The following is a 57,671-nucleotide window of genomic DNA, read 5'->3' on the forward strand; positions in this document are numbered from 1 at the left end:
GATAGAGATGTAAACGCTGCAATTAATGTAAAACAAGAAGCGGTTAGATTAACCGTGTTAGCCTGTGGACTAGATAGTGCCGACACTTCTAGGATGAAGCAGGAAGAAAAAGCAGACTTTTGTTAGCATTAGTTAGCTTTTTTGGGTCGGTTTACTAAAGTATATTACTGAGAAGTAATTAAAAATATTATCATTTCTAGATCCTCATATCCCTGACTTCTTTGGGAAGTTTGGGAATTTATTCCCAGGATCGCTATTTTATTTGTTTGCTGATGTATCCTTTATTCTCTCAACAGTCCTTTGCAGTGATTATCAGCGATTAGTACAACTGAATACTGACCAGCAACCAAGAATAATGATAAAGAAAATAGGAGACGATAATTTATGGCTACACCAGACAAGCTATCGGCTTAACTTGACGATATTAAAAGTTTCCAGAGTTAAACCAGAAAATTGTCAGAAGTTCGCTATGGTATTGCAAAGAAACAGCCTATGCAATGATAATGCCATGAATAAAACTGTTGAATTTCACTCCAGCGTATCCGAGCTAGTCCAACGGGCGCTAGAATTGATCCTGTCAAAAGTGGAAACTGCTATTAGGGAACGGGGAAAATTTACAATTGCTTTATCAGGTGGCAGCACACCGAAACCCTTGTATGAAATCATAGCCAAGGAAAAGTTGCCCTGGGATAAAATTCATATATTCTGGGGAGATGAGCGTTATGTGCCGGCAGATCACCCTGATAGCAACGAACTAATGGCCCGACGTGCATGGTTAGATCAGGTTGCCATTCCAGCGGCTAATATTCATGCTATCCCCACTTTGTCCGCTAATCCAGAAGTGGACGCAGCTAAGTATAACCAGCATCTGCAAACATTTTTTAATTCCGTATCTGGAGAGTTCCCTCCATTAGATGTAGTTTTATTGGGAATGGGTGATGATGCCCATACTGCATCTTTGTTTCCCCACACGGAAGCTCTCAAGGTTTGCGATCGCTTAATTACTGTCGGTAATAAAGATGATAATCTTCGCATTACCTTTACTTACCCATTTATTAACGCGGCTCGAAATGTGATTTTTATGGTTGCTGGAGCTAACAAAAGACCAGCACTGGGGCAAATTTTTGCACCGATAGCAGATGATTTCGCTTATCCATCTCGCTTGATTAAACCCCAGGGAGAACTTTACTGGTTGCTAGATGCAGCTGCTGGTTTAGAACTCAAACACTAGCTATGATTCTTGAGATTTGGATGATTGAGATAATTAAGAATAATCACCAATGATCAACTTCTTCTCACCCTAGGTAATTTTTAGCATCAAAAGCTAAAATTACTCCTGTGCTTGCCAGTAATATTTTTACAACGACCTTCACTAAGGCTTAAATCCATGATAGTCTGTCCTAATTGCAATCACCCTAATCCAGATGTTGCCGTTCAATGTGAAGCTTGCTACACACCGTTGCCAGCTACAGCTAAGTGTCCTAATTGTGGAGCAATAGTACAGTCAGATGCCGCTTTCTGTGGTCAGTGTGGCTATAACCTACATTTTCACGCCGCCGCCACAGCAGCAACCACAGTCGCCCCAACTGGGAGTCCTAATATCCCCCCTGTAGTCGCTCCTGACCTAATGATGGAACTGTTACAACCCGATGCTTTGGGAATTGCTCAGGCTAGCAACCCGCCAGCGACAGTAGTAGTTCCCGTAGCTGAACCTGCATCTGTAGTTCAGGAACAAGCTGTTTATGTTCCTCCTGTAGCACCAGAATCAGAAGTTTATATTCCCCCTGTACTCACACCCCCACCCGTAGCTGTAGTTCAGGAACAAGCCGTTTATATTCCTTCTGTACCTGCACCTGTAGCACCAGAACCAGAAGTTTATATTCCGCCAGTGCTTACACCTCCACCTGCACCTGTAGCGCCAGAACCAGAAGTTTATATTCCGCCTGCTTATATACCCCAAATAGATCCCCTACCAGTTGTGGAAGCAGCCCCAGCAGTTTCACCGGTAGCAGCACCAGTAAAGGTGGCGACCACCCAATTACAACAGGTAGTGGCGCGGTTATTTCATGTTCAAGCTAACCAAGAAATAGAATTACCACAAAATGTCTCGGTTGTTCATATTGGTAAGCCTAATGATCGAATTCCTCCAGATATAGATGTTTCAGGATTCGCAAATTCGGAAATTGTTTCCCGGATTCACGCAGATATTCGGATTGAGGGAGATGCTTGTTATATAGAAGATGCAGGTAGTTCCAATGGTACTTACATCAACAATTTACCTCTATTACCAGGAAACAGACATCGCCTCCGTCCCGGCGATCGCATTAGCTTAGGTAAGGGCGATTTAGTGACTTTCTTGTTTCAACTCTCTTAGGAATAGGTAATGGGTAATGGGTAATGGGTAATGGGTAATGAATATCTCTCTGCTCCCTGTCCCACTGCTATCATCACAATAGCTTATTAACTCTAGTTGCTAGTTATCCAATAAACTAGATAATTAGCAACTTGGGTAAAAACATGATTAATGATACAGAGTATATCAGGAAAGCTGAAGCGAATCGCGTCGAAATTCTCAGTGAAGCATTACCTTACATCCAACAATTCACTGGTCGCACCGTTGTAGTTAAATATGGTGGCGCAGCCATGAAGGATAGCAACCTCAAAGATAAAGTGATTCGGGATGTTGTCTTTTTATCTTGCGTCGGCTTGCGGCCAATTTTAGTTCATGGTGGTGGTCCAGAAATTAATAGTTGGTTAGCTAAGTTAGGAATTGAAGCACAATTTAAAAATGGTTTGCGTGTTACCGATGCACCAACAATGGATGTAGTAGAAATGGTGTTAGTTGGGCGTGTAAATAAAGAAATTGTCGCGCTAATTAACCAGGCTGGAGGTATGGCCGTAGGACTTTGTGGTAAAGATGGTAACTTAATTACGGCTCGTCCTCAAGGTGATGAAGGAATTGGTTTTGTTGGGGAAGTTAGCAGTGTCAATATCAAAATTTTAGAAACACTTTCTAGTAATGGCTATATTCCCGTAGTTTCCAGTGTTGCTGCTGATGAAACGGGACAGGCTTATAATATTAATGCTGATACCGTAGCGGGGGAAATAGCCGCAGCTTTGGGAGCAGAAAAATTAATTTTGCTCACCGATACCAGAGGAATTTTAAAAGATTATCATGACCCTTCTACCTTGATTCCGAAAATAGATATTCGGGAAGCGCGACAATTAATTGCTGATGGTATAGTTAGTGGGGGGATGATTCCTAAAGTGAATTGTTGTGTGCGATCTCTAGCTCAAGGGGTGAAAGCTTCACATATCATTGATGGTCGTATTCCTCATGCTTTACTGTTAGAAGTATTTACAGATGTGGGGATTGGGACAATGATTCTTGGTTCTCAGTTGAGACAATAATCAGGATTAATAGTTCTGGTGAATAAAATTCACGGCTACACAAACAAATTCCGCCTCCGCAGACTGCATAAAAACCAGATATTTCTCACCCACGCAGGTGGGTTTTGTTTGTGTAGATGCGGTTTCTAACCGCCAATTTAACTAATAACTAATGACTTAATAACTAATGACTACAGAAAGTTTAGAACTCGCTAGATCTCGTTACCAAATGGGGACAATTGCTTTTGAAAATGGTCAATATCGGGAAGCTGTAGAAAATTTAGAAAAAGCCAGCGCCTTATTAGGAAAAAATACCCGTTTTGCTGGTGAAGTAGAAATTTGGTTGGTGAATGCTTATGAAGCTGCGGGACGTTCAGAAGCAGCAATAAATCTTTGTCAACAACTTGTAGGTCATCCCCATTATGAAATTCGTCAACAAGCAAAGCGCCTAGTCTATATTTTAAAAGCACCCAAACTTAATCGTCCTCAAGAATGGATGACAGAAATTCCCGATTTTGGTATAGTTTCTGATCACAAATCGAAAATAGTTGTCAATTCCCAACCTAAAAAATCTCAATCTCAACCTAAATCTGTAGAACCAGAATATATTGATCTTAGCACGGTCAATACTAAAGATAATCGCTTTGTTTGGGTAGCTTTAATTGCTGTTTGTTTAACAATTTTCTATTTAGTTTGGTTAAGTTTTTAGCAAATAAGGAGAAAATACAATGAACGTATTCACTTTCATTAAGATAAAATCCCGATTTTTTTCAATTAGTAAAATTGGCAAAATTACCAAAATAAAACCTATTGTATTGATGGTAATACTTTCTTCATTGCTCCTATCTGGTTGTGTAAAATATGATTTAGGAGTCAATTTTAATAGCACAAATAATGGGGAATTAATACAGCATATTCAGTTAGCGGAAAAAGTCACTATTTTTAGTGGTGATTATCTATCAGAATGGTTAAAAACTTTAGAAAATCAAGCACGAACTTTAGGAGGTTCAACACAGAGAATTTCACCAGCAGAAATTATTGTTAAAATTCCCTTTACTAGTGCGAAGGAATTACAAGGAAAATTTACTATATTTTTCAAAAATCGCAGTTCTCAAGATAGCAATAATTCAGAAATATCAGATATTACCTCAAGTTTGGTAGCAGAAGATAGGAATTTTTTCCTATTTTCTAGAAATCATCTAGTTTATGATTTAGATTTGCGTTCTTTGGCCATGCTTACCACCAACAATAATAATTCAATTGTCAACTTAGATTTTAGTTTACAGACACCTTGGGGAACAAAAAACATTGACAATAATGAAAATGCTATCAAACCAGAAAAGCATGGTAATCAATTGATATGGAAACTTAAACCAGGTGCTATCAATCATATAGAGGTGGTGTTTTGGTTACCTAATTTCCTGGGAATTGGGACTTTGTTAATTATTGGATTTGTGTGGTTGGGGTTCTATTTGAGATATACATTATTACCAAATCCAAGTATTCAGTTAACAGCTAAAGAATCGTAAAATAAAATAATTAGGGCTTGCTAAAAAAGTTATCTGTGAGGGTAGGGAACAGGGAACTCTTAACAGTCAACCTTCAACCGTCCTACTCCCCTTCCCTCCCAGAGCAGAGGTTGAAGTTAGATCACTCAAGTTTCGTTTCAATATTACCGAAAATACTTTTAAAACCCCCTTTTATTGACTCCCGGCTTTGGTATCATTACATCTGTATTTATCAATTTATCCCAAAAACGAAAATAAAGACCATAATTACAATTAAACTTGTGATGATGAAGAGTATGGTGTGTTGGTGTAATCCAATTTTTACCCCAAAAACCACTCATCCAAGAATGGGGATAAACCTCATAACCAGTATGATTGACAACACCAAATATCGTCATTAAGGTTAATAATAAAAGTACCATACTAATATGAATGGGAATAATAAAAACTAGAATAGGAATAATAATTGCTTGAATAACACTCTCAACAGGATCAAAAGAAAAAGATGTCCAGGGTGTAGGATTAATAGATTCGTGATGTATTTGATGAAAACGACGATATATACGTGGAATGTGTAACCAGCGGTGAGTCCAGTAAAAATAAGTATCGTGAAGAAATAAATAAATCAACAAACTCAAAGGTAAATATCCTAAACTATATTCCAGAGGATTAAAATAAACTTTCGTGTATCCTGATATAATCATAGTCATCATTAAAGCACCAGGTACAGCAAAAATCAGACAAGATAAAAGTGACCACTTAATTTCGCTGTTGATTTTACTTTTACGTCCGTCCAAATCATGAAGACGACGACCTTCCCAAGACTTGGGACGACGAACCCAAAGCAACCAATAGAGAAACGATGACACAATTAGGTATCGTGTTGAAAGCACAAAAAACATAAACAAAATCAAGATACCAAATTGTGTCAAGTTAGGGAACATAGGGGCAGGATATAAAATAATGTAATGGCTAAGATATAATATACACCCTATTTTACCTCTTGATAAACACAACTGCATTTATTTCTAAGAATGAGGTATGATACTTAATATTGTTAGTTCAGATTGACCCCTCCATCCCCACAACCCCGAAAATTTCCCCATCTAGGGGCAAACCCCCGTGGTTGCCCCGATATCAAACCTGTAATTTTTAATTATTTTTACGCCGTTCTTAGTGCTACCATGGGATCAAGTTGAGCCGCACGACGGGCCGGAACTACACCGAAGAATAAACCAATAGCGCCAGAAACACCCGCAGTTAAAAGAACTGCTGCTGGGGAAATTGTAGATTGAAAAGGGGTAAATATTCCCACTAAAATGATGCTACCACCCCCTAAAATAATGCCGATTAAACCACCAGTTACTGATAATATCACGGCTTCAATCATAAATTGCAGAAGGATGTCCTGTTGCGTTGCACCGATAGCTTTCCGCAGTCCAATTTCTTGAGTACGTTCAGTCACAGAAACTAGCATAATATTCATAATCCCAATCCCACCCACAAATAAGGAAATACTAGCTATTGCAGCTAACATTATTGTCAATCCTCCGGTAATTGAATTACTGATTTCTAAGAGGTTTTTTTGGGTTTGAATGGTAAAATCATCTTCGCGGGTAATTTTGTGCCGACGACGCAGTAAATTTGCCATTTGAAACTCTGCTGCTGATATACTATTTTCATCCTTCGCTGATACAGAAATCATAGCGATATTAATACCAAAAGGTGATGTTCTCCCAACTAAACGACTAAACATGGTATTAATGGGAATATAAACGGTATCATCATTGTTACTCCCAAAGGAAGAACCTTTAGCAACTGTTAACCCAATGACATCAAAAGTAGTATTTTGAATGCGGATTTTCTGACCCAGGGGATTTTGATTATCAAATAGTTTATTGGCTAAATCTGGACCTAATATTGCTACTCTTTTACTCCGTTTAATATCGAAGTCATTAAAAAACCTACCTTCTTTAATTTCTAAACTACGAACTGTGGGATAATTAGGGGTAGTACCGATCACCGTGCTTGTTGTATTTCGATTACGATAAGTGATTGTAATTCGGTTATTAATCTCTGGAGCAACTTCTTTGACTGCGCGGACTTGTTTAGCTATTGCTTTAGCGTCTTGTAAAACTAAAGTTCTAGGTACTCCTGTCACCCTACTCCGAGTTCCTGGACTACCGGGAACAACAAATAAAGTATTAGGTCCTAAGGATTGAAATTGTTTATTTGTAAATATTTTTGCCCCTTCTCCAATCCCAATCATAGCAATAACTGAGGCATTGCCAATAATAATTCCCAACATGGTCAAACCACTCCGCAACTTATTAGCTAATAAGGTGGTAGTTGCCATTTTCACGCTTTCTAAAATGTCCATAATTTGTGCTGAATTTTTATGTTTAATTTTTATTTTCTTTCTTTGCTCGATTCTGTTTTACCTTTTTCCTTGGTTTTAGGTAGATCAATAAATATCCTATCTCCAGCTTTAAGACCATCTAAAACTTGAACTTCGTTATCAATATTCGCACCAATTTTGACTAGATTAAATTCAGGTTGATTTTTTTCACCTAATAACCACACTCCAGTCTTTCCCTTGCGAGTAACAATTAACTCCTGGGGAATTAATAGGGCATTTTGGATGTTATTACCAAGAAATGTCACTTCACTCACATTCATTCCTGAACGCAGTTTTTCAGACCCTTTATTAACAGTAACCCGCACCTGAAATGAGGTGACATTTTGCTCAACTACCGCTTCAGGAGCAATCAAACGCACTTGTCCCTGAAAAATTTCATCGGGATAAGCATCAACGGTAATTTCTACTTTTTGTCTTTGTTTAATTTGGGATATATCTACTTCAGGAACATTTGCTAAAACTTCTAATCCTTTAGCTAAAGCTACTATAGAAGTTGAGGTAGCAGAAGCACTACTGGAAGCAGAAACAGCAGGACTAACAAAACCCCCCACTGTCGCGTATCTTTGAGTAATAATGCCTGCAAAAGGAGCGCGGATAATTGTATCTTCTAATTGTACTTGTTGTTGTTTTAATTGAGCTTCTGCACTAGCTACTGCTGCTTTTAATCTGGCAATTTCTTCAGGACGATTACCATTTTCTAATTTTCTTAAAGCTTCCTTTTCCTGATTAACTATTGCTTGTTGTTTTTGAATATCTTGGTTACGGTTGCCAATTTTGAGTAAGGATAATCGTTTTTGTGCTTCTTCTAAATTGGCTTTTGCTTTTCTATTTTCACTGATGTATTGTTCTAAACTATCTTGAGAAATCGCTCCATTTTTTGCTAAATCTTGATAACGTTTTAAACGTGATTCAGTTAATTCTACAGCGGCTTTTGCCGAGTCTACTTGAGCCTGTGCTTGTTGAATTTCCTGTAAACGATTCCCCTCACGGATAATTGCTAATTGAGCCTGTGCTTGGGCTACACGGGCTTTTCCTTGGGCAATTTCTTCGGGACGACTTCCCGCTAGGCTTTCCGCTAATTGCGCTTTTGCCTGTTCTAAATTAGCTTTGTATTGGATAATTCGCATTTTAATTTCCGAATTATCCATGCGAGCAATTATTTGTCCTTTCTTGACTGTTTGTCCCTGTTCAACATTTAACTCTGCCAACAGTCCAGAACTTTTAGGACTAATATTGACGCTTTGAATTGGTTGGATTTTGCCGCTAGCAGTAATGCGAACAGTGATATCTTTTGCTGTCACCGGCACAGTCAATTTAGTTATATCTGGTGGTTTATTTCCTTGCTGGATGGTTTTGATAGTGGCTGTTGTTCCTACAATTAAAACACCACTAGCAATTAAACCGATTAACCAACGTAATGGATATTTAACTTTTTTGCCAATTAAGGGAATTTCTATGTAAAAAATCATGATTAAAAAAGTTGAGGAACAAAAATTAGCGAGTCTATTTTATAGACAAAACCTGATGATAATCATTTGATTTATGTAATTCATCATCTGATTGGGTGAATTTTTTATTTTTTGGTTTTTTATCCTCCTGCTGACTATAGTATCATAGTTTTCTTTGTTTAGTAAACATGACTTATTTCCTATTTTAGCAATTTATCTGCTAAATTTCGTGATCATTTCTCTGGGTAACTATTTAAAGGATAGTGAATTTGTTCTATAATCTCAATTCCTTTTGCACCTGTACTTATGGATAAATAGGTAAACAAGACGATATCAGAAGTCAAAACTGGGAATTTTTTACCATTGCTTAAATTCATTCTATTGCTTGATAGTAAATAGTGCTTTTTTATAAAATTTAATCAGGAAATCACGGCGGAAACTAAATTGAATTTTCACTTAAAATAAATATCCCGAATATCAGCAGGTAATTCAGCTTCTAGCAAAAAATCACCGTAAAATACCTGCCACAATCTGGATATTGTCCAAACAGACTCAGTAATTCTTGATCACTGTGATCAAATAGCGACTTTACCAATAGGTGATTAGTTTCGGGAAAGTGGGGAATTTCGACAATATCGCGATTAGATGATTGTTAAAATATACCAATGAATGGTTAAGCGATGGCTTCCTTCGCCGCAGGTATCATTTCGATTATATCTGAAAGTCTGTTAAATAAACTAAGATCAGACTGCTAGACTATTGATAAACTAGAAACAAGGACTTAATGTTAGTCTTAACTGACAATACTAAAAGCCCCCTGCTGATACCAATATTTTGATACTGTTTGTTCATGGTTATAGAAGCTAGTTCAATAATGTTACTGCTAAGTCCACTAACTTTAACTTTAGGCTCGTTTTTGCCTTCTCTGCCCTTGGATAGCCTATTCTCCACCCAAGGGATTATGGTTATGCTGTTGGCAGCTTACGCTGGCGCTATGTGGATGTTCCTGAGTAGCGCACCTAAAGTTTATACTGTCATGGTATCGGATTTAGAAGTTGCCCGACAATTATATGAAGGATTGCTAGATTTGCCAGTGGCGGAAGTACCTTTGCACTATTATTACAATTATGAGCAAACCATTGGTGCAACAGGTATTGACCCGCTGTATATGTCCACTAGTCCCAGTTGGTCTAACAGCACTACGAATAATGGTAATGACGGGCTATGGTATCAACTCAAGAAAAATACTCAATTACATATTATCACTGGTGCAAGTTTAGGCAACAAAGATCAGCATCGTCATGTTTGCTTTGATCATGAGTGTCTGGAATTAATTTTAATGCGGGTAGAAGTCCGGGGTTTAAAGTTCAAAATTCGCAATCAAAAGCCTTTAAATTTTTTAGTTAAGGATTATGACGGACGGGTAATTGAAATGGCTGAAGTTGCTAATTAGTTCTGGGGTGTATTGGGTTTTCCTAATGCACCCTAAATATTTTTTATTTGCTGTGTCAAAAAGATCCCAAATGAATTCTATAAGAGCTTGTTTGAAAAATATTTTTATTAACCACGAAACCCATAAAACCTAATTATTAACCGATAGGATAACATCCTGGATTAACTGCATGAATAAATTCACTTCCCGCTAATGGTCTTCCCCGTTTATAAGCGGCTTCTTGGGGTTGTCCCCAACCTAATTGTAAGATAATTTCTAAAAAGTTCGGGTTTTCCCATTTTAATAAAGTAGCCCATTCTGTTCTTTGGGTAATTCTTTCTACGTCTATTTTGGTAATTTTTTGATGTTGTTTACCATTATTAAAACCTAAATATAAATCCATTTCTGCTGTTGTGATATACCAAAATTCTAAAATTGAATTTTTGGCAAGTTTCAATATTTGTAAATCACTTTCTAAAGCAATTAATTCGGGATCAATTTCTGGATAGTGGAGATTTTTATTCTTAATAGTGATATCTTTCCAGATAATTCCAGAAACTTGATTTTCTCGTTGATATTGATGAATAGAGGTTTTAAAATCTTGGTAAGCTGCGAATCTTTGTAGTCCTTCGGTTCTCACAAATTGGTCTATTAATGGATTACCAGAAACGGTTAATTCTAACTTTAAACGTTCACCTTTTAAGCAAGCTTGGCGCTCGGCTGCTAAAATGTGAATTAATTCTTGAGTATTGTAAATATTTGACATTAGAACCAAACCTAATTAGTCATTTTGTTTCGTTGGTAATTAAAATCAATTAACTATTTAATTATTATCTATGAATGAAAAGAAAGATGCTGTATCAAAACTAACTAAAACTTATCATGGTGTGATATCATTTTCCAACATCAGATTACCTCTTTTCTTCCTTTTTCCTTCGTGTTCTTCGTCCCTTCGTGGTTCATTTATCCCTATTCTCCTATAAACAACCATAAAAAAGGTGGGTTAACAATAAAGTCACCCACCAAATAAATTACCGATATTATAGAAATCCCGAATTAACCAACATTAGTTAATAACAACTCACGGGTTTCGGACTTTCTGACTTTTACCTGACCATCATCATCTACATCAACTATGGCCTTATCTCCCTCAGCTATTTCCCCAGATAAAATTGCTTCTACAAGAGAATCTTCTAGCAAACGCATAATAGCGCGGCGTAATGGTCTAGCACCATAACTAGGATCATAGCCTTCTTGTACAACCTTATCTTGGAAAGCTGCTGTCACTTCTAAGGTGATATTCTTATCTTTTAAGCGACTAGCAACATCATTCAGCATGATTCCAGCAATTTGCTTGACTTCATCTTTGTTAAGTTGAGTGAAGACGATAATATCATCAACACGGTTGAGAAATTCTGGACGGAAATAAGCTTTGAGTTCTTCGTTGACTAAGTTACGAATCCGATGATAACTAGCTTCTGCGTGGTTATCAAACTCAAATCCCAAGCTACTACCACCTTTTTCGATTACCTTAGAACCAATATTAGAAGTCAAGATAATTAATGTATTCTTGAAGTCCACTTTTCGGCCTTTCGCATCCGTAAGATGACCGTCATCTAAGATTTGCAGCAGCATATTAAATACATCGGGATGCGCTTTTTCGATTTCGTCGAATAGCAACACTGTATAGGGTTTGCGCCGCACAGCTTCCGTTAGTTGTCCGCCTTCATTGTATCCTACATAACCTGGAGGTGAACCAATCAACTTAGAAACGTTGTGGCTTTCCATGTATTCGGACATATCTAAACGCACCATTGATTCTTCTGAACCGAAGAAGTAAGCGGCTAATGCTTTAGCTAATTCAGTTTTACCTACACCGGTTGGACCAGAAAAGATAAAGCTGGCAATAGGACGATTAGGACTTTTTAAGCCGACACGAGCGCGACGAATAGCGCGAGAAACGGAGCTAACTGCTTGTTCTTGTCCAATTAGACGTTTGTGTAAAGTGTCTTCGAGATGTAATAATAATTCAGATTCGGATTCAGTCAGTTTGTTAACGGGAACACCTGTCCAAGCAGCGACAATTTGAGCAATATCTTCTTCATTGACAATGGGAGCGTTAACGCTTTCCTGGTTTTCCTCTAAATCAAGTCTGGCTTGAATTGATAATTCTTGTTGACGTAATTTACCAGCTTTAGTAAAATCTTGGACTCTGATAGCTTCAGATTTGGCTTTAGTGGCGGTGGTTAATTCCCGTTTGAGTTCTTTGTTATTGCTAATGCGGGAGTGACGTAACCGCACGCGAGAACCCGCTTCATCAATTAAGTCAATGGCTTTGTCCGGTAAAAAGCGATCGCTGATATAACGGTCTGCTAATTCAGCGGCTGCTACTATCGCTTCATCAGCAATATGGACTTTGTGATGCTGTTCATAAGCACCGCGTAAACCGTAGAGAATATCAATAGTTTCTGTTACGGATGGTTCACCTACCAAAATGGGCTGAAAACGTCTTTCTAATGCTGCATCACGTTCAATATGTTGACGATATTCATCCAAAGTAGTAGCACCAATACACTGAAGTTCACCCCGTGCTAAAGCTGGTTTAAGTATATTAGCAGCATCTAAACCGCCTTCCGTACCACCCGCACCGACCAAGGTATGAATTTCATCAATAACTAAGATGATGTTACCTGCGGTACGAACTTCGTCCATGATTTTTTTCAAGCGTTCCTCAAAGTCACCCCGGAAACGAGTTCCTGCGACTACAGAACCCATATCCAGGCTAATTACCTGCTTATTGAGCAAAATTTCGGGAACATCTTGATTAATAATCCGTTGAGCCAAACCTTCAGCAATTGCTGTTTTTCCTACCCCAGGTTCCCCAATCAAAACCGGGTTATTTTTGGTTCTACGACCGAGAATTTGTACCGTTCTTTCAATTTCTCGTTGACGACCGACTACCGGGTCTAATCTGCCATCCTGAGCCAATTTGGTGAGATTTCTACCGAACTCCTCTATAGATAGATTTTGATTGCGCTGGGAATTGCTTCTCCCACCCGTGACAACCGCTGTATCTTCACCCAGGCGCTTCATTACAGCCGCACGGATAACAGGTAAATCTACTCCTAGATTTTGCAATACTTTGGCCGCGACTCCTTCACCGGCCTCCGTTAAACCTAATAATAAGTGTTCAGTGTTTATGTAATTATGTCCAAGACCGTGAGCTTCTCGGAAAGATTGCTCAAACAGGCTTTTAACTTTGGGGGTAAAAGGAATTTCCGGTGGGACAAACCCAGAACCCCGGCCAATTATTTTTTCTACTTCCCGACGTGCTTCTTTGAGAGTGACACCCAACTCAGCCAGCACTTTCGCAGCAACACCTGTTCCTTCTCCCATTAAACCCAGGAGAATTTGTTCTGTTCCTACAAAGTTGTGTCCCAGTCGTCGTGCTTCTTCCTGAGCTAACATGATTACCCGAATTGCTTCGGAAGTGAAGTGTTCAAACATAGCGGGTTCTTTCCCTCGTGCTGCTTGGATTTTGGGTGAGATTAAGTTCACCCTTATCTAAAGTTTTTTGTATTTTCTTAAAGATAATGTATCTTTATTTAAGTCTCAATGGCAATAGTGAGATCCGTAAGTGACAAGGGGTAGTTGCCGTCATTATTTAGATAATAATAGATAATTAGCAATGATCGAGATTTTTCGCCCTTGAGTTGTTGATGTGTTGTCAACTTTATACTAGTATTGATTATGACACAAAAGCCCGATAGTAATGATCAACAACATCCACTTTACAACCGCGATCGCCCCCTTATTGATATTCTACTTGCTCAAGGCGCAAGCGACTACAATTTATCAGAATTAGCGAGACTAAAAATCCGCTATCAAGGTTTTCCAGGTGCGCGAGACATCCAAAATGATTTAGATCAGGTTTTAAACCGCTGGGGGTTGACGGAGGATGAATTATTCACAAAAACCCGTCAAATCCATCATACAGGCGGAATTTACAAAAGTCGTGGCAAAAAAGAGGAGGAGGACTGGAATTAGTGGGTGGTCAATTGTCAGTTGTTATTTTTCCCTGCTCTCGATTATCTCGCAGTTGCTCAAGTAGTTCTTTTGAAGATGAATTGGCTGTTTGTGGGACTGGTTGGGGAATTGTCTCTACTTTCTTTGGTGTTTCCAGTTCGGGACTTATTACCAATACTTGTTTTTCGGGAACAGGTGCGGTAATTACTACCTTGGGCGGGTTACTAGTGGTTTTAAGAGAGTCTAAAGTTAAAGCTACTTTTGTCTGTTCTTGTACATCTTTACTAGAAGAAACTAATTTACTTAAACCATTCACTAATTGTAGTAAATTTTGGCGGAACTTAGGATCACCTGTTAATTCGTCTAAATCGGATGTAATTTTTTGAGTGTTTTCAAATGTTACTCTAGCTGCATCTAAAGTTTGTTGTAATAAGACAATGTTTTTTGGATCATTTAGAGTTTTAGAAGCATCTTTTAAATTCGCGGAAGCTTCCGCTGCATTTGCTGAGAGTGTTTCTAAGTTTTTCAGTAATTCTCCTTGGGTTAAGCGATTAATCGTTGGTGATAAACTCATCACTGTTTGACGAAGTTGGTTACTGGTTTCTGTCATACTATTCAAAGTTCCAACGAGAGAAGAACGATTCGTAGTGACAAGACTATCTAAGTTATTAAGTAAACGATTTGCCTGTTTAGATGTGACACTAAAATCCTTTGCTGTGGTTCTTAATTGATCCGCAGTTTTTATTGTTGTTGCGGTTAGTTGGTTTGTAGAGCTTTTTATTGTTTTTGCAGTATCAGAAAACACATTCAATTGCCCGCGAAAGCCCTTGCTCAAACTTTGCAAATCCTTAGTCAAGGCTGCGATATTAGCAGCAGCATTGGCGGAATTTTCCAAGGTGCGGTTAACATTATTATAGAATTTCTCGCTACTATACTGAGATGCAAACTCAGAGGATTTACGTATCATTTCGTCAATACTGATACCAATTACACCTTTTAAGCGAGAACCATTACAAATAATCAAACTGGGATTACAGTCTTTATCTAGAGGTTTGGCAGTAATATTTGTTGGTAAATTTCCCTTTGGTGTAATATCAATAATATTTTCGCTAATTAAGCCACTTTGATTGGCTTCAATTAGGGAATTAGTGGGAATCTTTAAATCAGGTGAATTAATTTGAATTTCGACATCAACAGCATTTGGTCCGGCTTTAACACTGGTAATAGTACCTACTTTTACACCACGAAAACGTACGGATGAACCTTTTTGCATTCCGCCGGCGTTAGCAAATTCGACAATTGCTTGATAAGATGTTTGTCCAGGGGTGAGCCTATTCAACCATAGTAAAATTACCCCAAACGCGCCTAACCCTAGTAAGAGTAACAATCCTACAGAACCTTCCCTGATCATGCGTGTAGACGTAAAACCGCTCATTAGACCTCGCATTTATTCCTCCACCAAAAAAAGTAAGCTTGGTAATTTTTATTGACTTGGTACTTAGCCCGTGACTTGAATTGGTCCATGTACGCTTCCACTCATAAATTGTCTAATCAAAGGATTTTCTGTATGATCTAAGGCAGCTACTGTACCTTGCCATTGTACTTTCCCCTGATAAAGAAATACTATTTGGTCAGAGGTACGGCGAATGGTACTATCTTGGTGAGTAACAATGGAGTATGTACTACAAACTCCCTGGGTATGCTGTAAACTGCGGATGAGATCCTCAATGACAGTTGAGGCTATGGGGTCGAGTCCAGCGGTAGGTTCATCGTATAATAAAACCTCTGGATTATCTGTAGGACGTTGAGGATTAGACATAATTGCTCTCGCAAAGCTTACCCTTTTTCGCATTCCTCCAGAAAGTTCTGAGGGGTAAAGATGACTAATATCTGCTAAACCCACCAGTTCTAATTTTTCCTGGACTAGTTCACGAATGAGCGATCGCTTTAACTTAGAATTTTGATAAAGTAAAAAGCCGATATTTTCTTCCACTGTCAAGGAGTCAAATAAGGCGGCTTGTTGAAATACCATCCCAATCCCCACAGGATCAGCAGCATCTTCTATTAAACCATTCCTTTGTACTCCTTGAATATAAATTTCTCCCGCATCGGGTTTTAATAAACCTGCTATTACCCGTAAAATTGTTGACTTACCAGTTCCCGATGGTCCAATAATCCCTAGTGCTTGGCCTCGGTATATTTTCAGATCAACATGATCTAAAACTTTGTTCTTACCAAAGGATTTAGAAATACCCCTTAATTCAATTAGTGGTTCTGTCATTGGTCATAGGTAATTAAATAAATAAGTTCCTCTATTTGTCAAATCCGCAACTCCAACTCTGACACAGAATGAGCTAGGGATGCTAGAAAATTGTACAGGACTTAGGCAACTGGCATCACAGATGAAATTGTAGTTAGGACTTTACTCCTATCTTTGATCAGCTATGGTAACACTTATCAGGGCTAAAGCCCTGACTACAAACAAATAAAATAATATGATTATATAATTTATTGTGACACTTGCGTAAGTCTTATTGGTCTTATTGTAATTTAATTAATTAACTGAACTTGATATAATCTATAATACTTTGTAGATAAAGCCAATTTCTAATTTTATTAAAGTTTATGTCCCCTTATCCTAGTTTAGTGACTGTTTCCGCACTTATACTATACTTCTTCGTCACAATCAATGTTGGTAGAGCTAGATTTAAGTATCAAGTCCCTGTGCCACAAACTACAGGAAATCCCGATTTTGAAAGAGTATTACGGGTACAGCAAAACACCTTAGAACAACTGGCTCTATTTATCCCAGCTTTATGGTTATTTTCTCTTTACGTTAGTCCTATTTGGGGTTCTGGGCTAGGTGCGGCTTGGGTAGTAGGACGTATTGCTTATGCTTGGGGATATTACCAAGCGGCGGAAAAACGTGGTCCAGGTTTTGCAATTAGTTCTTTAAGTAGTATTGCGTTAATTCTCGGTTCATTAGTGGGTATTATTTTATCAATGGTGAAATAGTTTTTGACGCTATTTTATCTATTAACTTTTACCCCTAGTAATATACTTTTACAGGATAATATGGCTCAATCTTGTGGTGCGGGCATCTTGCCCGCTATAATTATACAAATCAAATGGGTACAGCTTACCCTAAATCAGGGAATACCTCTTTGACAGCAGGGTGTACAAGATGGTGATTTTTAACGTTTAATCCTTTTGCTAAAGCTGGATTAAGCTCTAAAGCTTTAGTTCCTAAATTTGCTAACTGGACAGTATAGGGTAAGGTACTGTTGTTTAGAGCTTGTGTTGATGTCCAAGGTACTGCTCCTGGCATATTCGGAACTCCATAATGTACTACTCCCTCATCAATATATACAGGATTTGTATGAGATGTTGGTTGTAGTGTTTCAACACATCCACCTTGATCCACAGCCACGTCAACAATCACTGAACCAGGACGCATTTGTTTAACTAATTCACGGGATACTAAAATCGGTGCTTTTTTACCAGGAATTAACACCGCACCAATCAGTAAATCAGCTTCTTTAACTGCGGCTTCAATATGGGCAGAATTACTGTAAAGTAATTCTACTCTCGAACCAAACAGGGTTTCTAGGTAGGATAACCGTTCCACGTTAACATCTAATATTTGCACCATTGCGCCCATACCCACGGCAATTTTTGCGGCTTCTGTACCCACTACACCACCACCTAAAATCACCACTTTACCAGCCTTGACTCCCGGTATACCCCCTAAAAGTACACCTCTTCCTCCTTGTTGACGTTCTAAGAATCTAGCACCAAATTGGACTGCTAACCGACCAGCAACAATACTCATAGGAGTGAGTAAGGGAAGTCTATTTGCTCCCGGTTGTTCTACGGTTTCATAAGCGATCGCACAAATGCCACAATCAATTAAATATTCTGTTAATTGGCGATTTGCTGCTAAATGCAAATAAGTAAATAACAACTGTTCTTTTTGCAAGAACTTATACTCACTTGTCAAAGGCTCTTTTACCTTAATAACTAACTCTCTATCCCAAGCAGCACTGGCTTTATCAACAATTTCAGCCCCAGCATTGCTGTAATCCTCATCAGTAAATCCCGCACCATTACCAGCTTGACTTTCTACAAATATATGATGGCCATTTTCCCGTAAGACCCTGACACTAGAGGGACTTAACCCTACTCGAAATTCTTGATCTTTAGTTTCTTTAGGAACACCAATTTCCATTAATCACCTCTCATATTTTATTGTTTTACTTTAGCGTGCCAGTACCTATCTAACTATTTTCATATTCAGCAATTCAAAATCCGAAATTTTTAGTCTCTTTCACCTTGACTAATCGGCCAGTTTTATTACAATAGATAAAGAATAATGAAAAAATGTAAAGCACCGATCACCATACTCCGAAATTTGGTTGCCAGATCCCTGTAAATTTTTGTTTGACAATTACAAGAGAGAAACCACTGATTATGACACAACAACCAACTGTTACCCCTAAATTAGAAGAACCCAAGTTTGGCTTTAATGAATATGCTGAACGATTAAATGGCAGAGCGGCTATGATTGGCTTCATTTTAATGGTAGTGATTGAATACACTACCAATCAAGGTGTACTTTCATGGCTAGGTCTTAAGTAAATTTATCATAGGATTTACGCAAAATACCTCTCAAACCCTGATTATACCTATTCCGTGACTCGTGCGTAAGTCCTATTTCATGATTAAATACCCATCTTTAGAGAAGTAAGATGGTATTACTACACCCCGAACTAGTGGTAGCATGGAGAATTACTAAAGGTTATCTATAATAGCAAACCCAGGAAATCCCTGTATGGAAAATCCAATTAGATTTTAAATATTTTCCCACAAAACCGATAAGTTTTTTCAATCAAACTTTTATAAAATAGGTCGCACTATTAAATAACCCCTATATTCTCAATAATCTTGAGAATATTCTCAATAGTTAAACGAAAAAAGTTAATTTGAGGGCTTGATATTCTCAACTATTTTTTGTACAATAATTTTGATTATAATCTACTTGGGTTGTTTTTTTATAAAATCTGAGCAGGGATTCCTAAATTGTAAAAATTTTTGAGTATTCTAGGAGGACTTACGCATTTGCGTAAATCCTGTGGATTAAAAGTAGATTAAAAATTATCTGGAGACATATCAGACATACCAGCTTCAGTATCACGTTTAGAACCGAGTAACTCTAGTTGTTCTACATGAATAATTGGACTAGAACGATTGACTCCGGTTTGGCGATCGCTCCAGGAATCAAATTTCAAAGAACCTTTAACCCCAATCAAGCTACCTTTACGGACATAATTACCGGCAACTTCCGCAGTTTTTCCCCAGAGTTCTAGATTAAACCAATCTGGCTTATCGTTGTTACGGGATCTTCTATTTACTGCTAAAGTCAATCTACATTTAACTGTACCCGACTCAAAATACTTCATATCTGGGTCACCACCTACACGACCAACAAGGGTAACAACATTAATGCTCATAGCTTTTACTTTTGGTACATTTGTATTTTATGATTCATCATACAGCAGTTTCCGATATTATGAGATGATCGGGTACAGACATTAATCATAAAAATCTTGTGGTGCGGGCATCTTACCCGCTAAAAGTGTACCCCATCATTTGATGAAATCCGCTGTATATTAACTATAATAACTCTAAAATAACTAAACCTCGTCCGAGTTGAAAACTGGAGTTTTTCCAGCCTGGAACAGGGAACTAATAAGGATTATAAAAAATCCCTGTCTAATTAGGTACAAAATCATCTGTATTGATCTGGGTTTAATTCTTACTTCTTGTACCTCACTCGAATGGAAATTGCTATCACAAAAAACTGTGGGTTTCAAACTAGATGGGGTTTAATTGTAAAATTATTGAAAATCTGTTACAATTATGATAATTAAGTCTATCAAAACATTCAAAAAATAATTGGCATTAAAAAAGTTATCCGGTTGTACCGAGTGATATTCAAAAAATAGAACACAACAGTCCTGAAACTAAAATCAAGATTGACAAAAACTAGATAAAAAAATAGTCTAGTTTACTAGAATCAGGCAAACAAACATCATGTAATCCATCATTATTAACTCTTATCTTGATAGTCACAATTAGCATAAATAGGGGGAACACAGACGCGTGGGTCTTTTCAGGAATTTTCGTCCATCATGGGATATGGGTATCGACCTCGGTACAGCCAATACCCTAGTTTATGTATCAGGTAAAGGAATTGTCCTGCAAGAACCTTCCGTAGTTGCCATTGATCAAAATTTAAAAGTGGCGCTGGCAGTGGGAGAGGAAGCAAAAAAAATGCTCGGTCGGACACCAGGTAATGTAGTGGCTTTGCGTCCCCTGCGTGACGGTGTGATTGCTGATTTTGATACGGCAGAATTGATGCTAAAAAGCTTTATTCAGCGGGTAAATGAAGGTAGATCCCTAATGTTACCCCGCATTGTGATTGGTATTCCTAGTGGTGTCACAGGAGTAGAAAGACGAGCCGTAATGGATGCAGCTACTCAAGCTGGTGCCAGAGAAGTATATTTAATTGATGAACCAGTCGCAGCAGCCATTGGTGCTGGACTACCAGTTGCCGAACCCACTGGTAATATGATTATTGATATTGGGGGTGGAACAACAGAAGTAGCGGTATTAAGTCTGCAAGGGACAGTAATTAGCGAGTCAGTACGCATTGCAGGAGATGAACTAACGGAAGCAATTATTCATTATATGAAGAAAATTCATAATCTGGTAATTGGTGAACGTACTGCTGAGGACATTAAAATTAAGATTGGTTCTGCCTATCCAACCGAAGATGATAATGATAAAATAATGGAAGTCCGTGGACTGCATTTGCTTTCTGGCTTACCCAGGACTGTCACCATCAAAGGTGCTGAAATTCGGGAAAGCATGGTAGAGCCACTGGCAGTAATTATAGAAGCAGTGAGACGCACACTAGAACGCACACCGCCAGAACTGGCGGCAGACATTATTGATCGTGGTATCATGTTAGCGGGCGGTGGCGCATTACTCAAAGGACTAGATACTTTAATTAGTCATGAGACAGGTATTGTTACCCACATAGCGGCAGATCCTCTATGCTGTGTAGTTTTGGGAACAGGTCGTGTATTAGAAAACTTCAAGCAGTTGGAGAGAGTATTCAGCGGACGTTCTCGCAATATGTAGCAAAAATCAGTTAGTTAGAAATACTGGGTTCTGTATTTATTAACAACTATTTAACTATAGAATCCTTTTTTTGACAAAAATTATACACTATTGGCAGAATTACTAACAGAATTTTGGCATAGGGAACACCGAGAGTCGAGTGAGCCATATTCCTGCGAATTTTGAGTAATTTACTTTTAAATAATTTATAGAAATATATACGGATATGTTATGTTAACTGTAAGACGCTGGTGGGAATACAAGGGATTACAAGTAGGGTTATTGATTCTAGTTATAAGTGGTGCTTGGACTCTGAGAGAAACAAAAGGTGCATTGTTACGCGAAATTTATCAAGGAATAACCAGTCCTTTACAGAGGTTACAGTCAGGAGTTATTCCTGAGCAAAGTATTCAGAATGCGAGATTTTTAGAGTTACAAACCCGCATAGTTGATCTGGAAAGCCAAAATCAAAAATTAAAAAATTTATTGGGTTATACAGAGAGAGAATCCATGCTGCAAAAGCCGATTATAGCACGGGTGGTGGGACGTAGTGCTGATAACTGGTGGCAACAAGTGATTTTAAATCGGGGGACAACATCGGGTATTCAAGAAGGTTCTATTGTTAAAGCTGATGGTGGATTAGTAGGTTTGGTAGAAAGTGTGACTAATAATACTAGTCGTGTATTATTAGTTAGTGATTTAAAAAGTCAAGTGGGAGTGACTATCAGCCGGACTTCAGCTAAAGGGATTTTACAGGGTGATTCTTCTGCAGAAGGGATCTTAGAATTTTACGAAAAAGTTCCTAATGCCAGAGTAGGTGATTTAGTGTCCACATCTACCTATAGTCAGAAATTCCCGGCTGGTTTAGCCATAGGTAGAATTAAATCTCTAGATTTAAAGAAACTCCCGGCTTCAATAGCGAGGGTAGAGTTATTTCCGCCAATTCGGTATTTAGACTGGGTAACTGTTTATCCTAAACCAGAGAAACAGGATTTGGAAACTCCAACCGTGACTAAATAATAAAGAAATTTACTTTAGTGGGGTGGGTAATGGTATTACCCATTACCCATTACCCATTAGCTATTTCCCTAACTTAATAGTGTTACCAATGAGAGTGAGACTTTCCTCAAACAAAGCTTCCCGTCCCCAGCGTTGTACCTGTTGACTTAACAAAGCTTCGGCCTTTTGTTCGGAAAGAGAACTTACCTGTTGAAACAACCCAGCCGACTGAGCGCCTCCATGGGTTTCCATTCGCATACAACCACCAGTTTCTGAACAAATTACGGTGCCACAATTGGCTTGAGGATTAGTAGAACTCAAGCGTAAACCAATTAAATCACCGACAATTTCCCCAATATCAGCAATGGGAACCCCTGCTAACTCGGCCTCTATGTGTCTTTGGTCTGGAGAGAGGAAATTAATGTATGTGATGTCATAATCACCCTTTTCCTGTCTATAGGAAACTGGTCGCCATTCCAAGCGACTAGCTAACCAACCTAAGTATAATAATGCTTGAGCAGCATTACCTTTTTCATAGTCAATATTGACACGATCAATTTCCTTGAGGGCCGCACGACGGTTAGGCGCGTCATAAGCTTCTGCTGCTAATTCTTGCCATGCTGATAAACGTCGCCAATTCAAATCAGCTAGAGGTATACCAGATTCTACCAATTGTTGCAAGCTGAGTAAATCATCTTCTGGTGTATTAAAGTTACAAGAGTCAACAATGACATTATTACATACTGATGCTAACCGCTTAAATAAAGGATTGGCGGCATCAGGTGTAGTTTTCCACCAGAGGAACTTAGGTAAACCACCAATTAACAAAGCCGGAATCATGCCTCCAATGCGTTCTAAAGCTGTAGCAGTACCAGTGAGGGTAATGTACTCACAACAGACAAGAGTGCTGGAAGATTGCTTTTGAATGGGACAATAGGTAGAAACTTGTGCTTTTACTCCTTCATCATCACCGGCAATGGGACATAAAGCAATAATCCGGCAAGGGTTACGGGTAGCAATTTCGTCAGCAATAGTGGGACTGGTAGGACTGAAAGTATACCCCATGGCCGTACCATGATTATCTCCATTTGGTCCAGTGTGCTGCTTTTGGAAATATTCAGCCCGTAAAGCAGTCAGAGTTTCTGGAGTAGCAGTACCGGTTTCTGGAAGATGGTGCTTTTTCTGGACTTCCTGCAAAGCCGTTTTAGTTTGAGGTCCGAGAATACCATCCACTGGACCATTATAAAAGCCGGTGGCGGTTAACAAATACTGAGTTTCTTCTGGTTCGTAAACTACTAAAGTAAATGTTGTGGCGCGGGTAGCAGCGGGTAAACCACCGTCTTCCCCTTGAATACCGTAACTTTGCCAAACTTGATTCAGTTCTACCTCAATTTCTGTGAGGGAAACATCCTTGGGCGCTTGCAAAGAAAAAATCGTAGGTGCTTGAGAAACCATAGTTAATAGTCTTAGTTGTTAGTTGTTGCTTATCAGTGGTCAGTGGTCAGTTGTCCGTTGTTGGTTGTCAGTGGTCAGTTGTTTTGCTAATGACCAATAACCAATGACTAATGACCAATGACCAATGACCAATTAAAGTCTGCGCCAGCGGCGGCCGTCTTGGTTAATTAATAATTCGGCTTCTGCTGGTTCCCAAGTACCGGCTTCATATTGGGGAATATTCGCAGGATTACCTGGTAAATCCCATACAGACAAGGCAGGTGTAACTACTTGCCAAGCCGCTTCTACTTCGTCCGCCCGTGTAAACAAAGTTTGGTCGCCCATCATACAATCAAGGAAGAGACGATCATAGGCATCGGAAGTAGCGGAAATACCTAGAGAACCGTAGCTAAAATCCATATCTACGGCACGGGTACGGAAATCACCACCGGGCATTTTCACATCAAACCGGAGGGAAATACCTTCATTGGGTTGTATTCGCATAGCCAAAACGTTGGCGTTCACTTGTTGGGCAGCGGAGGAGAACATTCTCGAAGGAACTTCGCGGAAGTGAATTGCAATTTCACTCACCTTTTTCGGCATCCGCTTACCAGTTCGCAAGTAAAAAGGAACACCTTGCCAGCGCCAATTGTCCAGCATAAACTTCATGGCCACATAGGTGGGAGTAGTAGATTCAGGATTAACACCTGGTTCAGTTCGATACCCTGCCACCTGTTGACCTTTCATCCAACCCGCGCTGTATTGTCCGCGAATTGCTGATTTTGACAAATTATTAACATCAGCCAAACGAGTCGCTTGTAACACTTTAACTTTTTCCGTGCGGATACTATCAGCATCCATGGAGTTAGGCGCTTCCATAGCGGTTAAACAGTAAAGCTGCATGAGGTGATTTTGCAGCATATCCCGCAATGCGCCGGCAGTTTCATAATAACCTGCCCGGTCTTCTACTCCCACGGTTTCGGCGACGGTAATTTGCACATGATCTACAAATTGCCGATTCCACAAAGGTTCAAAAATGGCATTAGCAAAGCGGAAAACCAGCAAGTTCTGAACTGTTTCTTTCCCTAAATAGTGGTCAAGACGATAAACTTGGTTTTCTTTACAAACCTTTTGTACTACTTGGTTGAGGTTTTGAGCGGAGGCTAAATCACGACCAAAGGGTTTTTCGATGACTAAACGCTGTTTGTCGGGGTCTTCTAGCATTCCCGCTAACCCTAGCTGTTTAATGGCTTCAGGGAAGAAATTAGGGGCAACAGAGAGGTAAAACATCCGGTTTCCCCTTGTTCCCCGTTTCTCGTCTAGTTCAGCTAATAAGGTTTTCAGTTTTTGGTATCCTGCGGGGTCATCTATATTCCCAGGACAGTAAAATAAACCTTGGGAAAAGTCCTGCCAAAGTTCACCTAATTCCACATTAGCGTGAGCTTCTGCCATGCCTTTTTGCATTTGCTCACGGAAGTATTCATGACTCCATTCTCGACGCGCTACACCCACAATGGTGGTTTCTGCCGGAATACGTCTTTCTCTCCGCAATTTGTACAGCGCCGGTACTAACTTACGCCAGGTTAGATCTCCAGAAGCGCCAAAGATAACGATAATTTGTGGTTCGGGCATCCCTTGCTGTTGTAGACCAACGCGCAATGGATTTTCTAGCAAACTGACCATAGGATTTTAGATTTTAGATTTTAGATTTTAGATTTTGCAAGAGGTAAAGGGCAAGTTCCTAAATTCCCCAATCTCCTCTATAGGTGAGAATAGCTTGACTTGACCTTTTAAAGAGTTCATGAGTGACACAGAAAGGACGCAGACACCATAGGATTTTGGATTTTGGATTTTGGATTTTAGATTTTGGATTTTGGATTTTGAAAGATCGCAGGTGTATAAAGTCTAGAATTTGAGTTACAGCCGTTTTTAAGTAAAAGTGCTACAAAAATAATCTATCTGTGTGGGTTTAAACTCTTCATTTACCCGTCTGGGACTTCTATTGGTCAGGGCTGCATGGGTTGAGAAAACCCAACTCGCGGGAATGTTGGGTTTCACTTCTTTCTACCCAACCGATAATTTTCTTAATTTACAGCACTTTTAACTAGAGTGAGATACACTTTATGCGGGCAAGATGCCCGCACCACAAGAGTTTTATCATTAAGCTCTGGACTTGAGAATAGGAATAAATGCTGTAACTTTAATGACTTTTTGGCATAAAAGACATCACTTTTTCTACATCCTCTTTACTACCAATGATTAAAGGTGTCCGTTGATGCAGTTTGCTGGGAACTACATCTAAAATATCCATTTTTCCTGTGGTCGCTTTACCCCCAGCTTGTTCAATTAAAAACGCTAAGGGAGCAGTTTCATACAACAGACGTAATTTACCTTCTGGTTTTTGTAATGTTCCTGGGTACAGAAATACCCCACCCTGTAATAATATTCTGTGAATATCGCTCACCATTGCCCCACTGTAACGGGAACTATATCCTTCTGTACGATGAACATAACGAATATATTCTCTAAAGGGTTCATCCCATTGCCAGAAGTTACCATCATTAACACTATAGGTCGCAGCATGATTGGGCATTTTAATATTCTCGTCACAGAGAATAAATTCACCTAAACTAGGATCAAGAATAAAGGAATGCACTCCCGTACCTATGGTATACACTAGCATAGTGCTAGGTCCATATAGAATATATCCCGCTGCTAATTGTCTACGGCCATTTGTAAGCAAATCCTTAGCTTCACCATCAATATCTGCTCCTTCCTGTTGACGAATGGCAAAGATAGAACCTAAACTGAGATTATTATCTGTGTTCGATGAGCCGTCAATGGGGTCATAAAGTAGCGTATAACGACCAATGGGGCAATTTTCCGGGATATAGTAGGGTTTTTCCATTTCCTCGGAAGCCAGACGACAAACTAAGCCGCTTTGCTTGAAAACAGAGATAAATACTTCATTCGCGTAAACATCCATCTTTTTTACAGATTCTCCCTGGACGTTGACTTCTCCAGTAAATCCTAGCACCCCCTCCATTAAACCAGCCCGACTCAAACGACGAGCCACTAATTTACCCGCTAAAGCGATGCGATTCATCAGCGCACTTAAATCCTGGGCATCGGGTCCAAAACTATGTAATTGTTGGAGAACGTGGCGGGATAATGTTGTACAATCACGATCTAGAGCTTTATCTGTGGACAAATCCAAAGATTCTGATACTTGAGTCATATTAATTGCTGCTATGAGGTCGTGTTTATCTATGGCGATTTTTGGTCGTTGCTTCTATCTTAGAAAGGGAATTTGATAACTTAAAACTGATTTTATATAAACTAAAGAATTGAAATTTTGATTTTCAAGTCCCTGACTTCTTGAGTCGGGGTTTTTCAGTATTTTTTCTAAATAAAAAATCTTCAAAGTAGTTGACACTAAGCACGTAACATGATACTGTGTAGCAGGTTGTGTAAATATCTTTTTAATTGTCATGATCAAGATCAATATCTCTACCCCCCCCATAATCGCTAAAACCCTTGCTGTAAGCGGATTTGCGGCTTCTGTGTTACTAGCTGCTACCCCTGCTCATGCTATTAGTTTCAATTTTTCGTTTCAGGATACAGATGGAGGTACTAACGGGTTCGTTACAGGAACATTAATTGGTTTGGAGGAAGGTGATAACCCCGGATCAGGGATTACAGCAACGGTTACATCTAGTCCCGGTGGTGAAGGAGTCGGTTCTGGTTATTCTTTTAGTAGTACTAATGGTAGTGGTCTGGCTTTTACCGTTATCAACGGTAATATCACCTTTGCTAATGCTGGGTTTATCAATCCTATTAACCCCCCGTTTGCGTACGCGTTACTCTTGGGAACAACTGGGAATAAAGGTTCTAATAACCTCTTAACTGACTTGGCAACTTTCGCTTATGCCGATTCCGCCAACTCTACAATACAATTCACTGCTGCGACACCTACACCTGTTCCCTTTGAGCCTAATCCTGCTGTGGGGGGAGCGATATTAGGTTTTTGTTTTGGCGCTGCGAAACTCCGTAGAAACCATCTTGCTAAAAAACGCATGGTATCAGTTGAAGCTTAGAGGATGTTTTATAAGTTTTTAATGTATAAATAAACCCCTCCGGCAGACCTCTCAAGTATTAAATGTTATCCCTTTTCCCTCTCCTAAGAGGCTACGGTGTACACACAAGCTCCTGTGAGGAGAAAAAGAGGTTAGGTTTCTGGAGATTATCGGGTTAATTTCATACTTTTCAAACAACCTCTTAGTTTGATTTTACAGACAAAACACAATAAGAATTGTTAAGCCGGCTTGAGTCGGCTTTTTAAATAAGTTGGCGATATTTTCTTTTTGTCTAACCTCAGATAGATCAAGATTATACCTAAGTAAAGATGTCAAATATTAATCTATATTTAAAAATAGTAACTAGCACTGATATTGCTGTTATAGAGGTAAAAAATGTTAGGATATTTTTTCATCGCACTCGCTACAGCTTTAAGTTTGTTGATTGTTGATTTAGTTGTTCCTGGAGTAGATATTGCTAACTTTCCCTCAGCTTTAATTGCTGCTATTGTCATTGGTTTAATTAATAGTGGAATTAAACCAACTATTAACATCTTATCCTTACCTTTGACATATCTTACATTAGGTGGTTTTTCTTTAATTGTCAACGGAATTTGCTTTTGGTTAGCATCAGTTTTAGTTCCAGGTTTTCAAGTTCAAGGATTTATTGCTTTTATTATCGGTCCTGTAATACTGTCTTTAGCGAATACATTTCTCAGCAAATACTTCGCAGAAAAAGGTTTTCAATTACAAGATAGTCAATAAACCCAATTTCAAAATTAGGAAATATCCATGAATATATTTCGTATACTTCTCGGTTTATTTTTACCCCCTTTGGGGGTTTTCCTCACAGTTGGATTTGGTCCAACCTTGTTAATTAATATTTTGCTTACCCTCCTGGGTTGGCTTCCTGGTAGCATTCATGCGGTTTGGGTAATTGTCAAGCATGAAGAAAACATTAATAGAGAGGAAGGTACTTATTAACTTTGTAGGGTGCGTTATCAACGCACCTTTATCTTTATATTTTTTTATATTTTTATATTAAATATATGAAATTAATAAGAATCATAATGGTGCGTTACGAATTAAGATATTTTTTTAATTTTAATTAATTATAATATTTTAATGTACTTGTACCACACTTTTGTTTTTATATTCCTTTCTTCCTTTGCGACTTTGCGCCTTGGCGTGAGACTTTACAATGTGGTTTATTTACCTAAAAATCACTGTAATTGCAAGTCTTTAATAGAATAGGTTAATAGGTTATAAATAAAAATAATGAGTAAATTAAAAATTATCAAAATTAATTTACTCATTTATATAGAAATTTTCAAAAAACAATTTTCAAAAAACAAAATTGCGGATATTAAGCCCGAATATCTTTATCTTTAAATAAATCAGCCGTTGCTAATAGTAACTCCCGCAAAGTTTGTTTTAATTGACGTTCTTGTTTAGCTATTGCTGAACCTGCTTCTGCTAACTTCTGTTCTAACAGTGAGTATTTTTCCTTTACTTGTAAAGTAATAGATTCAGCTTGTGGATGGGATTTATCATACCATTGTTTTGCTTCATTCAAATAATCTTGTACTTCTTGATTACTTCCGCTATAACGTGCAAATAAATTGGCTCGGACAATTGCTAATTGTGCTTGTAATTGTGCATAACGTTTTCTTAATAATCCCACTTCTTCACTATCTTTAATAGAATTAATTGCTGAATTAATAGCAATTTTGGTATCAACAGATTTATCTTGACTTGTTTCTACTATCTTTGTAAAAATTCCTTCAATTTCAGTTTGTAGTTTTTCTTCTTCTTTATCTAATTTTGCTTGTAGCTGCTTTATTTCTGCTTGAGTTTGAACAATATTTGAGTGTTTTTTCAGATTTATCGCTTCCATAGCACCTTCAATTGAAGCTACTACCCCTTCCTTAACTTCACTGCTTTTCTCTTGTAAATTATCAATGACAGTAGAAACAGCATCATTAACTAAATTACTCAGTTCATGAGAACCTTCTTGAAATTCAGAACCGACTTGAGAAACAGCAGATTTGACAATTTCTCGAATGCGTTCGGACTTTAATTGTCCTGTTTCTTTAGCTTGACGTAGATCTAATTGAATTTGTTCTTTAATGTTCTTATTCATGGCTATATTTAATGAAGATATCACGCAATACTTATATTCAGTATGGTAAAATATTTTTGTTATTAACACTCCCTAAAGATAGAAAATCATATCTATCTCAAGGTAGTATATTCAACGACTAAAAGTCGCTACTACACAAGCAAAATCCGCCTACACGGACTCAGGAATGACAACTTTTTAACCCACCCAGGTGGGTTTTGTCTGTATAGCCGGGAATTTTATTCACCAGATTTCTTAGTTAAATGTTGCCAATTTATGAAATAATTAATATTGATCAATAAATAAATTTTAAATTATGTGGCAGGTAAATATCACTTGTGATGATCAAGCTTGGAAACTTTCTGGTGTGGAATTTAAGAAAATAGCAGAAAATTACAAAGGTGAATTAATGGGTTCTAAAAAAATGCCCGACGGAAAACGCATTATGTCTTATAAAATTGAAGATATCAGCGAAGCCGAGGCTTTTGCAGAAGAATGTACAAAATTTGTCGGTTTTACAGGAGATTTTGCATCTTTATGAAAAAAATGGTAACAAAAATGGTAACATTGATATTATTCACTTTTTGCTTGTGGATAATTAATTCTACTTCACCAGTTAACGCCTTAAATACTTCTCAAGGTGCAGAAATTTTTGATTTCCATTGTGCTGGTTGTCATATTCATGGAGAAAACATCATTAGACGTGGTAAAAGTTTAAAGAAGAATGCACTCAAAAGATATAAAATGGATTCTTTGGAAGCAATTACAGCCATTGTCACCAATGGTAAAAATAATATGTCAGCTTACAAAGAAAGATTGACAGCAGCGGAAATTCAACAAGTTGCAAATTATGTTTTGGAACAAGCAGAAAAAAACTGGAAATAACAATATAAAAACTATGATTTTACCTCAAGAAAGCTATTTACAATTTACCCCGGATTTGAAAATTTGCCGAATTTTAAATGGAATGTGGCAAGTTTCGGGAGGACATGGACGCATTAACCCCAAAACTGCGATTGATTCCATGTTTCAATATGTTGATGCTGGTTTTACCACTTGGGATTTAGCAGACCATTATGGACCAGCAGAGGACTTTATTGGTGAGTTTCGTCGTCAATTAATCGCAACTCGTGGAGAGGAAGCTGTAAATAATATTCAGGCTTTTACAAAATGGGTTCCTCGTCCTGGGAAAATGACGAAAAAATTGGTTGAGGAAAATATTGATATCTCTTTGAGAAGAATGAATGTTAAATCATTGGATTTAATGCAGTTTCACTGGTGGGAATATCGAGATAATAATTATTTAGATGCTCTCAAATATATGGTAGAATTGCAAACAGAAGGTAAAATCAAACATTTAGCTTTAACTAATTTTGATACGGAACATTTGCAAATTATTACCGCAGCAGGAATCAAAATTGTTTCTAATCAAGTGCAGTTTTCTTTAGTTGACAGAAGACCACAGGTAAATATGGTTAATTTTTGTCAAGAACATGATATTAAATTGTTTACCTATGGTACTGTTTGTGGTGGTTTGTTATCAGAAAAGTATTTGCAAAAACCAGAACCTAAAGGCTTAGAAATAAATACCACTAGCTTGAGAAAATACAAACAAATGATTGATAATTGGGGTGGTTGGGGACTATTTCAAGAGTTACTAAATACCTTAAAAACCATTGCTGATAAACATCAAGTGAGTATTGCTAATGTGGCTGTAAATTACATTTTAAATCAGCCAGCAGTGGGGGGTGTAATTGTCGGCGCTAGATTGGGAATTGCAGAACATTTATCAGATAATGCTAGGGTGTTTGGTTTCAATTTAGATGCAGAAGATATCGGGAAAATAGATGCAGTTTCTCAACATTCGCGGGATTTATATCAATTAATTGGTGATTGTGGAGATGAATATAGAAGGTAGAGTAGTGGTAATCAAAAAACTGCCTCATTAATTACAGTTAAGCTGGGGATACTTTGTTTTTGTGTCAACAACACTAGCAGAGAATTTTGCAATTGGACTAATTGAATACTTTAGTCTGTAGAACTTTTGTATTCAATACCTTAATCTCTTTCTATGCAACCAAGTAAACTAGACCAAAATTTAGGGCTAGAAATACAACGTCGTCGTATAGAAAAAGGTTGGTCTCAAGAGTATCTAGCAGAAATTACGGGTCTGCATAGAACTTATATTAGCCAACTAGAACGAGGATTAAAAAGCCCATCCGTAAGAGTTCTGAGTCATATCACGAACGCCTTAACTGTAACAATGAGTGAATTTTTGCAAGCTGTAGAGGAATCTTTAAGTGTTGACAGAAAACGAGATTGAGAGGCTAAAACAAGCTATTATTGCTACTGTTGCATCCCCAGTTATTGGGTCAATAGAAGATTATGCTTGGGAAGCTATTTTTCATTATGTTAAAGATATTCCTCTGACAGATCCAGCTTTAGGACGTAGTAAACTGCTTTATGATGCGGTTAATTTTTTAACTAAAACGGGTTGGTCATTAAAATCTCTCCAACTAAGTAACTTGAAAATTAGTAGTACATTTTTCTTTGTGATTCAAAGGGCAGATGTTATTAGTAAGGCTGATCAACTTGGTTTTCCTGGTTTAACAGAATTATCTCCTCCAGAACAACTAGGTGCGGCTATTATTCAACATTGGAATGAGAAATTGATAACCAATCAGTCATTACAAGGAGTTGAAAATAGTTATGAAAGCATACTACTAAAAACCATTAAAGGCAATGAATACGTTTATTGTGAATATCCCTTGTATCCACTTGATCCAACTACTTTTAATTGGGCATGGACGGTAAACAAGAAAACAGGTAAAAGTGGTGCGGGTTTACAGGGTAGCGCAGGAGATAAAATTGAGTTAGTTTGGTATAAGAATCAAAAACAACTGTTTAAAGCTAGAATTATTCCTTCAGAAGCAGTGAGGATAAATATTGAAAGAACTCGTCTTAACCCTGAGAATTATGTTAAAACAATTCTTGCAGCTTTACAAGCACAAAACTCCTAATATTAACTTTAGATAATGCACTCAGCAATTGTTTTAGCTAATAACGGAGGTACAGATTCACCAATCTGAGAAGCCATTTCTGTATATGTTCCTAAAAAGTGGAAAGTATCTGGATAAGAATGAAGTCTCGCAGCTTCACGTATTGTAATGGTTCTATCTTCTGTGGGATGAAAAAATCTACCAGAACCAGGATGAAAAACCCATCTTGTAATTGTCTTCGCCGGCTTATCCCAATAAAGCCTTCCATAAGCACCACTATAGTGTTTTTTAGGTGCTAATTCTGGTGGTAAATCTCTGGCATCTTGTCCTTCTTTTAACAGCCTTACTCTTGACATTTGAATTGAGCTTAAAGCACGAGCAATATGGTTTGTAATTCTTGTGCTGTTATGTCGGATTAAAGCTTGATAAGTTGTTTGTGGGTCTGATGGATATCTATCTTCATCATATTTTTGTCCTGCATTTAGTTTTGGTAGATCTCCAATTGCATCTTTAACTGTTACGATTGGAAAAGGATCAGATTTTAGTAGATTCGTTTGATAAGATGATTCCTTATATGATTGCTTATTTTTATAACCAATTTTAATATCACCATTATGTGTAGGTTCTGGTAAGCAAATTAAACTTTCTAAACTAGCAATAAAAAAAGCTCTACTTCTTGTTTGTGGTACTCCATAATTAGCAGCATTTAAAGATGATGATATAACTTTATATCCTAGCAATTCTAGTTGATTTGTAATTTCATACTTGAATAAACCTTTATATGCTGTCAAAATTTCTGGAACATTTTCCATAATGACATAAAGAGGTCTAAACTCTTTGACAAAATCTAAAAACCTTTTGTATAATTGATTTCGAGGATCATCTATATAGCGATATTCAGCAGGTATATTTTTGGAAAAACCTTGACAAGGAGGTCCGCCAATTATTGCTTTTAATTGTTCTCTCTCTAAGCCTAAATTTTGACGAAGTTCTGAGGGATTAACTTCACGAATATCTTCATGGATAACTTTAGTATTAGGGTAGTTATGTTGATAAGTAGCTAAGGCTTTTTTATTTGCATCAATGGCACACAAAGCTTCAAAACCAGCTAAGTGGAAGCCCGTAGTTAAGCCACCGGCACCGGCGAATAAATCAATAGTTTTGTTGTTCATATTAGAATACTATAGTATTCATTGCCCAATGTCAAGTAGGATGATCTTGTGATAATTACAGTATAAAAAAATCCTAAATTCTCAAAAATGAATAAAAATACTATTCCCAATGGCTACCTCCGTAAAGTCCATCATATCGCCTTTAACATCCAAAATATGGCAGCATCTCGCCATTTTTACCATTGGGGTCAATTTTAGCGCCTAGCCTAAATTTTTCTGAATTTTCATGAATTTTATCTGATAATAAAACTAGCCTCCTCAAGCAAAACCTATGGAAACCCTCACTTTAAACATACCTCCCGCAGTAAATTTAACAGATGAGCAGTTTTATCAACTTTGCATTGCTAACGAACCCTGTCAGTTAGAACTTACCCAAACCGGAGAATTAATTATTATGCCTCCCACAGGTGGAGAAAGTGGAATTATAAATGCTAATTTAAGTACAGATTTAGGTTTATGGAATCGTCAAACTAAATTAGGTAAAGTATTTGACTCCTCCACCGAATTTAAACTACCCAGTGGTGCTTATCGCTGTCCTGATGCAGCTTGGGTAAAACTAGCACGTTGGGATGCTTTAAGTCAAGAAGAAAAAAAACGGTTTCCCCCCCTTTGTCCTGATTTTGTGGTGGAATTGCGATCAGAAACGGATAGTTTAGAAAAATTACGTACTAAAATGCGAGAATATGAAAATAATGGGGCGCTTTTAGGTTGGTTAATTGATCCACAAACACCCTTGGTAGAAATTTATCGTTACGGAAAGGATGTAGAAGTTTTAAATTTTGATTTTGACAACCCACCAAAACTTTCTGGTGAAGACATTTTACCAGGCTTTATTCTCGATTTGCAGATAATTTTAAATCCATAGATTCTAAATTTCGGGATGATGATTTCTCAAAAAAATATTCCCAATGGCTACCTCCGCAAAGTCCATCATATCGCTTTTAACGTCCAAAATATGGCAGCATCTCGCCATTTTTATGGTCATATTTTAGGCTTACACGAACTCACAGGAGACGAAATACCAGAAACATTAATAGAACTTGTTAACGCTGGTAAAGTCGCTAATTTCATCACTCCTGACGGCACAATTATAGACTTATTTGCAGAACCAGAATTATTACCACCAGATCCAGATCCCAGTAAGTCTTTTACTAGAGCATATCATCTAGCCTTTGATATTGCTCCAGAATTATTTGATCAAGCTGTTGCTGTGATCAGAGATAATAATTTAGTCATTGCTTATGGTCCGGTTTCCCGTCCCACAGGTAGAGGGCTGTATTTTTATGACCCCGATGGGTTTATGATTGAAATTCGTTGTGATCCTCATTAAATGCGAACATGGAAAAAGTTTTAAAAGTTCTTAACGACGTAATTACTAACCCACCAATTCCCCACGAACCCCATAAACAATCTTTAAAAAATTGGGCTATGTATTGTTTACGGGATAGAGGTTTTATAGTTATTTTTGCCCAAAATGCTGATTTTGCTGTCCAGTTTAAGAACGGAGAAAAGTTCTATTTTAAAGTTACCAATAATGCCGATAATTTGGATAATAGTATTAACTGGATTGTTTGGGATAGCACCACCAAAACAACCAGCTTAATTCCTCAGTCCTAGTTAATAAGTATTACAGCCAGCTATACAAGTATTTGATTTTACTATGATTTCCATATTTCTGAGGAAGAGAGGGTAAAAGGAAAAACTTTTGTGACTGTAATGGGTTTTTCAAAGCCTCTCCCCCCGTGGGGGAGATGTTGACCAGAGGGGTTTTTCTGTAAACTAAGGACTTTCCAAACAACCTCTTAAATTTAGTCTGGGTTGGCTGGTAAACTAGCGAATAGCTGTTTAACTAACTGCTGAGTTTTATTTTCTAAATTTTGCCAGTCTACATCACCATATTCGTCAATTAACTTGGGATCAATATCAACTGCCCCCCGCTCTGGACTATAATTGAGAAAACATATTTGATAACACAAATCCCATAAATCTATATTTACCCGTTCCTGTTGATTTTGCAAAACTAAATGATATCCTGGATAAGGCATTGGCAAACTAGCAAGAGTTTCTTTAATTTCCTCTACTTGTGTTGGTGTTGCGGTTTCCATTTCCCGCACCAACTCAGTTACTAAAGACTTTGTTTCATCACTTGTGTTAGCAGGCCAGGTCAGTACGTCTTGGTAAGTACCTTGCCAATTGGATGTATCAAGCTGCTTACGAATATTATCAATCACACGAATAAAAGCAGGTTGCATCAAGATTTCAGCTTGCTGCCATGAGGTAGAATTAGTGATCTTAGGTGGCATTGCTAGTAAATAGGTATAGTGATAGTAAAATTAACAATTTTGTTTGATGAAAGAACTGTACTTTTAATTTAAATCTTTTCTCAAGATACCTGATTTCAGAGGAGGAAATTGGGAGATATTTACTACTATGGGTAAAATTAGGCTATAAAGCTGGGGAGGGAAATTATGATAGGTAAATTGCTAGATCATCGCTACCAAGTCATTCGCATTTTGGCCACAGGAGGATTTGGTCAAACCTATATTGCCCAGGATACCAGACGGCCAGGCAATCCCATCTGCGTGGTTAAGCACTTGAAACCAGCCAATTCTGACTCTAATATCTTTACTACTGCTAAACGGCTATTTCACAGCGAAGCAGAAACTTTAGAAAAATTGAGTAATCATGACCAAATCCCCAGACTTTTAGCTTATTTTGACGAAAATCAAGAATTTTTTCTAGTCCAAGAATTTATTGACGGCCACACCCTCCAGGAAGAACTTATTCCCGGACAGCCTTGGAGTGAAGCCCAAGTCATACAAATGTTGTTGGAAATTTTGCAGATTTTAGAGTTTGTTCACCAAGAAGGTGTAATTCACCGCGACATTAAGCCAGATAATATCATTCGCCGCGCGGCTGATTATAAATTAGTTTTAGTGGACTTTGGTGCAGTTAAACAATTACGTTCACCCCTGGTGACAGTAGGTGGACAAAAAACTGCTACTGTAGCTATTGGTACTCCTGGATATATGCCTACGGAACAAGGTCAAGGTAAACCCCGTCCTAATAGTGACCTTTATGCTTTGGGAATTATCGCTATTCAAGCATTAACGGGAGTTCCCGCTAGTCAATTGCAAGAAGACCCTGATACTGGGGAAATTAACTGGCAGCATTTAATACCTGTTAATCCTAACTTAGTAGCCATTTTAACAAAGATGGTGCGTTACCACTTCAAAGAACGCTATCAAACAGCAACGGAAGCTTTACAAGCTTGTCAAGAATTGGTGAATATCATCCCAGAATTTTCCCAAACCTCCCTATCTCCTAAAATTATTTATCAATCTCCTCAACCCCTATCTTCCATATCTATACAAAAAACAATGGCGGTTTCTCCCGCGAATCATATTCCTGTACAACCTCTTCCTCAACAATCTATTTCTCAAGAGATTAATAAACCCGATAAACCCGATCCTTTACCTTTATTAATTGGTATATTATTAGCAGGTGGTGTGGCGGCTTTATTTACAAATATATATCCTAATTTTAAGAATTTAACTGTTAATTGGACGGGAGAAAATAGCAAATTAACAAATAAATGTTTAGCTGTAGTTATGGCTAATTCTAATATCCGTTCTGAACCCAGTGCCATCAATTCTGATAATATTTTGAAAACTTTGGGTGTGGCCAGTGAGTTTGAGGTGACGGGTAAGCAGACAAAGCGGGGTTGGGTAGAACTTAAACTTTCTTCTGGCAGGTTGGCCTGGGCCCATTCTGATGTCATTTCTAATCGTGAAAACTGGATTTCTTGCCGTCGTGACCAAGGTTTGGCGATACAAACGGTAGATGATATTCCTTTAATTACATACCGTCCAATTCCTTCAGTTCCGGCAAAATCTGTGGTGGTAAATCCCACAGCAAAGCCTTCTTTAAAGCCTTCTTTACCCGCTACTCAAGATAAGGTAAAAACGGTAGATAAAGCCAGAGAAAAGCTTGAATCAGGAGATTTACAAGGAGCAATTTCTCTGCTCAAGTCAACATCGGGAAATGCTGTTTCTAGTATTAAACAAACCGTTGATACTGTTAATCAATGGCAAAGTGATTGGGCAAAAGCAGAAGCTTTAGCTAATGATATTAATAAGGCAATTGATAATGGTAAATGGGACGAGGTTTTAGCTTATCGAAACCAACCAGAAAAGCTGCCTAATATTAAATATTGGCGGGATAAAATAGAACCAATGTTTAAACAAGCTGCCGAAAATGTCGCTAAACAGACCTTACCCCATAAAAGCAAACCAACTCCTTCTGAAACACCGAGGGATGGGATTTAAAATGCTTTTTCTAAACTCCCCTGTAAAGCGAATTATAGCGGTTCCTTCCCCGTTGTAGATGGTTATGCTTCTGGCTCACATTTCATCTTATATGGGTTGTGCTATCGAAATAGTCATTGAATAGTAAATGATTAGGTAAGTAAGTCGGCACGATAAAATCAATATACATTTTTTTGTAAAAACCCTGAAATAACCTATTTATAAGGTATTTGTTGAATTTACATTTCGTTACATATTATGTTGATTGTTTTATGTTGATTGTTTAACGCCAACTTACTTAACAAAAATTAACTAAATAGCCCCGCTGTTTTTATTAAACAAAATGGTTATAGTTTTGAAAATTAATTTTAAATCGTAAACTAAAGTCCAGTTTTTTTGATATTGTAGATCTAAACGAATTACATCTTCAAAATTACGGACTTGAGAACGTCCATTAACTTGCCATTCACCTGTCATACCGGGTTTAACGTCTAAACGTTGCCATTGTGGCACTTCATAGCGTTCTACCTCATCAGGTGTAGGTGGTCGAGTTCCCACTAAACTCATTTCACCTTTGAGAACGTTCCAAAATTGCGGTAATTCATCGAGACTGGTACGACGTAACAGTTTACCGACTTTGGTAATTCTGGGGTCATGATCATTTTTAAAGAAAGCACCTTCCACTTGATTTTTGATTTGAGATTTTTTAGCTTCCGCATCTACACACATAGACCGAAATTTCCAAATAGCAAAACGTTTACCCATCCAACCACAACGGGTTTGCTTAAAGAAAATTGGACCGGGATCATCAATTTTAATAGCGATCGCTATGGGTATAAACAAAATAGATGTAATTACTAACCCAACCAATGATCCGACAATATCAATAGTCCGTTTCATCCAAGAAGCCACGGAAGGATGAGTTTGCGGAAGTGGGTCTACTTTTCGAGAATTATTTTTTCCCGTATCTATCAGGTTATCGTTTGCTACTGGTGATAAGTTCTGAAGAGACTCAATGGGAAACACTTGATCTAGTCCTGTTAGGTCTAAAACTGCCATGACTTGGGGGGTGACATGACGCAGCGTCATTATAATTCCCTTTGACCGGGAACTTTTGAAGTTACTGACTAGAGAACCTAAACCACTACTATCCATAAAGGTAGTATTTTGGAAATCAAGGACAATTTGCCGAGGTGGTGAATCTGCTTGAATTAGGTTTTGGTAAGTTTGCTTAAAACCGACAGCTTCAACCACGGTCAACCTCGCTGGTACTTGCAAGATTGCTACATTTTCGAGGTAAGTAACTGAAAGTTCTACTGGTATGATTTGGCTACTCATGAAGCTCCGCACTTTAGTTGCCATCTAAAATTTTATCTGCTAAATGTGATTTGGTCTTAAAAAAATAATTAACCTGATTTTTAATCTGTATGATGAATTACAAATCGGTAGATTTTTAAAGATCAGCGAGAAGATCACTAATCAAGCTTCACAATAGAAGAAACTAATAAATTGTAAATAAGTGAATCTTCCCGTTACTTCATATCATCATCATGACCACTAAAAATAAAGTTAACTCGACTGCACGCCTAATCGAAGTCTTTTCTGCAATTCAAGGGGAGGGGCTGAATGTCGGGACGCGTCAGATTTTTATCCGTTTTGCTTTTTGTGATCTGCGTTGTCATTTTTGCGATAGCGCCAACACTTGGAATGCACCCCCTAGCTGCCAAATTGAGTCTTACCCTGGATTACGAGATTTTGAAGTTCATCCAAATCCCGTTGAATCATCTACATTACTGGCATGGATTGCTAGACAAAACCTACCTTTTGTCCACGACAGCATTAGCTTGACTGGAGGAGAGCCTTTGCTTCATGCAGGATTTTTGGCGGAATTTTTGCCCGCAGTGCGATTACTAACTAGTTTACCAATTTATCTGGAAACTGGCGGGCATCGCCCGGAAAATTTGGCAATAATTCTCCCCTATCTCGACTCTGTGGGCATGGATTTGAAACTACCCAGTGTCAGCGGTGAAACCTATTGGTCAGAACATACAAAATTTCTTCAGTTATGCTCTAACTCTAAGTTAGAAGTATTTGTAAAAATAATTGTTTCCCAAAGTACAGTTGTTCAGGAGTTAGAACGGGCAGCTTTGTTAGTTGCCCAAGTCAGTGAGGATATTCCGGTATTTTTACAACCTGTTACCCCTTTACCTGTTGCCTCTTTGGCTGCTCAAAAATTTAGTTCTGTGGTCATGGTAGCACCAACTCCAGACCAGGTTTTAGAATGGCAAGTTTTGATGAAGAGATTTGTTAAACAAGTGCGTGTGATTCCCCAAACTCATAAAATGTTGAATCAAATGTAGAATTTAAAAAGTTTTCATCAAGAAAAAAATAAAGTTTATTGATTCTATAAAACTGTGGCCAAGTAATTAGGTAAACGGAAAAAACCGACACAAGTAACGAAAAGTAAAGTTGCCCAAAACCTCTTTCCTGTTCCCTGTAACCTCTTCCCTGTAACCTCTTCCCTGTAACCTATTTCCTGTTCCCTGTTCCCTGTAACCTCTTCCCTGTAACCTATTTCCTGTTCCCAGTTAAGAGTTCCCTGTTCCCTGCGATGCACTGAGCAGTTCGACAAGCTCACTGTAACACTTGTCGAAGTGTTCCCTGTAACCTATTTCCTGTAACCTGTTCCCTGTAACCTGTTCCCTGTAACCTGTTCCCTGTAACCTGTTCCCAGTTAAGAGTTCCCTGTTCCCTATTCCCTGTTCCCTTGTCATAACGACAATTTTTAACGCCAACCTACTTAATTAAATATCTTTGGGGTTGGGGGTTGCCCACCCCACTAACTGTGAAGATGCTGCTGGTGATTTTAGAGTTCACCAGCGTCGCCATTTCTAGATTTAGATTTAGCTTTGTTAGCGCTGCGTTTAAGAGCAGAAAGTCTAGCTTCATATCGAGAACGCTGACGCTTGCTAGGAGTGTTTTCAACTAAGGTTTTTAAGGCACTACCAAGACTTTTATAAGCGTTAGGTAAACTATAACCAAAACGGGTGGCTAGAGCGATCGCTTTTTCGTCAGCATCTAGCAATTCTTTAATTTGTTTGTCCCCATTATTTTTTTGGTATAGTCGCCAACCGGAAACGCCACATAGAGCTAAAGCTAATACTAGTAATAATCCATCTTGTACCCACAATTCACCCACCGCACCACCTAAACCAATGGCCAGGGCAGCCATTTCCCAACCATCTTTAGGAATGGTGTCATTTTGAACACGAGCCACTTCGTGCCAAAACAGCAAATTACGCTGATCCATTGCCAGAGCATCCCATTTTACCAAGTCAATTTGGATTTCTACTTGGTCTTTGCCGATTTCTTCGCAACGAATCAGAGGTGGATTAACCTCAGTTGTGCCTTCAACCGTTACCCAACTTTGTAATTCTGGCGGTAGTAAACTTTTTAACCGCCGAAGTTCACTCATTTCCGCTTTAGCAGAGGAAGTCGCATAGGATGTCATAAAAATCCAGCCCTACAAAATTTCTTTTTTGTATATGATTAGGTTATCACTTTCCAGTTTAGCGATTTCAGTAGTTATCCTCTGATTCATCGGCAAAACTACCTCGCTTTTTCCGCGCTTCCATGGCTTTTTCTAGGAGTTCTAATAATCCAGGAGCTTGTTCTTGAATACTCAACAATAATCTTTCTCCCAAGTCTATATTTCCCGGATCTTCTCCTGTTTCCATTACTTCCTGCAAACGCGGCACAGCAATGCTATCCACAATTTGGATCAATCCGCTCAGACAACGGTTAAATTGTTTTTCGGTGAGCATGGAGTCCTCCAGGGGAAATTCAATGATAGCCCGGATTTCACCATCGGAGGGATCGTATTCCCATTGCAGCATTTTGGTTTCCCAAGAAATGGCCAGCATGGTTTGCAGGATGGCGTTTTTGTGGGGATGGTCTTTCACTTCCGCTAAAACTTGAGGCGCAAATAACCGGAAAAATCTCCCTTCTTCGTCCAGTTGGACAACTATCAGGAAATCTTCTAGGTTTTGAGCTTCAACACCTGTAATAATCCGGTCTTCTTCTTCATCAAAACGGTATTGCCAACCAAGATTATCTAGATACTTGGCTATCTGTTTGAGATTTGCTGCCATAAAAGCCTCGTAAGGAACAGTCGGGAGGCTGTCACCAAAATTATTGTAACTTGGTAGGGGCATTTACTCAATTGGTACAGTCAGTCCGTTGGTGTGAAAAATTGTGGTGATGACAAGGGAACTCTTAACTGGGAACAGGGAACTCTTAACTGGGAACAGGCTTCGCCGTGAGCGTCAGCCGAACGGTTTTCGGCAACTTTACTTTTCGTTACTTATGTCGGTTTTTTTCCGTTTGCCTACTTACTTGAGTTTTTTGTGTCTTTCTACTTCATTTTTGCCCAACTTGGTCAATATAACTGGATTCAAAAATCCTCCGTTTAGTTTTAGTTGCAAAACTTAACACAGTTATCAGTCAAGTCTTTTTTCCATCTGTATCCGCACTTTGGTAGACTTAAAAACTGAAATAGCTAAAAAACGTACTTGACAATTAATTTAGAGGGCAGACTCCGTGGAAAATACTCTTGGGTTAGAAATTATAGAAGTAGTTGAGCAAGCTGCGATCGCTTCTTCAAAATGGATGGGTAAGGGCGAAAAAAACATTGCTGACCAAGTAGCTGTGGAAGCTATGCGCGAACGGATGAATAAAATCCATATGCGCGGTCGCATTGTCATCGGTGAAGGTGAACGGGACGAAGCTCCTATGCTTTACATTGGTGAAGAAGTGGGTATCTGTACCAGACCGGATGCCGACAATTTCTGTAATGTTAATGAACTAGTAGAAATTGACATCGCTGTTGACCCCTGCGAAGGTACTAACCTGGTTGCTTATGGTCAAAATGGCTCCATGGCGGTTTTGGCAATTTCTGAAAAAGGCGGTTTATTTGCTGCTCCTGACTTCTACATGAAAAAACTCGCAGCACCACCAGCGGCTAGAGGTCATGTTGATATTAACAAATCCGCTACAGAAAACCTAAAAATCCTTTCTGAATGCCTAAACCGGGCTGTGGAAGAATTAGTAGTTGTTGTTATGGATCGTCCCCGTCACAAAGAACTAATTCAAGAAATCCGCACCGCTGGTGCCAGAGTTAGACTGATCAGCGATGGTGACGTTTCTGCTGCTATCTGTTGCGCTTTTTCTGGTACTAATATTCATGCGTTAATGGGTATCGGTGCTGCTCCCGAAGGTGTCATTTCTGCTGCAGCCTTACGTTGCTTGGGTGGACACTTCCAAGGACAATTAATCTATGATCCAGAAGTTGTCCAAACTGGTTTAATTGGTGAAAGCAGAGAAGGTAATCTAGCCCGTTTAAATGAAATGGGTATTACTGATGGTGACAAGGTTTATAACGCTAATGAATTAGCTTCTGGTGAAACGGTGTTATTTGCAGGTTGCGGTATCACTCCTGGGACTCTGATGGATGGTGTGCGTTTCTTCCATGGTGGCGCTAGAACCCAAAGCTTGGTTATTTCCAGTCAATCTAAAACCGCTCGCTTTGTGGATACAGTTCACTTGTGGCAAGAACCCAAGACTATCCAACTCCGATAATCATTGGTGATTTGTGACAGGTAATTGGTGATTGGGAAAAAACTCTTACCTATTACCAATTACCTATTACCAATTACCTATTACCAATTACCTATTACCAATTACCTATTACCAATTACCTATTACCCATTTAAGAAATGAATATTGCAGTGGTGGGGTTAAGCCATAAAACAGCCCCAATAGAAGTTAGAGAAAAATTAAGTATTCCCGAAGCTCAAATCGAAGGAGCGATCGCTCATCTTCTCAGTTATCCTCATATTGATGAGGTTGCTATTCTCAGCACTTGTAACCGCTTAGAAATTTATATTGTCAGTAAGGAAACTACTCAAGGGATTCACGAGGTTACTCAGTTTCTTTCTGAACATAGTAAACTACCTATAGTCTCTCTGCGTCATCATCTGTTTATATTGCTCCATAGTGATGCTGTAACACATATTTTACGGGTTGCGGCTGGTTTGGATAGTCTCGTCTTAGGTGAAGGTCAAATTTTAGCTCAAGTTAAACATACTCATAAACTCGGACAGCAATTTAATGGCATCAAAACCATTTTAAATCGGTTATTTAAACAAGCTCTCACCGCCGGTAAACGAGTTCGCACGGAAACCAGTATTGGTACTGGTGCAGTTTCCATCAGTTCGGCAGCAGTAGAATTAGCACAGATGAAGGTAGAAAATTTATCTAATTATCGCGTGTCTATTCTGGGCGCTGGGAAAATGTCCAGGTTACTTGTACAACACCTGATTTCTAAAGGTGCAACTCAAATTAGTATTGTTAATCGTTCCCGTGGTAGGGCTGAAGAACTAGCAAATTTGTTCCCAGAACAACCTATACAAATCCATTTGCTGCCAGAGATGATGTCAGTTATTGCCGAAAGTAATATAGTATTTACTAGCACCTCATCAACAGAACCCATTCTTAATCGGGATAAGTTAGAAATGGTACTAGAACCAAGTCAACAATTAATGTTATTTGATATTTCCGTACCTAGAAACGTAGATGCAGATGTTAATGATTTAGCCAATGTTAAAGCCTTTAATGTTGATGACTTGAAAGCCGTTGTCGCGCAAAATTATGAAAGTCGCCGCCAAATGGCGCAAGAAGCTGAGAAGATATTAGACGAGGAAGTAGGGGCTTTTGAAGTGTGGTGGCGGAGTTTAGAAACTGTTTCTACAATTAGTTCTTTACGCAATAAAGTAGAGACTATCCGCGAACAAGAATTAGAAAAAGCTTTATCGCGCTTGGGTTCAGAATTTGGCGAAAAACATCAAGAAATCATTGAAGCTTTAACACGGGGAATAGTTAATAAAATTTTGCATGACCCCATGGTGCAATTACGCGCCCAGGAAGATGTAGAAGCGAGAAGACGATGTATGCAAACTCTACAAATGTTGTTTAATTTGGATCCAGAGGAGCAATTTAGCTGAAATTGGCAAAAAATAGGGAGAAATGATGCCATTGCGGCTAAAAATCCCTGTTTTGCTTTGGCGTTGGCTTTAATACTTTTGGTTATGGCAGAAACAGAGATTTATTATAAAAGTAACGGGGAATAGGCTTATATCATGTCCGCCCAATCACTTACGATATAGTTCATCATTGTATTGCCTTTTCCCAATTACCAATTACCCATTACCAGCCTCAACAGATATGATAAGTGTTCAACCGGACATGATATTATTTGTTATACTTAGCCAGCTTTATAAAATTTTTTTGCTCAGATACTGCATATTATGTACTCAGAATCCAAAATTTATTACTCTTTTTATTACTCTTTAAGGTTTAAATCATTATGTCTAGTATAAATACGGGTATTGAGTGGACAGATAAAACTTGGAATCCTACAACTGGTTGTAACAAAGTTAGTCCAGGTTGCTTACATTGTTATGCAGAAGCTTTAACTAAACGCTTTCCTAATAACTTTAAAAACGGATTTGATTTAACTCTACACCCAGAAAGATTGACAGAACCTTTAAAATGGCGTACTCCCAGTAGAATCTTTGTTAATTCCATGAGTGATCTTTTTCATGAAGAAGTACCTTTAGATTTTATTCAAAATGTATTTAAAGTGATTCATGCTACACCTCATCATATATATCAAATATTAACAAAAAGACCGGAAAGATTAGTTGAATTAGCACCACATCTAGACTTTCATAAAAATATATGGTTAGGTGTATCAGTGGAAAATCAAAGTTATGTTTCTCGTATTGATTTACTGCGTCAAGTGCCGGCAAATGTGCGTTTTCTTTCCTGTGAACCATTATTAGGTTCATTAGATCTTGACCTGATAAATATTGATTGGGTGATTGTTGGTGGCGAATCTGGTCAAAAACATCGTCCGATGAAAATTGAATGGGCTGAAGAAATTCGTGATCAATGTCAAAAAGCAGAAGTAGCATTTTTCTTTAAGCAAATTGGTGGTAGAACTTCTAAAGCTGGGGGTAAGTTATTAGATGGTAAAATATGGGATGAAATGCCAGAAGCGTGGAAAGAGCATCAAAATACCTGGGGTAAATCTCCAAGAAAATTATTAGTGAAAACGGAAAGCTTAGGACTTACTGCTTAGGGGGAAATGTAACTTTAACAGAATCTGCAAAAGTATTTTTTTTTCGTTTATTAACAGGTGGTTCGGCTGTAATTTTACCTTGAGATTCAAGATTAATAAGAGCAGTTTTGTAATTTTTACTAATGTAACTTCTACCAACGTTGTGCTGCATATAAATTTCTTGCATAGTTATTGTTTGACCTGCAAATTCATCCATTAACATTTGTTCTAAATCATCTAGAGGACGTGATATTTCAAATAGTAATGGCTGTCTAATGGTAGCTGGATTATATTCAAAAGACGGTACACCTTGATTTTGCTCGGAGCTTTCTTTGGCCATTACATCTCTTTTCATAATTTCATACCCTTTGAAGTGCTTGCTTACAAAAATTAGATGATGGCTAGTACGGTTTCCATTCTCATGTTTAAATCGAAATGGTAAAACATACTTTCTATCCATTTCTTGCAGAGATTTACAAATTGCCTCTATAATCGTTAACTCTCTTTCATCAGAATTAAGTTGTTGCAGTTCTTCACGTAATTCATCTCCTCTAACTTTTCCGAAAAGTGCATTCATGTGTTCTTGAACTTTTGCATTTCCTAAACCCATATTGATTCGATTATAGTTGAAAAAGAATATACAATCACAACCCCAGTTTTTCACAACTGAGTTGATTAATTTTAAGGATAAGCCTTTATACCCCCACGGGTCTACAAAAAACAATGTTGGGACTAATTTTAGCTTTTCAAATGTTCCAACAATCTTTTCACCGACTTCATAATTACTTATATGAGGTTTATATTTTAGATTTTCAATACCAGGAATTTCGTCTATAGCTGCTTCCAGAGAGTTGGTATGCTCAGGATCAGCATCATTAAATAATGTTTTCAGCATATTTCGCATATCTGGATCAGAAATTGCTGTTTCTAAAACCTTGATGGGTGTTGATTTTGAGCCGTCTTTGTATCTACCTGATCCTGCAAAAAGGTCTATGTAAGCTATTCTTTCATCAACTTTTTCACCTTGATTTTTACGCTTTTTAATCTCTCTAATAATTACGTTTGCCCAAACCCTGAAATATTTCTCAACAATTCTGGCTTTTACCAAAGATTGCTCTTTCTGTTCATCAAAGAAGGAATCGTTACTCATAAGTAATGCTTCTATCTATACTCTTATTATAATAGTGTATAAATTACTGAATTTCTATAAATGACACCAAAATATTTTAAGTTTTGTAGTTTTTTTTCTCGTTTTCTCGTTCCCATACTCTGTATGGGAACGAGATAAAATTCTGACCCCTGAATTTTGTTTTCACAAAAAAAATCCCTGCAATCTTGGAAGACTACAGAGATTTGTTTTTTTATTCATTTGGTGGCGGGAAGTGGATTTGAACCACTGACCTTCGGGTTATGAGCCCGACGAGCTACCAGGCTGCTCTATCCCGCGATGCTTTCGTCGTTTTCCTCTCGACTTCTTTAATATAACGCGAAGTCAAAAGTTTGTCAACTACAAAAGCGATAATTCTCCAATTACTTCCAAACGCTTATATTTCCCCAGGTTCATAAATTTTTCGGAGAGGCTTTGGGCAATACTGGGACTAATCCAACCCATTTGTTGGAGGAGGTGAATAGCCGCCGCGTATTTAGCGCGTTTTGAGCCATCCATGACTTTAATAGCTAATCCCATACCTTCACCAAGTAGGCTAATGCACTGCACACCTTCTGCACCAGATTTACTAACTACTTCGCTAGGAGTTAAGCGCATCAATTCGGTGTCAAACTCTCCTTCTCCAGCAACCATTGTGGGATGATGGTTCATAGCGCGAACAATACGTTCCATGTCAACGCTATTACTGGAAGCAAGCACGGCATATAAAGAGGCCATTTGACTGAGTTGCATCAAATATGTGGGTGCGCCACAGTCATCATGGGCGGTGAGAAATTCTTCCGCTGGCATTCGCAGCAATTCTGCTATTTTAGTGATAATTAACTGTTGAACTGGGTGTTTACGATCTAAATAGTTAGTTAATGGCCAATGACGTTGTTGGCACACAGCTAACATTCCTGCGTGTTTACCAGAGCAGTTATATTCTAGAGAACTGCTTTTGCCGAGGGGAATTGGGCATTGTAGAGAATTTACTTCAATATCTGCCCGCCACAAAATGTTAAATACCTGTCTTACCTGTTCCATGCCGCCTTTGTGGGAACTGGTGATAATAGCTAAGTCTCTATCACTCAAACCATAGCGTTCTAGTGTGCCTGTGCTGGCAACAGCCAGTGCTTGAAATGGTTTGAGGGCGGAACGGACAAATGCAGCAGTTTCAGCGTTACCGGCCACAGAAAGAACCCGTCCCCTGTCGTCGCTAACTACAGCTTGGACTATATGCCGAGATTCGATAATACCTTCCCGCAATAACCGGACTTCCAGTGCTGCGGATTGAGTTCGTTTTCCCATTGTCATGGGTTTATATCTACTTTGTGAATTGTCAGTTGTCAGTTGTCAGTTGTCAGTTATCGGTTGTTTTACTAATAACCAATAAATAATGACTATTTACTTACAAAAAATGCCAAATTATAGCACCAATAAGATACATTAGAGCCAAGGCAGCAAAGGTAATTTGCAAGCGTTGGAAAATGGGTTTGATTTCGTAGGTAACAATTAAGCGATCGCGGGTAATGACTGCTTGGGGTTTTGTCCAAGTTTGTCCATCATACCAACCGGATTCTTCATAGAATATAGTGGGGCTGTAAAGGCGATCACCTATATAGAACCAGCCTAAATACAACCTAATCAAGACTAGGACTACAGTGATACTAGCAGCACCAGATCCACAAAGGAGAAAATTGAAAATCTGCTTTTGGGGAGGAAAACTGGCTGCGGCCACAGGTCCTGCTATCAACCAAGACCAAGCCCAAATCCAAAAGATTTTTTTGCTGTAGTTACCCCAGCTTAAGGTCGTATCCCGAAATAACCAGGCGTTTTTTAATTCCTCGTACTCATTCAGTGGTTGTTGTTCTGTAGGAACTGGACAATTCTCAAGAGATGATCGGATCATATTGGTTAACCCCCAACATCATCGGAGTTTGGTATGGAAATACGTTCCGCGTGTCCCCAGAACGCTTCTAAATTATAAAACTCTCGTTCCCTTGGCATCATGATATGGACGATGACATCGCCATAATCTTGTAGTACCCATGTTCCTTCTGCTTTTCCTTCTGTGCGTTGGGGTCGTCGTTGCCACTCAATTTCAACTTGTCCTTCTATTGCGTCTGCAATTGCTCTAACTTGTACTTTAGAGTAACCAGTCATGATCACAAAATAATCAGATAGGTAAGAAATTTCTGCAACATTTAGCAAGACAATTCCTATAGCTTTACGGTCTAAAGCTGCTTGAGCAATAGTTAAGGCTAAATTTTTACTCGTAGTTCCTGTATCAGTTTTAGGTCTGATTACAATGTTCTTTGTCAATGAGAAATTTCTTGGGAAAGATTCAGTCATTCAACCTCAGGTGCTTTTTTAATGGAAGCAACTACTTGTTCAACTTACTTACAAATATCTGAACTGCAATTGTGTGGATAGGTTTTTCTTGAATAGTAACATATTCTACATGGCAACGGGAGTCATAATTCAGAATTGCTGGAGAAATAAGGCCAGAAAAAAATTTTTCCCCACACACCAGACATCTCCGGGAATTAAATAAGCGTAACCTCAAACCCCACTGGGGAGAATGAATTGTCCTTAAAGTATTTTACCGGAGATGTCTACTGGATTCTCGCAGATGTTTTGACTTTCAGTTATTAACCTCATTAAATTTGGGGTTTGCTGACGACACCAGAAGTAATTGCTGTGTCATCTGCTATCACTGATTTGAATAGTGCCTCATATTCATTTAATGTTTGTTCAAGCGCATAATAGTCAACTGCATGCTGGCGACTTTTATCACCTAACTGTTTTACCTTTTCTGGTTTTCGGTACAATTCCAAAATTGCTGTAGCTAACGCTTCGGGGTCTTCAGGGGGAACTAACATCCCACCACCACTTTTTTTAATGGCTTTAAATGCAGTACCATTTTCAGGAACAGATCCCACTAATGCTCTTCCACTGGCCAGTAACACTTGAATTTTTGATGGCATATTGAAAGATATAACATTTTTCTTCTGCACTACCAAGCCAATATCAGCAGCAGCCAACATTTGTGGCAACTTTTGACGGGGTTGAAAAGGTAATAATAAAACGTTATCCGCACCATAATCTAGACATTGCTGCTGTAATCGCTGTAAACCTTTGGCTTCTCCCACGATAACAAAAGTAATATCTTGAATCTCTCGGAGTTTGGCGGCAGTCTGAATAACAGTTTCTAAACCTTGGGTTAGGGCTATATTACCAGAATATAAGACGACAAATTTCCCCTTGAGATTATGTGTGGCTCGGAAAGGGTTCTCTTCTTTAGGTAGGGGACGAATAAAATTGACATCAACCGAATTGGGGATGTGCACAATTTTTTGAGATGGTACACCCTTAGCCAGTAGATTATCAGCAAACCCTTCGCTAATAACACTAATTTTATTAGCAGAGGCGTAAGCAAATTTTTCCAAGGCTGTAAATACTCTGATCAGTAATTTATTTTTCAGTAACCCTAAATGGATTGCTGCTTCTGGTAGTATGTCTTGCAAGTTTAGGACTACAGGACAGGAACTTAAGAACCCTAGAAAGGTTGCAGGAACACAGACTGGCAAGGATGGAGAAGGGAAAAGAATGACTTCTGGTCGCCAACCCATCAAGGCCGGAAAGAAGCTTGTGAGAACAAAACTACTATCTAATAGTAGTCGATCTAAAAGATTTGGTTGGGGACGAATCCAAACATAACTACGTTGGATATGCACACCATTAATATTTTCATCTACATAGAATTTACCCCGGTATTCTTCATAAATTTGTCTTGCAGGGTAGTTAGGCATAGCTGTAACTACGCGCACTTGATGTCCACGCTTGACTAATCCCTCCGCTAAATGAGTCATGATTGGTGCTATACCAATCGGTTCTGGGTGATAGTTGTAGGAGTAAATTAAAATTCGCATAATAGAGCTTGTCAATGTACCCTGGTTGTTATTCAAACGAAACCCAATACTTGTCTCTGATATCACTTTTTAGATCAGTCAGGTAGACATTATACACAATTATGTTGTCTTTTTGGACTTTTCTATTTTCAGCAGACCTGTCGGAAATATATACAAAAAAAATCATAGAATGGCAACCGGAGATATACCGTGGATATACTTGATATGAAAAATATTGTCCATATTGTCCACCCTACTTATGGCTTGCTGAAAAAGTTGTCTGTGAGGGTAGGGAATAGGGAACTCTTAACTGGGAACAGTTTCAGATATCTGGATATTCTCAATTTCCTATTCCTAGATCCGACAAAGAAAAATGTAACTTTTTTCAGACACCATCGGTCAAAACCTGGCACTTTTTTGTTTGAAAAATCCGCGAAACCCCTATTAATAAATGGTTTTAGCTCTCTTCAGCCAGCCCTACTTAGGTTTTTATGCCTTTCCAAGTAAGTTGGCGTGAAAAATTGTCGTTATAGCGAGGGAACAGGGAACTCTTAACTGGGAACAGAAAAGAGGTTTCGGGCAACTTTACTTTTCGTTACATATTTCGGTTTTTTTCCGTTCACCTACTTACTCAAAACATTAGATTAATCTGCAAGGACTTTACTTTTCGCTTTTACTGACATAGGTGTAAAGACTTTGGCATTAATCGGTTTTAGCACTTGCAGCCCATTTAAATTCTGTAAACAGTCTAAAGCTGCCTCCCGAATTATTACTTCTTTTTCCTGACTAAGTAGAAGTTGCAAGCATTTTATAACATCTTTTGGTATTGCTGTATCAAATCGTTGGCGAGCAATAAGCTTATTCAGTTTACCTATAGCAACTAAACGTTTTAAAGGATCTACTTCTGTTAAATTGCTTAACAATTGATCAAGATAATCTTCCTGTTGACTTCCCTGAAAACTGAATATTTGCCAGACCAACAAAATTAAAGTCAATAATGTGCCTATACCTTGAGTAATAGCACCGACAGCCAACCAAGGACTAGGGGAATCAACCCAAATTGCCGAAGCCATGTAAGTTATCACAGTGGCAATACCACCACTAGCAATAGAATAGGCTAAACGACCGTTGGGACTAGTAATTAACTTTTGTATTTCTAGCCAGTTTAATTGCCAATTAAATTTCGGTATTAAGTAAGTAAATACCATAATACCAACACCAACAACAAGTGCTAATAATAGTTGCCAATTCCATAGCAACATAGCCACAATTATTGTTAATAAACCTAGCAAAAAACCAGGTTCAGAGAAATGTTTAAAAATCCGCCCTTCTCTGTTTCCTATCTTGATTTCCGAAATTTGATTAATGAATTGTCTCCAAGAAGACGAAGCCTGTGTCACAGTATTTACCCACTTGATTACAAAATTGTCAAAATTATAAATTTATCGTTTTTATACCCTGCTAAATCCGATTAGAAAAAATTAAAAATTAACGTCTTAAACTTTGGGCAATAATTAATGCCGCCATTGTGCCAGGCCGTTTTTTACTAATTAATTATTATTGAGGATGAAATCAGGGAAATTTCACCCCTAACTATAATCTTATTTATCTTGTAACCGAATATCAATTACAGACGCATTAAAATTATAGTTAAAACCTTCTAATTCAAAAGTCATACCAATTTTTACCTTGGTATTACCATTACCCAGAACTGGCCCATCTTTAGTTACTTTTGCATTATCTTCTAAGGTCAAGATAAAATCTGTACTGAAGTTGTTCTTACGAGGATCTGGTAATTCCTTCACAGAACCATCTGGTTGACCAATAGTCAGCATCCTATCTAACTGTTGAATGGATTTAATCCCCATCTGTCCATAGGGTTGATTGCGGATAATCACATTAGTTTTACCACCATTTGTGAATCCTTGTTTAAATAATTGTTTAGGGTCAAGAACATTAAGGCCACGCACTACTAAATCCACCTCAATTGGTACTGTTTTCGCACCCACTTGAGCCACAGAACCGGAAGTACCGGGGAAAACGAAGATACCTACTATCACTAGTAAAATTACCAGCGCAGCACCTAAATCTAGTAGATTTATTTTACCGAACAAGCGACCTTTGGAATCTAAAATAGCCATAACCAGTTTTGGATAAATTTCAGTTAAATTTTAAGTTAGGTAATTGATTGTACTAACAAGTTTTTGCAAATGATCCACAATCTTGATCACTGCATCAAAATTGACAGAAACCAGGCGTTATGGTTATGGGGTAGTTTATCATAATTACAGTAAGTTATTTCCATGAATTATTTGTATGATATTAAATTGAAAATGCCTGAAAATGCAACTTACTAATCGGAAAATTCGTCCTCTAATTTTAAGCTCTCACAGGAATCTCATTTGACTAGATTATGATTAACTGGCAAGGATTTCGGATAAATTACCATTTATGGACACGACGCTGTTTATATCCGTTAATTTCTGTAAGTGTTGCTTTGTCTTTGTGCTTAAGTACAATCTTACCAAGTAAGGCTATAGATTTATCACCCCTTTTATTTCAAGGGGTACAGATATTTAACTTATCTAATATATCTGATCGTGATGAAATTGATCTTGGTAAACAGATGAATCAGCAATTACACAAAGAAGTCAAAATCTCTCATAACTCACAGCTTCATAAATATATTAGCGAAGTAGGTAGACGTTTAGCCGCTAATAGCGATCGCCCAAATATCCCTTATACTTTTCAAGTAGTCGAAGATGCTGCTATTAATGCTTTTGCGACTACTGGTGGTTTTATTTATGTGAATACAGGTTTATTAAAAGCCGCAGATAATGAAGCAGAATTAGCTAGTGTATTAGCTCATGAAATGGGTCATATTGAAGGTAAACATTTAATTAAGCAAATGCGAGAACAAGCGATTATCAGTGGTGTTGCTACCCTAGCAGGTTTAGATAAAAATAAAGCTGTAGGTATTGGTGTACAACTCGCACTAAATCTTCCCCGAAGTCGTAAGGACGAATTTGATGCTGATAAAAGAGGACTAGCGAACATCACCCGCAGTGGTTATGCTCAATCAGCTATGATTTCTTTTATGAAAAAGTTACAGAGTAGTAGTTCTGTACCTGCATTTTTAAGTACGCATCCAGCCGCGAGTGAGCGAATTATTTCTCTTCAGCGTCAGATTAATAATCAACCAAGTAATCAAAATAACGGTTTGGATAATTTGGCCTATAAATCTAGAATTAGAGCATTTTTGCGGTAATTAGGCTTTTTACCTATGACGACGGCTACCTATTAATTCCTTTGGCTCAATCATTGTAATTGCGTCTTTCCATGGTAGAGTTCGTACTGCGTGACTAAACACATTAGCCTGATACACCAATTTATTTGTAATATCCAGTCCAGTTAACCAACCACTACGGGGATGATAAGCACCAGTATCAATATCTATCCAACCCTGACCCTGAGCTAAATTACCAGGAATAACACCGGGTAAGGTAAAAGTTATAGTATGACCGGCTATAATTATCTTATCGGGGAAATATGGTTGATTCATACTGTGGAACTCTGCTCGTATCCAACACAGTTCATTAGATGTTTGTTCTGCCACAGTTTTGCTAGGATCAACACCTGCATGAGTTAACCAAAAATCTCCCAAATCAAGATATGTGGGTAAACTTTCAAACCAATCTATATCTGCTTGGGGAATTTTCCCAGACCGATAACTAGCAACCGTCGCCTGTCCTCCGTTATATAACCATCCTTGCATACTGGCTGAATGAGTATTTCTACCAGTCATAATGTCTAATAACATCTGCTCATGATTACCTAGTAAACAAGGGTAATCATTTTCTTTAACAAACTTTACTACCTCCGCACTTTGCGGACCACGATCAATTAAATCTCCCAAAAAATATAGTTGATCCGCTGATGCAGGGGCTATTTCCTTCAACAACACCCTCAAACCTTGATAGTGTCCATGTACATCCCCGATAATAACCCTACGCTGACTAATTTCGCTCATCTGTTTCTAGCCTAAATAAATTAACTGGTTATTTTGACTACATTCTTGTTGGTCTAGGTTTCCCGAACAAAAGGGTTTTACTGTCTATCCTTCTTGTTGCAATAACCATAAACCAGTGTAAGTCATTCCCGAATCATCTGGTTGTACTAACAAAAAATGTAAGCCCTGACTTAGCTGTTTACGTTCTTCATATAACTTTCCCGCAGCACTAACTTCCTCATCTGCAAAAGTCGCTAAAATCCATCTATCTGCTAAACTAGCTTCTAAAATCAAACCATCAGGTGTACCATTCATGTAGTTTAATGAGACAGGGTTGCTTTTCTGCAACCACCGTGCTAAACTCATGGAATGTCTTCCACCATAGATAATCACACCAGGTATAGGAACTGTAGAAGCCAAACCTAGATTTATCGGTTTGAGAAATTCTGGTATTTGTAGAATAGGAATTGGCCGTTCTATAAACTCATCTACAATATCACCAGCTAGAATGGTCGCCAAACGCCATTCTTCCCCCCAGAGATTTTCTGGTAATGGTACTGGAGGTGGTTTATCCACAATTACAGGATATTGCTTTAATGCTAACCACTGTTTTAACGCCAAAGTTCTCCGAGTAGCTTCAACCTTGATACCTAAATTATTGCCCGCAGTTTCTATTAAACTTAAAGACTGAGGACGAAATACCTGAATGATATCTGGTAAATTTTCCCTAGCTGCTAATTGTAATTGTTGAGTAACCCAAGTAGAATTAGCTTGTGATTGGGGACAACTCGCTATATACTCAAAACTGCGAGTTTGATCACAAACTAATAGTTCCCATAGTATCTGCCCTTCAGCATTTTTTAGCGGACTACGATAAAAATCAGCTTGCCAAATCAAACCCATTCTTTAACCCATCCAACTTAAACAAATCAAATTTAAACTTCAACTAAACTAAATTTTTGGCCAATTGTATAGCTGCTTCTACCGTGGAAATTCTCCCCTCAGCTTGAGCCACACCAACTTCCATTAATAATTCCCCTACCAATGGTGAAGCGGGAATTTTTAACTCTGTCATAATTTCTTTACCAGTGAGTAAAGGAATAGGATGTGCAACCGCGTCATTCGGGTTAAGATAACGTTTGATTAAAGGTTCATAAGTAACAAACATACTTTCTGCAAACGTACCTCTGTCTATAATATCATTTGCTAAGGCTAATACTAACACAGCCGGAAATAAAATTCCCATTTCCCGAAAGAGAAAATACTGTTTCCGCAAAGACATATTTTCCGATTTTATTTGTGAAAATAGTCTTAATGCGGTTGTTACCGCGCGAATTTCTGCCCGACTGTAGGTAAGTTTGTGTAATTCTATTTCAGCGGTTTCTGGGTTGGAATGAACAAGACAAGCAAGTTTAGCAATACTTAACCAAGAAGTTTTGACAGTACTACGGACATATTTGGTTAATTCCTGGCCTAAACTTTGCCAGTTTTGACTAATTAAATCAGATGCTTGATCAATTGCATTTAACTTAATAAAAATTTTATCAGTAGCATTTTTAAATAAATGGGTCAAAATACCATCTTTCCAAGCCGTATTTAACCAAAATGTCCCTCGACCACTAGCTAATAAATAACCAATTTCTACCCGTACTCGTTCCGCTGCTACTTGGTTAATACTTGTGGCTAAACTGCGAATAGTATCTTGAGTAACTGGTTCAATAATAAAATCAAGTTGAGCAGCTTGACGATAAGCCCGCATTAACCGCAAAGGATCATTTTGCAGATTGACAGGTGATATCATGCGTAAAATACCAGATTCTATGTCTTGAGAACCTGTAAGAGGATCAATAATTTCTTGTGTATGGGGATTAAAAGCGATCGCATTAATAGTAAAATCTCGCCTATATA

At 38.2% G+C, this 57,671-nt stretch carries 56 protein-coding genes, 1 tRNA gene and 1 pseudogene (1 of these 58 running past the window's edge); 28 read left to right on the forward strand and 30 right to left on the reverse strand.

From position 1 onward, the window contains the following. The first annotated feature begins 508 nt into the window (after positions 1 to 508). From pgl to H6G25_RS05270, 5 genes are all read left to right on the forward strand, one after another. On the forward strand, positions 509 to 1,231 hold the full coding sequence (gene pgl / locus H6G25_RS05250) for a 6-phosphogluconolactonase (RefSeq protein ID WP_190391695.1): 723 nt from the start codon (positions 509 to 511) through the stop codon (positions 1,229 to 1,231). Positions 1,232 to 1,387: 156 nt separating this feature from the next. Further along, complete coding sequence (locus H6G25_RS05255) at positions 1,388 to 2,374, forward strand: FHA domain-containing protein (protein WP_190391570.1); 987 nt, start codon at positions 1,388 to 1,390, stop codon at positions 2,372 to 2,374. Between the two features lie 143 nt (positions 2,375 to 2,517). Then, positions 2,518 to 3,411: an acetylglutamate kinase gene (argB, locus tag H6G25_RS05260; RefSeq protein ID WP_190391571.1), complete on the forward strand. Its 894-nt coding sequence runs from the start codon at positions 2,518 to 2,520 to the stop codon at positions 3,409 to 3,411. Positions 3,412 to 3,577: 166 nt separating this feature from the next. Further along, positions 3,578 to 4,099 carry a tetratricopeptide repeat protein gene (locus H6G25_RS05265; protein WP_190391572.1) on the forward strand — a complete coding sequence of 174 codons (522 nt, stop codon included), beginning with the start codon at positions 3,578 to 3,580 and terminating at the stop codon, positions 4,097 to 4,099. A gap of 19 nt (positions 4,100 to 4,118) precedes the next feature. Continuing rightward, positions 4,119 to 4,919: a DUF3153 domain-containing protein gene (locus tag H6G25_RS05270; RefSeq protein ID WP_190391573.1), complete on the forward strand. Its 801-nt coding sequence runs from the start codon at positions 4,119 to 4,121 to the stop codon at positions 4,917 to 4,919. A 158-nt stretch (positions 4,920 to 5,077) separates the two neighbouring features. On the opposite strand, the gene H6G25_RS05275 is transcribed toward H6G25_RS05270, so the two are convergent. The 4 genes and pseudogenes from H6G25_RS05275 to H6G25_RS21065 form a co-directional block, all read right to left on the reverse strand. Next, positions 5,078 to 5,767 (reverse strand): sterol desaturase family protein, encoded by a 690-nt coding sequence (locus H6G25_RS05275; RefSeq protein WP_347239146.1) that lies wholly within the window; start codon positions 5,765 to 5,767, stop codon positions 5,078 to 5,080. Between the two features lie 293 nt (positions 5,768 to 6,060). After that, positions 6,061 to 7,278 carry an ABC transporter permease gene (locus tag H6G25_RS05280; protein ID WP_190391575.1) on the reverse strand — a complete coding sequence of 406 codons (1,218 nt, stop codon included), beginning with the start codon at positions 7,276 to 7,278 and terminating at the stop codon, positions 6,061 to 6,063. Between the two features lie 29 nt (positions 7,279 to 7,307). Continuing rightward, on the reverse strand, positions 7,308 to 8,786 hold the full coding sequence (locus H6G25_RS05285; RefSeq protein ID WP_190391576.1) for an efflux RND transporter periplasmic adaptor subunit: 1,479 nt from the start codon (positions 8,784 to 8,786) through the stop codon (positions 7,308 to 7,310). 478 nt (positions 8,787 to 9,264) lie between these two features. Continuing rightward, a pseudogene (locus tag H6G25_RS21065) lies at positions 9,265 to 9,399 on the reverse strand (sigma-70 family RNA polymerase sigma factor); the annotation flags it as partial. Between the two features lie 216 nt (positions 9,400 to 9,615). Here H6G25_RS21065 and H6G25_RS05290 point away from each other — a divergent pair. Beyond that, a complete protein-coding gene (locus H6G25_RS05290; RefSeq protein ID WP_190391577.1) occupies positions 9,616 to 10,218 on the forward strand; it encodes a glyoxalase-like domain protein in 603 nt (200 codons plus the stop codon). Between the two features lie 136 nt (positions 10,219 to 10,354). Here the strand turns inward: H6G25_RS05290 and H6G25_RS05295 are convergent, their stop codons facing one another. Together H6G25_RS05295 and H6G25_RS05300 are read right to left on the reverse strand one after the other, a co-directional pair. Beyond that, complete coding sequence (locus tag H6G25_RS05295) at positions 10,355 to 10,963, reverse strand: hypothetical protein (RefSeq protein WP_190391578.1); 609 nt, start codon at positions 10,961 to 10,963, stop codon at positions 10,355 to 10,357. Positions 10,964 to 11,253: 290 nt separating this feature from the next. Next, a complete protein-coding gene (locus tag H6G25_RS05300) occupies positions 11,254 to 13,704 on the reverse strand; it encodes an ATP-dependent Clp protease ATP-binding subunit (RefSeq protein ID WP_190391696.1) in 2,451 nt (816 codons plus the stop codon). A 243-nt stretch (positions 13,705 to 13,947) separates the two neighbouring features. Between H6G25_RS05300 and H6G25_RS05305 the strand changes: the two genes are divergently transcribed. Continuing rightward, positions 13,948 to 14,244: a DUF3288 family protein gene (locus H6G25_RS05305; RefSeq protein WP_190391579.1), complete on the forward strand. Its 297-nt coding sequence runs from the start codon at positions 13,948 to 13,950 to the stop codon at positions 14,242 to 14,244. A gap of 7 nt (positions 14,245 to 14,251) precedes the next feature. Here the strand turns inward: H6G25_RS05305 and H6G25_RS05310 are convergent, their stop codons facing one another. Beyond that, positions 14,252 to 15,670: an MlaD family protein gene (locus tag H6G25_RS05310; protein WP_190391580.1), complete on the reverse strand. Its 1,419-nt coding sequence runs from the start codon at positions 15,668 to 15,670 to the stop codon at positions 14,252 to 14,254. A gap of 51 nt (positions 15,671 to 15,721) precedes the next feature. Continuing rightward, the gene (locus H6G25_RS05315; protein ID WP_190391581.1) at positions 15,722 to 16,504 is read right to left on the reverse strand and encodes an ABC transporter ATP-binding protein; all 783 of its coding nucleotides are present in this window, start codon (positions 16,502 to 16,504) and stop codon (positions 15,722 to 15,724) included. A 344-nt stretch (positions 16,505 to 16,848) separates the two neighbouring features. On the opposite strand from H6G25_RS05315, the gene H6G25_RS05320 reads away from it, so the two are divergent. Further along, positions 16,849 to 17,238 carry an MAPEG family protein gene (locus tag H6G25_RS05320; RefSeq protein ID WP_028090406.1) on the forward strand — a complete coding sequence of 130 codons (390 nt, stop codon included), beginning with the start codon at positions 16,849 to 16,851 and terminating at the stop codon, positions 17,236 to 17,238. A gap of 124 nt (positions 17,239 to 17,362) precedes the next feature. Here the strand turns inward: H6G25_RS05320 and ald are convergent, their stop codons facing one another. After that, positions 17,363 to 18,451, reverse strand: coding sequence for an alanine dehydrogenase (gene ald, locus H6G25_RS05325; RefSeq protein ID WP_190391582.1), 1,089 nt, complete (start codon positions 18,449 to 18,451; stop codon positions 17,363 to 17,365). 242 nt (positions 18,452 to 18,693) lie between these two features. Between ald and H6G25_RS05330 the strand changes: the two genes are divergently transcribed. Beyond that, on the forward strand, positions 18,694 to 18,861 hold the full coding sequence (locus H6G25_RS05330; RefSeq protein WP_137908452.1) for a chlorophyll a/b-binding protein: 168 nt from the start codon (positions 18,694 to 18,696) through the stop codon (positions 18,859 to 18,861). Between the two features lie 509 nt (positions 18,862 to 19,370). On the opposite strand, the gene H6G25_RS05335 is transcribed toward H6G25_RS05330, so the two are convergent. Next, complete coding sequence (locus H6G25_RS05335; RefSeq protein ID WP_190391583.1) at positions 19,371 to 19,733, reverse strand: single-stranded DNA-binding protein; 363 nt, start codon at positions 19,731 to 19,733, stop codon at positions 19,371 to 19,373. A 688-nt stretch (positions 19,734 to 20,421) separates the two neighbouring features. Between H6G25_RS05335 and H6G25_RS05340 the strand changes: the two genes are divergently transcribed. Both H6G25_RS05340 and mreC read left to right on the forward strand, forming a co-directional pair. Then, on the forward strand, positions 20,422 to 21,429 hold the full coding sequence (locus H6G25_RS05340; RefSeq protein ID WP_190391584.1) for a rod shape-determining protein: 1,008 nt from the start codon (positions 20,422 to 20,424) through the stop codon (positions 21,427 to 21,429). Between the two features lie 210 nt (positions 21,430 to 21,639). Beyond that, entirely contained in the window at positions 21,640 to 22,428 is a 789-nt protein-coding gene (gene mreC, locus H6G25_RS05345; protein WP_190391585.1) for a rod shape-determining protein MreC, read from the forward strand. A 60-nt stretch (positions 22,429 to 22,488) separates the two neighbouring features. Here the strand turns inward: mreC and opcA are convergent, their stop codons facing one another. The 3 genes from opcA to fbp all read right to left on the reverse strand — a co-directional run bounded on the left by opcA (position 22,489) and on the right by fbp (position 27,079). Continuing rightward, positions 22,489 to 23,862 (reverse strand): glucose-6-phosphate dehydrogenase assembly protein OpcA, encoded by a 1,374-nt coding sequence (gene opcA / locus H6G25_RS05350; RefSeq protein ID WP_190391586.1) that lies wholly within the window; start codon positions 23,860 to 23,862, stop codon positions 22,489 to 22,491. A gap of 132 nt (positions 23,863 to 23,994) precedes the next feature. Beyond that, positions 23,995 to 25,524, reverse strand: coding sequence for a glucose-6-phosphate dehydrogenase (gene zwf / locus H6G25_RS05355; protein WP_190391587.1), 1,530 nt, complete (start codon positions 25,522 to 25,524; stop codon positions 23,995 to 23,997). A 517-nt stretch (positions 25,525 to 26,041) separates the two neighbouring features. Beyond that, positions 26,042 to 27,079, reverse strand: coding sequence for a class 1 fructose-bisphosphatase (gene fbp, locus H6G25_RS05360; protein WP_190391588.1), 1,038 nt, complete (start codon positions 27,077 to 27,079; stop codon positions 26,042 to 26,044). Between the two features lie 253 nt (positions 27,080 to 27,332). Between fbp and H6G25_RS05365 the strand changes: the two genes are divergently transcribed. The 3 genes from H6G25_RS05365 (at position 27,333) to H6G25_RS05375 (ending at position 28,901) form a co-directional block, all read left to right on the forward strand. Continuing rightward, positions 27,333 to 27,938, forward strand: coding sequence for a hypothetical protein (locus H6G25_RS05365; RefSeq protein ID WP_190391589.1), 606 nt, complete (start codon positions 27,333 to 27,335; stop codon positions 27,936 to 27,938). A gap of 375 nt (positions 27,939 to 28,313) precedes the next feature. Beyond that, entirely contained in the window at positions 28,314 to 28,682 is a 369-nt protein-coding gene (locus tag H6G25_RS05370; RefSeq protein ID WP_190391590.1) for a phage holin family protein, read from the forward strand. Between the two features lie 27 nt (positions 28,683 to 28,709). Then, a complete protein-coding gene (locus H6G25_RS05375) occupies positions 28,710 to 28,901 on the forward strand; it encodes a YqaE/Pmp3 family membrane protein (RefSeq protein WP_190391591.1) in 192 nt (63 codons plus the stop codon). A 382-nt stretch (positions 28,902 to 29,283) separates the two neighbouring features. On the opposite strand, the gene H6G25_RS05380 is transcribed toward H6G25_RS05375, so the two are convergent. After that, positions 29,284 to 30,060 (reverse strand): histidine kinase, encoded by a 777-nt coding sequence (locus tag H6G25_RS05380; RefSeq protein WP_190391592.1) that lies wholly within the window; start codon positions 30,058 to 30,060, stop codon positions 29,284 to 29,286. A 295-nt stretch (positions 30,061 to 30,355) separates the two neighbouring features. On the opposite strand from H6G25_RS05380, the gene H6G25_RS05385 reads away from it, so the two are divergent. The 5 genes from H6G25_RS05385 to H6G25_RS05405 all read left to right on the forward strand — a co-directional run bounded on the left by H6G25_RS05385 (position 30,356) and on the right by H6G25_RS05405 (position 33,059). Then, positions 30,356 to 30,580, forward strand: coding sequence for a hypothetical protein (locus tag H6G25_RS05385; RefSeq protein WP_137908120.1), 225 nt, complete (start codon positions 30,356 to 30,358; stop codon positions 30,578 to 30,580). A gap of 17 nt (positions 30,581 to 30,597) precedes the next feature. Next, positions 30,598 to 30,924 carry a cytochrome c6 PetJ gene (gene petJ / locus H6G25_RS05390; RefSeq protein ID WP_190391593.1) on the forward strand — a complete coding sequence of 109 codons (327 nt, stop codon included), beginning with the start codon at positions 30,598 to 30,600 and terminating at the stop codon, positions 30,922 to 30,924. Positions 30,925 to 30,937: 13 nt separating this feature from the next. Further along, on the forward strand, positions 30,938 to 31,957 hold the full coding sequence (locus H6G25_RS05395) for an aldo/keto reductase (RefSeq protein WP_190391594.1): 1,020 nt from the start codon (positions 30,938 to 30,940) through the stop codon (positions 31,955 to 31,957). 153 nt (positions 31,958 to 32,110) lie between these two features. Then, positions 32,111 to 32,362: a helix-turn-helix transcriptional regulator gene (locus tag H6G25_RS05400; protein WP_168360464.1), complete on the forward strand. Its 252-nt coding sequence runs from the start codon at positions 32,111 to 32,113 to the stop codon at positions 32,360 to 32,362. Then, entirely contained in the window at positions 32,340 to 33,059 is a 720-nt protein-coding gene (locus H6G25_RS05405; RefSeq protein ID WP_168360465.1) for a hypothetical protein, read from the forward strand. The genes H6G25_RS05400 and H6G25_RS05405 overlap by 23 nt, the downstream gene beginning before the upstream one ends. 8 nt (positions 33,060 to 33,067) lie before the next feature. On the opposite strand, the gene H6G25_RS05410 is transcribed toward H6G25_RS05405, so the two are convergent. Further along, positions 33,068 to 34,210 (reverse strand): DNA cytosine methyltransferase, encoded by a 1,143-nt coding sequence (locus tag H6G25_RS05410; RefSeq protein ID WP_190391595.1) that lies wholly within the window; start codon positions 34,208 to 34,210, stop codon positions 33,068 to 33,070. 271 nt (positions 34,211 to 34,481) lie between these two features. On the opposite strand from H6G25_RS05410, the gene H6G25_RS05420 reads away from it, so the two are divergent. The 3 genes from H6G25_RS05420 to H6G25_RS05430 are packed head-to-tail and all read left to right on the forward strand — an operon-like array spanning position 34,482 to position 35,827. Then, the gene (locus H6G25_RS05420) at positions 34,482 to 35,075 is read left to right on the forward strand and encodes a Uma2 family endonuclease (RefSeq protein ID WP_190391596.1); all 594 of its coding nucleotides are present in this window, start codon (positions 34,482 to 34,484) and stop codon (positions 35,073 to 35,075) included. 15 nt (positions 35,076 to 35,090) lie between these two features. Further along, positions 35,091 to 35,540 (forward strand): VOC family protein, encoded by a 450-nt coding sequence (locus H6G25_RS05425; protein ID WP_190391597.1) that lies wholly within the window; start codon positions 35,091 to 35,093, stop codon positions 35,538 to 35,540. Between the two features lie 8 nt (positions 35,541 to 35,548). Next, positions 35,549 to 35,827, forward strand: a complete 279-nt coding sequence (locus H6G25_RS05430) for a hypothetical protein (protein ID WP_028084785.1) — start codon at positions 35,549 to 35,551, stop codon at positions 35,825 to 35,827. A 191-nt stretch (positions 35,828 to 36,018) separates the two neighbouring features. On the opposite strand, the gene H6G25_RS05435 is transcribed toward H6G25_RS05430, so the two are convergent. Then, entirely contained in the window at positions 36,019 to 36,513 is a 495-nt protein-coding gene (locus tag H6G25_RS05435) for a hypothetical protein (RefSeq protein WP_190391598.1), read from the reverse strand. Between the two features lie 165 nt (positions 36,514 to 36,678). On the opposite strand from H6G25_RS05435, the gene H6G25_RS05440 reads away from it, so the two are divergent. Next, positions 36,679 to 38,538, forward strand: a complete 1,860-nt coding sequence (locus tag H6G25_RS05440) for a serine/threonine protein kinase (RefSeq protein WP_190391599.1) — start codon at positions 36,679 to 36,681, stop codon at positions 38,536 to 38,538. Positions 38,539 to 38,829: 291 nt separating this feature from the next. On the opposite strand, the gene H6G25_RS05445 is transcribed toward H6G25_RS05440, so the two are convergent. Further along, a complete protein-coding gene (locus H6G25_RS05445; RefSeq protein WP_190391600.1) occupies positions 38,830 to 39,879 on the reverse strand; it encodes an anti-sigma factor antagonist in 1,050 nt (349 codons plus the stop codon). Between the two features lie 188 nt (positions 39,880 to 40,067). Here H6G25_RS05445 and H6G25_RS05450 point away from each other — a divergent pair, with 188 nt between their 5' ends. Continuing rightward, complete coding sequence (locus H6G25_RS05450) at positions 40,068 to 40,877, forward strand: 7-carboxy-7-deazaguanine synthase QueE (protein WP_190391601.1); 810 nt, start codon at positions 40,068 to 40,070, stop codon at positions 40,875 to 40,877. Between the two features lie 506 nt (positions 40,878 to 41,383). On the opposite strand, the gene H6G25_RS05455 is transcribed toward H6G25_RS05450, so the two are convergent. Further along, the gene (locus H6G25_RS05455; RefSeq protein WP_028082655.1) at positions 41,384 to 42,028 is read right to left on the reverse strand and encodes a DUF3318 domain-containing protein; all 645 of its coding nucleotides are present in this window, start codon (positions 42,026 to 42,028) and stop codon (positions 41,384 to 41,386) included. Positions 42,029 to 42,095: 67 nt separating this feature from the next. Continuing rightward, entirely contained in the window at positions 42,096 to 42,668 is a 573-nt protein-coding gene (locus H6G25_RS05460; protein WP_190391697.1) for a hypothetical protein, read from the reverse strand. A 448-nt stretch (positions 42,669 to 43,116) separates the two neighbouring features. Between H6G25_RS05460 and glpX the strand changes: the two genes are divergently transcribed. From glpX to H6G25_RS05475, 3 genes are all read left to right on the forward strand, one after another. Then, on the forward strand, positions 43,117 to 44,154 hold the full coding sequence (glpX, locus tag H6G25_RS05465; RefSeq protein WP_190391602.1) for a class II fructose-bisphosphatase: 1,038 nt from the start codon (positions 43,117 to 43,119) through the stop codon (positions 44,152 to 44,154). A gap of 137 nt (positions 44,155 to 44,291) precedes the next feature. Then, positions 44,292 to 45,578, forward strand: a complete 1,287-nt coding sequence (locus H6G25_RS05470) for a glutamyl-tRNA reductase (RefSeq protein ID WP_190391603.1) — start codon at positions 44,292 to 44,294, stop codon at positions 45,576 to 45,578. Positions 45,579 to 45,940: 362 nt separating this feature from the next. Beyond that, positions 45,941 to 46,717: a phage Gp37/Gp68 family protein gene (locus tag H6G25_RS05475; protein WP_190391604.1), complete on the forward strand. Its 777-nt coding sequence runs from the start codon at positions 45,941 to 45,943 to the stop codon at positions 46,715 to 46,717. Here H6G25_RS05475 and H6G25_RS05480 read toward each other — a convergent pair. The 8 genes from H6G25_RS05480 to H6G25_RS05515 all read right to left on the reverse strand — a co-directional run bounded on the left by H6G25_RS05480 (position 46,707) and on the right by H6G25_RS05515 (position 53,895). Then, complete coding sequence (locus H6G25_RS05480) at positions 46,707 to 47,846, reverse strand: three-Cys-motif partner protein TcmP (protein ID WP_190391605.1); 1,140 nt, start codon at positions 47,844 to 47,846, stop codon at positions 46,707 to 46,709. The two genes, H6G25_RS05475 and H6G25_RS05480, sit on opposite strands and share 11 nt — an antisense overlap. Positions 47,847 to 48,066: 220 nt before the next feature. Beyond that, positions 48,067 to 48,143, reverse strand: a tRNA-Met gene (locus H6G25_RS05485). A 60-nt stretch (positions 48,144 to 48,203) separates the two neighbouring features. Then, complete coding sequence (locus H6G25_RS05490; protein WP_190391606.1) at positions 48,204 to 49,157, reverse strand: asparaginase; 954 nt, start codon at positions 49,155 to 49,157, stop codon at positions 48,204 to 48,206. A 94-nt stretch (positions 49,158 to 49,251) separates the two neighbouring features. Then, a complete protein-coding gene (locus tag H6G25_RS05495; protein WP_190391607.1) occupies positions 49,252 to 49,752 on the reverse strand; it encodes a CGLD27 family protein in 501 nt (166 codons plus the stop codon). A gap of 5 nt (positions 49,753 to 49,757) precedes the next feature. Further along, on the reverse strand, positions 49,758 to 50,195 hold the full coding sequence (rsfS, locus tag H6G25_RS05500) for a ribosome silencing factor (RefSeq protein WP_190391608.1): 438 nt from the start codon (positions 50,193 to 50,195) through the stop codon (positions 49,758 to 49,760). Between the two features lie 308 nt (positions 50,196 to 50,503). After that, a complete protein-coding gene (locus tag H6G25_RS05505) occupies positions 50,504 to 51,775 on the reverse strand; it encodes a WcaI family glycosyltransferase (RefSeq protein WP_190391698.1) in 1,272 nt (423 codons plus the stop codon). A 623-nt stretch (positions 51,776 to 52,398) separates the two neighbouring features. Further along, the gene (locus H6G25_RS05510; RefSeq protein WP_190391609.1) at positions 52,399 to 53,154 is read right to left on the reverse strand and encodes an armadillo-type fold-containing protein; all 756 of its coding nucleotides are present in this window, start codon (positions 53,152 to 53,154) and stop codon (positions 52,399 to 52,401) included. A 201-nt stretch (positions 53,155 to 53,355) separates the two neighbouring features. After that, a complete protein-coding gene (locus tag H6G25_RS05515) occupies positions 53,356 to 53,895 on the reverse strand; it encodes a DUF4330 domain-containing protein (RefSeq protein ID WP_190391610.1) in 540 nt (179 codons plus the stop codon). 272 nt (positions 53,896 to 54,167) lie between these two features. On the opposite strand from H6G25_RS05515, the gene H6G25_RS05520 reads away from it, so the two are divergent. Beyond that, positions 54,168 to 55,022: a M48 family metalloprotease gene (locus H6G25_RS05520; RefSeq protein ID WP_190391611.1), complete on the forward strand. Its 855-nt coding sequence runs from the start codon at positions 54,168 to 54,170 to the stop codon at positions 55,020 to 55,022. 9 nt (positions 55,023 to 55,031) lie between these two features. On the opposite strand, the gene H6G25_RS05525 is transcribed toward H6G25_RS05520, so the two are convergent. The 3 genes from H6G25_RS05525 to H6G25_RS05535 form a co-directional block, all read right to left on the reverse strand. After that, a complete protein-coding gene (locus tag H6G25_RS05525) occupies positions 55,032 to 55,784 on the reverse strand; it encodes a metallophosphoesterase family protein (RefSeq protein WP_190391612.1) in 753 nt (250 codons plus the stop codon). Between the two features lie 84 nt (positions 55,785 to 55,868). Then, positions 55,869 to 56,666, reverse strand: coding sequence for a Tab2/Atab2 family RNA-binding protein (locus H6G25_RS05530; protein WP_190391613.1), 798 nt, complete (start codon positions 56,664 to 56,666; stop codon positions 55,869 to 55,871). 43 nt (positions 56,667 to 56,709) lie between these two features. After that, on the reverse strand, positions 56,710 to 57,671 hold the 3' portion of the coding sequence (locus tag H6G25_RS05535; protein ID WP_190391614.1) for a CCA tRNA nucleotidyltransferase. 310 nt of this gene lie beyond the right edge of the window; only the last 962 of its 1,272 coding nucleotides appear in the window; the start codon falls outside the window, past its right edge — the gene reads right to left on this strand; its stop codon occupies positions 56,710 to 56,712.

Source organism: Dolichospermum sp. FACHB-1091 (assembly GCF_014697585.1).
Taxonomy (GTDB): domain Bacteria; phylum Cyanobacteriota; class Cyanobacteriia; order Cyanobacteriales; family Nostocaceae; genus Dolichospermum.

Coding starts and splice junctions, on each gene's coding strand:
- H6G25_RS05520 (WP_190391611.1), top strand. CDS start 54,168: ATGATTAACTGGCAAGGATTTCGGATAAATTACCATTTATGGACACGA.
- opcA (WP_190391586.1), bottom strand. CDS start 23,862: ATGGTTTCTCAAGCACCTACGATTTTTTCTTTGCAAGCGCCCAAGGAT.
- H6G25_RS05310 (WP_190391580.1), bottom strand. CDS start 15,670: ATGCGAGGTCTAATGAGCGGTTTTACGTCTACACGCATGATCAGGGAA.
- H6G25_RS05380 (WP_190391592.1), bottom strand. CDS start 30,060: ATGAATAAGAACATTAAAGAACAAATTCAATTAGATCTACGTCAAGCT.
- H6G25_RS05385 (WP_137908120.1), top strand. CDS start 30,356: ATGTGGCAGGTAAATATCACTTGTGATGATCAAGCTTGGAAACTTTCT.
- H6G25_RS05425 (WP_190391597.1), top strand. CDS start 35,091: ATGATGATTTCTCAAAAAAATATTCCCAATGGCTACCTCCGCAAAGTC.
- H6G25_RS05450 (WP_190391601.1), top strand. CDS start 40,068: ATGACCACTAAAAATAAAGTTAACTCGACTGCACGCCTAATCGAAGTC.
- H6G25_RS05480 (WP_190391605.1), bottom strand. CDS start 47,846: ATGAGTAACGATTCCTTCTTTGATGAACAGAAAGAGCAATCTTTGGTA.
- H6G25_RS05255 (WP_190391570.1), top strand. CDS start 1,388: ATGATAGTCTGTCCTAATTGCAATCACCCTAATCCAGATGTTGCCGTT.
- rsfS (WP_190391608.1), bottom strand. CDS start 50,195: ATGACTGAATCTTTCCCAAGAAATTTCTCATTGACAAAGAACATTGTA.
- H6G25_RS05430 (WP_028084785.1), top strand. CDS start 35,549: ATGGAAAAAGTTTTAAAAGTTCTTAACGACGTAATTACTAACCCACCA.
- H6G25_RS05395 (WP_190391594.1), top strand. CDS start 30,938: ATGATTTTACCTCAAGAAAGCTATTTACAATTTACCCCGGATTTGAAA.
- H6G25_RS05515 (WP_190391610.1), bottom strand. CDS start 53,895: ATGGCTATTTTAGATTCCAAAGGTCGCTTGTTCGGTAAAATAAATCTA.
- zwf (WP_190391587.1), bottom strand. CDS start 25,524: ATGGTCAGTTTGCTAGAAAATCCATTGCGCGTTGGTCTACAACAGCAA.
- H6G25_RS05270 (WP_190391573.1), top strand. CDS start 4,119: ATGAACGTATTCACTTTCATTAAGATAAAATCCCGATTTTTTTCAATT.
- H6G25_RS05365 (WP_190391589.1), top strand. CDS start 27,333: ATGATCAAGATCAATATCTCTACCCCCCCCATAATCGCTAAAACCCTT.
- mreC (WP_190391585.1), top strand. CDS start 21,640: ATGTTAACTGTAAGACGCTGGTGGGAATACAAGGGATTACAAGTAGGG.
- H6G25_RS05495 (WP_190391607.1), bottom strand. CDS start 49,752: ATGATCCGATCATCTCTTGAGAATTGTCCAGTTCCTACAGAACAACAA.
- H6G25_RS05530 (WP_190391613.1), bottom strand. CDS start 56,666: ATGGGTTTGATTTGGCAAGCTGATTTTTATCGTAGTCCGCTAAAAAAT.
- pgl (WP_190391695.1), top strand. CDS start 509: ATGAATAAAACTGTTGAATTTCACTCCAGCGTATCCGAGCTAGTCCAA.
- H6G25_RS05290 (WP_190391577.1), top strand. CDS start 9,616: ATGGTTATAGAAGCTAGTTCAATAATGTTACTGCTAAGTCCACTAACT.
- H6G25_RS05475 (WP_190391604.1), top strand. CDS start 45,941: ATGTCTAGTATAAATACGGGTATTGAGTGGACAGATAAAACTTGGAAT.
- H6G25_RS05285 (WP_190391576.1), bottom strand. CDS start 8,786: ATGATTTTTTACATAGAAATTCCCTTAATTGGCAAAAAAGTTAAATAT.
- H6G25_RS05370 (WP_190391590.1), top strand. CDS start 28,314: ATGTTAGGATATTTTTTCATCGCACTCGCTACAGCTTTAAGTTTGTTG.
- H6G25_RS05305 (WP_190391579.1), top strand. CDS start 13,948: ATGACACAAAAGCCCGATAGTAATGATCAACAACATCCACTTTACAAC.
- H6G25_RS05375 (WP_190391591.1), top strand. CDS start 28,710: ATGAATATATTTCGTATACTTCTCGGTTTATTTTTACCCCCTTTGGGG.
- argB (WP_190391571.1), top strand. CDS start 2,518: ATGATTAATGATACAGAGTATATCAGGAAAGCTGAAGCGAATCGCGTC.
- ald (WP_190391582.1), bottom strand. CDS start 18,451: ATGGAAATTGGTGTTCCTAAAGAAACTAAAGATCAAGAATTTCGAGTA.
- H6G25_RS05265 (WP_190391572.1), top strand. CDS start 3,578: ATGACTACAGAAAGTTTAGAACTCGCTAGATCTCGTTACCAAATGGGG.
- H6G25_RS05315 (WP_190391581.1), bottom strand. CDS start 16,504: ATGACAGAACCACTAATTGAATTAAGGGGTATTTCTAAATCCTTTGGT.
- H6G25_RS05300 (WP_190391696.1), bottom strand. CDS start 13,704: ATGTTTGAACACTTCACTTCCGAAGCAATTCGGGTAATCATGTTAGCT.
- H6G25_RS05295 (WP_190391578.1), bottom strand. CDS start 10,963: ATGTCAAATATTTACAATACTCAAGAATTAATTCACATTTTAGCAGCC.
- H6G25_RS05340 (WP_190391584.1), top strand. CDS start 20,422: ATGGGTATCGACCTCGGTACAGCCAATACCCTAGTTTATGTATCAGGT.
- H6G25_RS05445 (WP_190391600.1), bottom strand. CDS start 39,879: ATGGCAACTAAAGTGCGGAGCTTCATGAGTAGCCAAATCATACCAGTA.
- petJ (WP_190391593.1), top strand. CDS start 30,598: ATGGTAACATTGATATTATTCACTTTTTGCTTGTGGATAATTAATTCT.
- H6G25_RS05400 (WP_168360464.1), top strand. CDS start 32,111: ATGCAACCAAGTAAACTAGACCAAAATTTAGGGCTAGAAATACAACGT.
- H6G25_RS05280 (WP_190391575.1), bottom strand. CDS start 7,278: ATGGACATTTTAGAAAGCGTGAAAATGGCAACTACCACCTTATTAGCT.
- H6G25_RS05440 (WP_190391599.1), top strand. CDS start 36,679: ATGATAGGTAAATTGCTAGATCATCGCTACCAAGTCATTCGCATTTTG.
- H6G25_RS05420 (WP_190391596.1), top strand. CDS start 34,482: ATGGAAACCCTCACTTTAAACATACCTCCCGCAGTAAATTTAACAGAT.
- fbp (WP_190391588.1), bottom strand. CDS start 27,079: ATGACTCAAGTATCAGAATCTTTGGATTTGTCCACAGATAAAGCTCTA.
- H6G25_RS05525 (WP_190391612.1), bottom strand. CDS start 55,784: ATGAGCGAAATTAGTCAGCGTAGGGTTATTATCGGGGATGTACATGGA.
- H6G25_RS05410 (WP_190391595.1), bottom strand. CDS start 34,210: ATGAACAACAAAACTATTGATTTATTCGCCGGTGCCGGTGGCTTAACT.
- H6G25_RS05435 (WP_190391598.1), bottom strand. CDS start 36,513: ATGCCACCTAAGATCACTAATTCTACCTCATGGCAGCAAGCTGAAATC.
- H6G25_RS05330 (WP_137908452.1), top strand. CDS start 18,694: ATGACACAACAACCAACTGTTACCCCTAAATTAGAAGAACCCAAGTTT.
- H6G25_RS05505 (WP_190391698.1), bottom strand. CDS start 51,775: ATGCGAATTTTAATTTACTCCTACAACTATCACCCAGAACCGATTGGT.
- H6G25_RS05320 (WP_028090406.1), top strand. CDS start 16,849: ATGTCCCCTTATCCTAGTTTAGTGACTGTTTCCGCACTTATACTATAC.
- H6G25_RS05490 (WP_190391606.1), bottom strand. CDS start 49,157: ATGACAATGGGAAAACGAACTCAATCCGCAGCACTGGAAGTCCGGTTA.
- H6G25_RS05470 (WP_190391603.1), top strand. CDS start 44,292: ATGAATATTGCAGTGGTGGGGTTAAGCCATAAAACAGCCCCAATAGAA.
- H6G25_RS05455 (WP_028082655.1), bottom strand. CDS start 42,028: ATGACATCCTATGCGACTTCCTCTGCTAAAGCGGAAATGAGTGAACTT.
- H6G25_RS05335 (WP_190391583.1), bottom strand. CDS start 19,733: ATGAGCATTAATGTTGTTACCCTTGTTGGTCGTGTAGGTGGTGACCCA.
- H6G25_RS05460 (WP_190391697.1), bottom strand. CDS start 42,668: ATGGCAGCAAATCTCAAACAGATAGCCAAGTATCTAGATAATCTTGGT.